The organism is Pantoea sp. BJ2 (assembly GCF_040255075.1).
Taxonomy (GTDB): Bacteria; Pseudomonadota; Gammaproteobacteria; order Enterobacterales; family Enterobacteriaceae; genus Pantoea; species Pantoea leporis.
This window is the reverse complement of sequence record NZ_CP158292.1, coordinates 1899615-1955891: the sequence shown is the minus strand read 5'-3', so window position 1 is coordinate 1955891 and position 56277 is coordinate 1899615. Positions and strand designations below refer to the sequence as shown.

Sequence of the window (56277 nt, the reverse complement as noted above, 5' to 3'; positions counted from 1 at the left end):
CGATCTCTTCGGCGCGCTGTGGATTGTTAACCAGCTCGCCCATGATTCGGATGCTTTGCTCAGCATGTTCCATCGGCTTCTCGCGGAAGTCGATAAACACCACCGGCACGCCCACCGCTTGTAACTTCTCGATCAGCTTGCCTTCGTCGGTCGCGGCTTTGGATTCGAGGTTCATCAGCACCAAATCGGGCTTCAGCGTCAGCGCCTGTTCGACGTTAAAGGTGCCATCTTTCGCGCCACCAAAGGTCGGCAGCTTTTTGATCTGCGGATATTTCTTTTCATACGCCATATAGCCGTCGTAGTCGGCTTTATGGAAATCGTCACGCCAGCCCACCACGCGCTGGAACGGCGCAGCGGTGTCAAACGCCGCCAGCAAATACATCTGACGCCCTTCGCCGAGAATGATGCGTTTAGACTCCTCCTTGACCTCGACCTGTCGTCCAGCCACATCGGTAATGGTTTTCGCCGCAGCGTGCCCCGCCACCGCCAGTAATCCCAGTGCTATCAGCCATGATTTCATTTAATACACCTAGAATGATAATGATTATTATTTAAATTTCGCGGCGTCACTATTACCTGGCAGACAGGAAATGAAAAGCCCTGGATACACATTTTTTTACATTCCCTGCGCTTTTTCCCGCTGTGCATTCGCTCACAAAACGCCCGTCATTCGTGAAAAACCTCACAGCGCACCGGGCAAATGCCCAATTAATCGCCACGCTATCCCGCGCTTTGGCTAATGCGTAAACAAAATGTGAACGCTAAATTACAAAATGAAACGATGTTTTATTTTTTATGTTAATGCCTGGTTTGGGCAAGCCACTGAGTTGAAGGAGGAGTTACCGTGAAGATCAGTGCCATTGATGTCACCCTGTTTAGCTACCCCACGCGACGCGTCTCTGACAGCGCCGGACATTCGCATCCCGGCGCAGAGACCGATGCGCAAATGGCGCTGCTAACCATCGCCAGCGAAGATGGCGATTGCGGCTACGCGTTTGCCCCCGCCGAAGTGATTCGTCCGCACGTGGTTAATGCCTTCTTCCGCAAAGTGCTGATTGGGCAAAATGCCTTTGATCGCGAGCGTCTGTGGCAGGATCTGGTGCACTGGCAGCGCGGTAGCGCCCATCAGCTCACCGAACGCGCGTTATCGGCAGTGGAACAGGCGCTGTGGGATTTGATTGGTCGCAAGCTCAAACAACCGGTCCACAAACTGCTTGGCGGTTATCGCGAGAAAATTCCTGCTTACGGCAGCACCATGTGCGGCGATGAGCTGGAAGGCGGTTTATCCACGCCCGATGAATACGCGCAGTTTGCCGAAAAACTTGTCGCGCGCGGTTATCAGGCCATCAAACTGCACACCTGGATGCCGCCGGTGTCGTTCGCGCCCAGCACCCAAATGGACATCAAAGCCTGCGCCGCGGTGCGCGAAGCGGTCGGCCCGGACATCGCCCTGATGCTCGACGGCTATCACTGGTACAGCCGCAGCGAGGCGCTCACCATCGGCAAAGCGCTGGAAAAACTCGATTTCGCCTGGTTCGAAGAGCCGATGGAAGAGGAAAGCATGGCGTCGTACGCGTGGCTGGCGGAAAACCTCAGCATTGACGTGCTCGGCCCGGAAAGTCTCGGCGGCAAACACCACAGCCGCGCCGATTGGGTGCGCGCCGGTGCCTGCGACATTCTACGCGCTGGCGCTAACGGCGTCGGCGGCATCTCCGCCACCATGAAGGTCGCCAGCCTGGCCGAAGCCTTTGGTATGGATTGCGAAGTACACGGCAACGGTGCCGCCAGCATCGCGGTGGTCGGCGCTATCCGCAACTGCCGCTGGTACGAACGCGGTCTGCTGCATCCGTTCCTCGATTACGAACAGCCGCCGGCCTATCTCAACGCGCTGGTCGATCCCATGGACGCAGAGGGTTTTGTCCATCTGCCAACGCGTCCCGGACTTGGGGAGGACATCAATTTCGTGTGGATTGAGACACACACGCTAAATCGCTGGTAAGCGCCCAACACAAGCAGTACGGCATAAAAACGATAAACCTCTGACCTGCTGGACTTTGCTTATGAACCTGATGAACCCCTGCAGAGCGTGGTGCGCCGCGCTGCTGCTGCTCACCTGTAGCCCATCGTTGCTGGCGGCCACGCCAGACGACCAGCTGATTGTGGGCATGAACATGAATAACCTGCTCACGCTCGATCCCGCCGCCATGACCGGCAACGAAGTGGTCGGCATTGTCGTCAATCTCTATGACGGTTTAGTCGAGTTAGATCCGCAACAGCTCACCAACGTGCGCCCGGCGCTGGCGGAGCGCTGGGAGATCAGCCCCGACAATCGTCAACTCACCTTTCATCTGCGTGACAATGTCACCTTCCACTCCGGCAATCCGTTGAGCAGCGCCGATGTAATCTGGTCGATGCGTCGCGTGCTGCACCTGAATCTGGCACAGGCCTCGGTATGGAAATCTTACGGCTTCAGCAAAGAGAACGTGGATCAGATGATCAGCGCGCCGGATGCGCACACGGTAGTGATTCGCCTGCCCAAGCCTAACGATCCCAAGCTGGTGCTCTATTCGCTGGCGGCGCTCGGCAGCATGGTGGTACTCGACAGCAAAACCGTGCAGGCGCAGGCGGTGAATAACGACTGGGGCAATCGCTGGCTCACCACCCACGAAGCGGGTTCCGGACCGTTCCGCCTGGATGTGTGGCAGGCCAAAGATGTGCTGCGCATCAGCCGCGATGCCCACTACTGGCGCGGTGCGCCGAAGCTGACGCGTGTGGTGTTCCGTCATCTGCAGGAGTCGCAAACCTTGCGTCTGATGATGGAGAAAGGCGATCTCGATATTGCCAGCAACATGGCGATCCCCGATGTAAAAGCGCTGCGCCACGATCCCGATCTCACCATCGACGCGGTACAAAAAGGCACGATTTATTACCTGGCGATGAGCATGAAGGACGATCACTTCGCCCATCCGCAGGTACGCGAAGCGCTGCGTTATCTGGTGGATTATCAGGGGATTAACAAAACGCTGATGGCCGGTTACGGCACGCTGCATCAGCGGCCAATTCAAGCCGGCATGCCGGCAACGCTGCCCGATCCTGGCTACAAGCTGGATGTGCCGCGCGCCAAAGCCTTGCTGGCCGCCGCCGGTTATCCCAACGGGTTTGATACCACGCTGCGCGTGCTGGCCGATCAGCCGTTCCTCAATGTCGCCATCGCGATTCAGTCCACGCTGATGCAGGGCGGCATTCGCGCCAAAATCATTACCGGCACCGGCAACCAGATTTACGGAGCGATGCGCGATCGCCAGTTCAATTTGCTGGTCGGGCGCGGCGGCAGCGGCGTGGAGCCGCATCCGCACTCCAGCCTGCGCGCGCTGGTGTACAACCCCAACAACGCCGACAGCGCGCGTCTCACCAACTTTCAGGGCTGGCGTACCGGTTTTTATGACGCGCAGCTAAACAGCATGATCGATAAAGCGCTATTGGAGCGCGATGTGAAACAGCAGCAGCAGGATTACTTTGCTATCCAGCAGCGCTATGACCAGCTGATCCCAGCGCTGATGCCGATCTCGCAAATGACCGATTCGGTGGTGGTGAATAATCGGGTGCAGGATTATGTGCCGCATCCGTCGGCCACCACTTTCCTGCGTGACGTATGGAAAACGCCAGATAGCCTGGCGGGAGGTGCGCAATGAAACTGACAAAAAGCCACTGGCGACGCCTGCGTAGCCGCACCGTTCAGGTGGCGATCACGCTGTTTGGTCTGCTGCTGCTGACCTTCTTTATTGGTCGCGTGATGCCGCTCGATCCGGTGCTGGCGATTGTCGGGCCGGATGCCGATCACAATACTTATCAGCAGGTTTATCACCAGCTCGGCTTCGATAAACCGCTGTGGGTGCAGTTTGGCATCTATCTGCAAGGCCTGCTGCACGGCAACCTTGGGTTGGCGCTGCTTACTGGACAACCGGTGATCAACGATATCCTGCGCGTCTTCCCGGCCACGGTGGAACTGGCGACGCTGGCGATTGTGATTGGTACCGGCCTCGGCGTCCCGCTGGGCGTGTGGGCCGCCGCGCGCCGCAACAGCGTGATTGACTATCTGGTGCGCATCATCAGCCTGGCGGGTTACTCCACGCCGATCTTCTGGGTGGGCATGGTTGGCCTGCTGCTGTTTTATGCCCATCTCGGCTGGGTTGGCGGCGCGGGTCGTGTGGATTTCAGTCTCGATGGCATTGTGCCGCGTCGCACCGGTTTTCTGCTGATCGACGCCTTGCTGGTGGGCAACTTCACGGTCTTCAGCAATGCGCTCAATCACCTGATTCTACCCGCCTCCCTGCTCGGCTTTCACTCGCTGGCTTACATCAGCCGCATGACGCGCAGCTTTATGCTGGCGCAGCTGTCGCAGGAGTTCATTTTGACGGCGCGGGTGAAAGGACTCAGCGAATGGCAGGTGATTTGGCAGCACGCGTTCCGCAATATTCTGGTGCAGCTGCTGACGGTGGTGGCGCTGGCGTACGGCTCGCTGCTGGAAGGCGCGGTGCTGATTGAAACCGTGTTCTCATGGCCCGGTTTTGGGTCCTATCTCACCGGCAGTTTGATGCTCGGCGATATGAATGCGGTGATGGGCTGCGTGCTGGTGGTCGGCCTGATATTCGTGCTGCTCAATCTTCTCTCTGACCTGCTCTATCAGGTGTTCGATCCGAGGACCAAAGTATGACGATTTCTCTCGATACGCCGTTAGCCAGCCAGACGCGCGAACGGCTGGCGCGCTGTCGCCGCACCGGCGCGCGCATCGGCCATTTTCTCGGGCAAATGGCGCGCAACCCGCTAACCGCGATTGGCGGCGGCATCATTTTGCTGCTGCTGGTGGTGGCGCTGTTCGCACCCTGGATCGCGCCCTACCATCCGCTGATTCAGGATCTCAACAACGCGCTGACGCCGCCCAACGCGCAGCACTGGTTTGGCACCGATGAATTTGGCCGCGACATTTTCAGCCGTCTGGTGTGGGGCGCGCGCATCACGCTGTATATCGTGCTGCTGGTGTCGATCACCGTGGGTCCGCTGGGCTTGCTGCTCGGCGTCACCGCCGGTTACTTCGGCGGCAAAGTGGATAGCGTGTTGATGCGCGTCACCGACATCTTCATCTCCTTCCCTAGCCTGGTGCTGGCGCTGGCGTTTGTCGCCGCGCTCGGTCCGGGGCTGGAGCATGTGGTGATCGCCATTACGCTCACCGCCTGGCCGCCGATTGCCCGCCTGGCGCGCGCTGAAGCACTGTCGCTGCGTCAGGCCGACTTTGTCTCCGCGGTGCGCTTACAGGGCGCCTCGTCACTGCGCATTTTGTGGAAACACATTGTGCCGCTGTGCCTGCCTTCGGTGATTATCCGCATCACCATGAATATGGCGGGCATCATTCTCACCGCTGCCGGACTCGGTTTTCTCGGTTTGGGCGCGCAGCCGCCGGATCCGGAATGGGGCGCGATGATCGCCAGCGGCCGCACATACATGCTGGAGTGTTGGTGGGTGGTGACGGTGCCAGGTCTGGCGATTCTGATCAACAGCTTAGCGTTCAACTTCTTAGGAGATGGCTTACGTGACATCCTCGATCCCCGCAGCGAATAGCGCTGCACCGTTGCTCGACGTGCAGGATTTACAGGTCAATTTCGTCAATGGCCGGCTGGTGACGCCCGCCGTGCGCGGCATCTCCTTCCAGTTGGGCAAGGAGAAACTGGCGATTGTGGGTGAATCCGGTTCCGGCAAATCCACCGTTGGCCGCGCGCTGTTACAACTGCATCCGCGCAGCGCGCAGGTCACGGCGCAGCGCATGCAGTTTGGTGACGTGGACCTGCTGTGTGCCACGCCGGCGCAGATGCGCGCCATTCGCGGCAAGCGCATCTCCATGATTATGCAGGATCCGAAATATTCACTGAATCCGGTGGTACGCGTGGGTGAGCAGATTGCTGAAGCCTGGCGCAGTCATCATCCCGGCCAGCGCGAGGTTGCGCGGCAGCGGGCGATGGAGATGCTCGACGTGGTGCAGGTGCGCGATCCGGGCCGCATCTATCAATGTTATCCGCACGAAATTTCCGGTGGTCAGGGCCAGCGCGTGATGATCGCCATGATGCTGATTACCGAGCCTGAGCTGCTGATTGCCGATGAACCCACTTCGGCGCTGGATGTTTCGGTGCGTTTGCAGGTGCTGGCGCTGCTGGATGATTTAGTGAAACAGCGCGGTCTGGGGCTGATTTTTATCAGTCACGACATCAATCTGGTGCGGCGTTTCTGTGACCGCGTGCTGGTGATGTATGCCGGGCGCGTGGTGGAGTCGCTGGCGGCCAGCGAACTCGCTCAGGCGCAGCATCCCTATACGCAGGGCCTACTCGCCGCGCTGCCCGATATGGACCAGCGTCGCGCCCGTCTGCCGGTGCTGCAACGTCAGGCCAGCTGGCTGCAACCCTAAGGAGCAATGATGAACGAGATGATCCGCGTAAGTAATCTCAACCTCAGTTTTGGTGAGGAGGAGCGACGTAATCAGGTGCTGTTCGACGTCAATTTGTCGCTTCGCCAAGGTGAAATCTTTGGCCTGGTTGGCGAATCCGGATCGGGCAAAACAACGGTGCTGAAGTGCCTCGCCGGGCTGTTCACCCACTGGCACGGCGAGCTGGCGATTGATGGCGTGCCGCTGGCGCATCGCATCGCGCGCGAGCGCTGCCGCAGCGTGCAGATGGTGTTTCAGGATCCGTACGGATCGCTGCATCCACGCCATACCATCGGCGATATTCTCGAGGAGCCGCTGCAGATTCACGGCATCGGCCAGCGTCAGCAGCGCGTTATCGCCATGCTGGAGAAAGTTGGCCTCAATCGCGCGTGGCAAACCCGCTATCCGCACCAACTTTCTGGCGGTCAGCGCCAGCGCGTTGCCATCGCCCGCGCGCTGATTCTCGAACCGCGCGTATTGCTACTGGATGAACCGACCTCGGCACTGGATGTCTCGGTGCAAGCGGAGATCCTCAATCTGCTTAGTGATCTGCAGCAGCAGGAGAAGCTGACCTACTTGATAGTGACGCACGATCTCGGCGTGGTGGCGCATCTGTGCCATCGCGTGGCGGTGATGCAACACGGCAAAGTGCTGGAGACGCTGGATGTCGATGCGCTGGTGCACAATCGCGCGCAGGTGGCGTATACGCAGATGCTGGTGGATGCGAGCCGGCAGGATAAAGGGATTTTAGCGTAGGGTCGCCATTCATGGTGACCACTTTACCAGGTGCGCATAAATGCGCACCCTACGAACATCATGGGGGAATTACTGCGTCAGTTCACGCACAAAACCCACGATCTCCTGATTCTGCCCATGTTCAAACAGGCAATGCTGCAGGCGCGGGCCGCTCACTGCGGTTTTCACCAGCTCAGGATCGATGGCGCGCAGTGAATCAAGGTAATTCTCTTTCAGCAGCGCCGCTTTCACTTCGTTCAGAATGCCGGCATTACGCACCTGCGGCTCTTTGCGCTCTGGCGGATAGCCGTGCCCTTTTTCACCGGTAAAGGCTTTTTCGAAAATAAAGCGCAGGTTTAGTTCCGCGCCCCAGCCGAAGCCTTTGGCGAACGGCAGCGACAGCGCATTGCCGTTGTTGATTTGCGCAAAAAGGTAAGCATCCGCCGGATCGATGCAGTAGCCGCACACCACGCCGGGATGCAGGTTCAGCGACATCAACGCGCCTTGGCCGGTACCGCAACCGGCCACCACGAAGTCCACCGCTTTGCTGTTAAGCAGTACGTTGGCCATGATGCCGAGGTGAATATAGGTAAGATGGTGATCCTGTTCGTCGCTCATACCGACGTTAAACACCTGATGCCCGAGCGGTTGCGCCACAGACTGAAGCTCTTTCAACACCGTTGCGTTCTTCGCAGCCTGGCTGTTTTCCATCATCAAAGCGATTTTCATGATCCATCCTCAGATTAAATTGAAACACCGTTTCATTCTAATCAAAGAACGTTAAAATGCAGCCTTTAAATGCCTTTTTGACTGTGAGTTAAGTCACATATTGACGATGCAACCTGCAAGGAGAAATCATGTTTATCTTTAAAAGCGCAACCCGACTGGACGATTTAGGCAACGGCGTAACGCGCCGAATACTGGCGCACGGCGGCACCCTGATGGCGGTGGAAGTCACCTTTAAGCAGGGTGCTGTCGGTCCGCTGCATCACCATCCGCATGAGCAGCTCACCTACGTGCTGTCCGGACGTTTTGCCTTCACCATTGATGGCGTTACCAAAGAAGTGAGCGCCGGCGATACGCTGTATAAAGCGCCGAACATTGTGCACGGTTGTGTGTGTCTGGAAGCGGGCGTATTGCTGGATACCTTTACGCCGCAACGCGAGGATTTTCTGGCGGCACCGTAACGTGCCGCCAGAACGATTAGCGGGAAGCCCACCAAAGTCGCAGTTTCAGCCCCCAACCGCTGGTCCAGCCGCTGCTGGTGCTGATGACTTTGCCCTGATGCAGCACGATAAAGGTCGGCGTGGCGTTGATATCCCAGCGCTGGCCGATCGCCCCGCTCTCATCATTGATCGCCACGCCTTGCAGCCCTTTCTTCTCCAGCCAGGTTGCCACGCGCGCGTCACTGCCGGAACGCAGCGCCACGCTCACCACCTTGTCACCTTCCTGACTCATCGCCGCCACGGTTGGCGTGGTGAGTTTGCACACGCCACACCAGGTTGCCCAGACGTACACCAGCACTGGCCGATGCTGGCTGAGTTCCGCCAGATTCACCTCGCCTTGCAGCGAGGTCAGGGGTTGTTGCGCCAGGTCGGCAGGCAGCTGCGGTGCCCGCAGCCAATCCATGCCCCACAGCGCAGCCGCGACAATCAGCACCAGTAGCAGCGCCTCACGCAGCCAGCGCTTTAATCGACTCATTGCTTCGCCTGCAGCGCGCCTTTCACTGCCGCTTCCAGCTGCTCATACGGCACCGCGCCGCTGATCATCTGGTCGCCCACCAGCGTGGCTGGCGTGCCCTGAACGCCGAGCTGCTGCGCCAGCGTCAGGTTGCTGTTGATGGTATCGAGGCTCACTTTGCTTGGCTCTTTCAGCTTGATGCCGGTTTTCTCCAGCGCCGCGTCGATGCTGGCGTTATCGTGATTGCCCTTTTTCGCCATCAAACGCTCATGCAGCTTTAGGAAGTTTTTCGGCTGTTGCTCCCACACGGTGAGCGCCAGACGCGCCGAGGTGAGAGAGGTTTCAGCACGGTACGGCAGCGGTTTGATCACCACCGCTACCTGCGGATAAGCCTTAATCAGTTTTTCGATATCGGCTTCAAACTTCTTGCAGAACACGCAGTTGTAATCGGTGAAATAGACCAGCGTCAGCGCCGGTTTTTCAGCGCCAATGCGCGGTGAACCGGCGTCGTTGAACAGCGCATCGTGGTTTTTCTTCACCATCTGCGCCACTACGTTTTGCTGCTGTTGCGCTGCTTCTTTATCAAAGGCATCAGCGGCTTCCGCCAGAATCGACGGATTCTGCACCAGGGTTTCACGGATCAATTCTTTGATGCGCGCCTCCTGCTCAGGCGTAAAAGGCGCGGCCGCCAGTGCAGGCATGGCAAGGAACATCAGTGGCAGTAACAGGGATTTCTTCATTATTTTTTCGCCTCAGAGAGAGTGGAGATCACCGCTTCACGACTCAGCAGCGGTGACAAAATCTGGCCTTGCGGCAGTGCCGGGCCATAAATTTGGTTAAAAGGGATCGCCACGCGGTCGCGGCGGCGCAGGAATTCACCAATGGCCGGATCGGGCTGCGTCCAGTCGCCGCGTAGCAGCACCACGTCATCGGCTTTGAGCGCAGCACGCACATCGGGCTGATTTAACACACGGGATTTATTCACTTTACAGGTGATGCACCAGTCGGCGGTGACATCGACAAACACCCGTTTATCCTGCTCAAGTGCCTGATGGATCGCCGCTTCGGTCAATGGCTGCCAGTGCAGCGTCTCCTCTTCCGGCGAGATACGCGTCATCAGGAACAGCGCTCCGGCCAGCGTCAGGGTGATAAACACCACGCCCGCCTGCTGCAGCGCGCGACGTTTCACCAGCCAGCCACACAACACCACGAGTAACACGCCCGCCAGCACCAGCGCGAAGGTGCTGCCCCAATGCGGCACCAGCAACGTCACCAGCCAGAAGGTGGCGAGCAGCATCAACAGGCCGAGCACGCTGCGCAGATGCAGCATCCAGCGCCCCGGACGCGGCAGGCAGCGCGCCATGCCCGGTAACGCCGCCACCAGCAGCCACGGCAAACTCATGCCGACGCCGAGCGCGACAAACAGCAGCCACAGCTGCGGCAGCGGTGCCGTCAGCGCATAAGCCACCGCCGTACCGAGAAACGGCGCGCTGCACGGCGTGGCCAGCAAGGTGGCAAACGCGCCCTGGCCGAAGTGGCCGAGCAAGCCGTCGCCGCCCTGCGTCGCCAGTTTGGTATTCAAACCCGACGGCAAGCGGAAATGCAGCAGATCAAACAGGCTGGCGCTAAACAGGAACATCACCAGCACCATCACCAGCAGGAAGCCGCTGCTCTGGAACTGAATGCCCCAGCCCAGCGCCTGGCCGCTGAGTCGCAGTCCCGTCATCAGCAGCGCCAATAGCAGGAAGGAGAAAATGATCCCGGCGCTGGAGGCGAGAAACTGCTGGCGCGTCTGACGCTGCGTTTGCCCTTGCTGTTGCACCAGGCTGCTGAGCTTGATCGCCAGCACCGGCAACACACACGGCATCAGGTTGAGGATCAAGCCGCCGAGCAGCGCCAGCAGCAATACCGACCATAAGGTTTGCGCCGCATCGCTGGACACCAGCGTTTCCGCGCCGATATTTATCGTGCTTTGCTGCGCAATGCCAGCATCCGCAACCACCAGCGACAGCGTTTTGCCGCGCAGATCCGGTGCCGCTTCGCCCCATTCATCGGTGACCGCTACGCGCGCGCTGAGCGTGTCGCCATTCACATGGATCGTCGGTGCCGCCAGCATGCTGCCCGGCGGATAATCGAAGAACAGTTCAGGTTGTTGCCAGCCGCCCTGACGCTGTGCGCGGATCTGCAATTCGCCATTGACAAAGCTGGCGTCGAGTTGATCGGTTAAGCCGCCGGCCGCCGGGATGCGCCCCATCGCCTCGGCGAAATCGCGGGCAAAATCGGCGTCTGCGGGCTGGGTCAGATCGAGACTGAACGGGAAGTCGGTGAGGATGCAAACGTCGCTACAGGTTGAGAGCGTCAGCGTTCCCGCAAGTTGCTGGCTCGACAGTTTCGCCAGCGCGATCGGCAGCGTGATATCGCCTTTATAGCCTTGCGTGGTCAAGCCGCTGACGTCAAAACGCTCGGGCGCGGGCCAGAACCATTGCGCCTTGACCGCCGGGGTTTGCCAGCGGATTTCCGGCGCAACGCCGCCTTCGCCAGGCGTGCGCCAGTAGGTTTTCCAGCCGGATTGCAGGCGAATATCCAGCAGCAGTTGCTGATTATCGTTGTGGCTGGCGCTGCGCAAGCGCACTTCGGCGTGGCTGTTTTGCGCATTGCGCAGCCAGCCGGTGTCTGCCGCCTGCGCAGTGATTGCGCAGCTCGCCAGCAGGAGCAGCAGGCTCCTGATCAATACAGTCATGTGAATTCTCCAGTGAATAACAGGGTTTACGCGATGTAACGCGCAGGTGTTATTCCCGGAAGACGCAAAAGGTCAGATGCCGCCGTCGCAGAGGCGGAAACAGCGGTGCGCGGCGATAGCCGACGCAAGTGGTAGTTTGTGTGAAAGTGGCGATCAGTGCCAGCAGCAACAGCAGGAAAGGCAATGCGGTATCAAGGATTGGCGCGGCGGCACTCAGCGATTTGGCGCTTAGCGCACAGGGTTTTTCGCTGCCGCTGGCATCATCACTGCTGTTGGTGTGCGCGGACGCGCTGACCTGCGCTAAAGGTGCGGAAGGCAAATTGAAGCTGCGCTGGACGAGACAAAACGCCAGCACCAGACAAACCAGTGCCAGAATCCATTTTGCGCGTGATAGCGATATCGTCATGCCGCAGCCTCAGAGAAAAGTGCGGACATTTTAAGCATCTGCAGCAGAAACACCAAGCTTTGCTGTGTAAACTTTTGTCTTTGTGGTGCTCAACCCAGATCCAGCATCGTAGCGGCGCGATTTATCGCGCATCTCAACGAAGGCATATTACCCACCTAAACACGACGCAATAAATGGCGCCGCTACGATGATTGCGGCCATCAATATTTTATCGTTACACGGCGTTAAACAATATCATCCACCACGCCACCATCGACGCGCAGCGCGGCACCGGACGTCGCCGACGCCTGTTTCGAGCAAACATACACCACCATATTCGCCACCTCTTCCACCGTGGCGGCGCGCTGGATCACCGAACTTGGCCGCTGCACCATCACAAACTCTTTCGCCAGCTCTTCCAGCGGCTTACCGGTGCGCTTCACCTCATCTTCCATCATCGCGGCAAAGCCATTAGAGAGCGTTGGGCCGGGCAACACGCTGTTTACCGTCACGCCGCTGCCCGCCACCACTTTCGCCAGACCGCGCGCCAGCGACAGCTGCGCCGTTTTGCTCACGCCGTAATGCAGCATATCGGCGGGAATGTTCAAGGCTGATTCAGAGGAGATAAACACCACGCGGCCCCAACCACGCTTCACCATCTCCGGCAATAAAGCCCGCGACAGGCGCACGCCGGACATCACGTTGGTTTGCCAATAGGCGTCCCAGGTGTCGTCATCCACTTCATAAAAATCCTGCGGACCGTAAATCCCGGCGTTATTCACCAGAATATCGATTGGCGGCAAGCCGTTAAGCAGTTGCTTAACGCCCTGGGCACTGCCAAGATCGGCGATAAAGGTGTGAATTTTGGCGCCCGCCACTAATCCGTTGAGCTTCTCGCGCGCACGACTCACCGAGGCTTCACTGCGCCCGTTCAGCACCACTTCCGCCCCGCTGGCTGCCAGACCTTGTGCAATGGCAAAACCGATACCGCCAGTTGATGCGGTAACTAAGGCTGTTTTTCCGTGTAAATCGATATTCATCATGCTTTCCTCTGTGAGCGTAATCACAAAGCCTGGTTCAGGCAGGAGAAGATGCATTGACGAATCATGCGATGGCGCTGTCGGCTGCAGGGCTAATGTACGTTCAGCCTGCTGCCGACATTATTTAGCCCGAGGCCGATAAAGCCGGTTGAGCGCTGATCGGCAGCCGCAGTTGACGCTGCAACCAGGCGCAGGCTGCCGCCTGATCCGGATTGCGTGCGTTAAGCTGCAACACCGGACCCAGCGCCATCGGTTGGGCGGTTTCTGCTAACTTGCGCAGTTCTGGCAGATACTCCGCGCCCGGATGTCCCGGCATGCGATCGGTTAAACGAGCCTGATAACGTGTCACCGCCTCATCCGGCGTGATCGCCAGCCACAGCTCCAGCACCCGCGTCACGCCCGCCTGCTGCAATCCCTGCTGCAGCACCTCTTTCGGCTGGAAGCCAAACCAGGCATCAATGACATAGATACAACGCGTCGGCGCTTGCGCCACCACTTGCCAGATCGCCTGATACGCCGCACAACCTAACTGGCGATTGCGCAGGCGATCCACCGGCGCAAAGCTGGCCATAAACGGCTCTTTCAGGCTATCCAGCGTCAGCACCGGAAAGCCGAAATGCTCGGCCAGCGCGCGCGTTAGCGTGCTTTTGCCGGAAGCCGGAATGCCATTCACCAGCACGACAATTTTCTCTTCTGTGTCGGTTGTCATAGGATTTCTATCACCTCCGCGGCACTGCTGGCGTTGCGCAAGCGCACCAGCGTCTCCTCATCCTCCAGCAGCGTAACAATCGCGCGGATGCCCTCTTCAATGTGGGCGTTGCTGTCACGTGCACCGAACATAATCACGATATCGGCTTTGTCACTGCCGTCGAATGAGATCGGCTCATCCAGCACAATCATGCTGAAACAATCTTTCAGCACGCCGGCCTCCGGCCGCGCATGGGGAATGGCGATGCCCTCCTCAAACACGTAATAGGCGCCATGCTCCAGCGTGTTAGCGATCACCGCTTCCGGGTAACTGGCTTTGATGTAACCGCCGTTCACCAGCGGCAGCGCCGCCAGCGCGATCACTTCGCGCCAATCCCTGGCGCTGATCCCCACCTGAATCGCACTTGCCTCCTGCAGCAGCTGTTTAATACTCATACTGCCTCCTTAAAACGATTTGCGAATGGTGTTACGCAGTTCATCAATTTTGACAAACAACGGATCAATTTCCTGACGATAGTGTCGACTTTTGGCAAAGATATTTAATGCACGATTATATTCCAGCATTAATTGTTTTTGCGTGTCTGTCGCCTGCGGATTATTGGCCAACTGTTGTTCCAGTTCGCTTATTTTCCCGCTGATGGTTTCAGCCTGAAGATCTATTTCCTGTGAATCCTGGCTCTTATTATCAGAGCCCTTTTTCAAGAATCCAAACATAGCATCTCCTGCCCCGAATGGCGCCGGGCACCTCAGGTTATTACGTCATGAGTAAGTCGGAATTAGCGGAACAGTTGAATCTTTTCTACCAGCACATTGGTGACGGCATCGTTGGCCGGCACAAGGAAATTACGCACGCTGTCGTTGACCTTGCCCTTTTCAAACGTCTGCTTGCAGTTCGCAACCCACTGCACATTCATCTCGGTGCCAACGTTGACTTTCTCAATCCCGCTGCGCACCGCAAGACGCATATCTTCATCGCTGACGCCGGTACCACCGTGCAGCACCAGCGGCGTTTTCGTGGCATCGGTAATTTCCGCCAGGCGCTGATGTTGAATATGGGCTTTACCGGTGTACAAGCCGTGCACCGTGCCGATGGAGATCGCCAGCATATCGACGCCGGTTTCATCGACAAAGCGTTTGGCTTCATCGACGGTGGTAAACGCCGCATCGTTCATTTCGACCTCTTTGCCATCTTCCGAACCGCCAATCGCGCCCAATTCCGCCTCAACCGAAACCGCCAGCGGGCGCGCCATATCAATAACACGGCGCGTATTGGCGATGTTCTCTTCAATCGGTAAATGTGAACCGTCATACATAATTGAACTGAAGCCCGCATCCAGCGCGGTTTGGATAGCGTCCAAATCCGAACAGTGATCGAGGTGCAAACAGGTCGGCACGTTACGGCTTTCCGACAATGAGCGAATCGCATCTACCAATAATTTATGTCCGAGATATTTGGCGGTTCCGGTTGAGATCTGAATCATTAATGGGCTATTCGTTTTCTCCGCTGCTTTAAAAAAGGCGGGCAACATTTCCAGGCAGTGCAAATTAAAGGAACCGAGCGCTTTAAATTCACGTTCTTTAGCCACCTGTAACAGATCGGTAAAGTTATAAAGTTTCATGGAGCTTTTCCTCATGGGATTTAGACTTGGTGGATTTTCCGTTAACAAACCAGGCGATGAGAGTAATAAAGGCGATAAACAGCGCGACGAACAGCCAGTTATTCTGGAATGCATGGCCGAGCACCAGGCCGGTACTGATGACATCCGAATCACTGAAGGTAACGCCGGTAAAACCGTAGCTTTCCAGCATCGGCACCAGAATCGCCGGCAGGAAGGTAATGAACAGACCGTGCACGAAACCGCCGATCATTGCGCCGCGACGCCCACCGAGCGCATTACCGAACACGCCAGCAGTGCCACCGGCAAAGAAGTTAGTCAGCAATCCTGGCAGAATCATCGCCAGACCAAACATCGGGAACACCAGCATGCCCACCACCGAACCCAGCGTGGTGGCGAGGAAGCCGACGATCACCGCGTTCGGGGCGTACGGGAACATCACCGGGCAGTCGAGCGCCGGTTTTGCATCCGGCACCAGACGCATGGCGATACCACGGAAAGCCGGCACCAGTTCGTTCAGCAACAGACGCACGCCGCTATACAGCACGAACACACCGCACACGAACTGAATCGACTGCATAAAGGCGTACATCAGGTAGTTCATGCCGTTGCTGTACTGGCCGATAAATTCCGGACCGGCGGCGACAGCAGGGATCAGGTACATCGGCACCATCACCACCGCCATCGACAGATAGGTGTCCTGCAGGAATTTAAAGTTATCGGGCAGTTTGAGATCTTCGGTGGAGCGCGACCCTTTGCCCACCACCTTTGCCACCGCCGCCGTCAGCAGATAGCCAATGGTGCAGAAGTGCCCGAGCGCCACGTCGTCAGAATCGGTGATGCGGCGCACCACCGGTTGGGCCAGTGCAGGCATCACCACCGCCATAATGCCGCCAAAAATGCCGCCGGTAAGGATCAGAGGTAAACCTGTCAGCCCCGCTTTATAGCCAATCACCGCACCGATGGTCGCCATCCACAGCAGTGCCTGTCCGGTAAGGAAGATGTATTTGAAAGGTGTCAGACGCGCAATGATGATGTTGACGATAAAGATCACCAACAGCGTCAGCGCCACTTCTGAACCCAGCTCGCGGTTTGCTAACCCGGCAATGGCGGCAACGTCGGTGATATAACCCTGCATGCCAAAGCCGTGGGTGAAAATGGTGTTCAGGAAGGTCAGCGTACCGACAATAATGTTAATACCGGCCATCATAATTAAGAAACCGAGCAGGGTTTTAAAGGTGCCTTCCACCACCTTGCCCGCCGATTTTTTTTGCAGTAGCAGACCAATCAGGGCAATAAAGGCGATCAGTATCGATGCCTGCCCCAATAAGTCTTTTACCAGGAAGTCGATGACACTATTCATGATTAGCAACCTTTAAGTTACGTTCTTTCATAAACGCCACGATTTTCTCTTCAATTTCTGCTTTGTCGGTCAGCTTATTGAGAATAATCACCCGCTTGATCTGTTCCGGGCTGGCATCGGCATTTAACACATCAGCAAAGGCTTTCTGAGTTAAAATCATGTCGGATTTAAAGGCGTTGGCTTCAGAAATGGTGGTGTGATCAATATCAGCATCAATTTCGAGTTTCTTTAATACTGACTTGGCGCTCATTTCAATCGCAAAGCTTGAACCCAAACCACATCCACAGACACATAATATTTTCAGCATGGCTATTTCCTCACAGAATTTGCAGTTGTTTAGCGAGTTTATAATGATGCCCTTCCGTATCGACCAGACGTTTTTTCATGCTTATTAAATCAATCGGAATCGGTCGATTACTGCCATTAATAATCACCGCTTTATTGCGCATTCCCGACTGAATACAACGCGCGACTTCACTGGCCATAATGGTGCCCTGATAAATCTCTTCACAGGTAGGATCGCCATTACGCAGGCCATAACCGATAATCGTTTTACGAATACGCACACCAATTAACGGTTCAATTTGTTTAATTAAGGTATCGATAGCGCCCTGAAAGCCCGGCGAATATTCACGGGTATAGCCTTCCGAGCACAAAATTATTACGCTGTTCTGCGCCGCCAGCCGCTGAGTGATGCGCTCCGCCAGCTCCTGCGGTGCAATCTGGCATTCCGGGATCAGCGCGAAATCGGCATTGGATTTAATCGCTGACTGCAAGGTTAATTCACCGCAATAACCGCCCAGCAGCTCCACCATAAATACACGACCGGTTAAGGCGCGGCCGGTATTACGTAACTTCGCCACCTCTTTTAACACCTGCTCACAGGCGGTGGAGAAACCGATGCTGTAATCACTGCCAAAGACATCGTTATCGATGGTCATGCCGACGCCAAAACAGTTGACACCAAATTCGCTCAGCGTATGCAGGAATTGTAATGAACCATCTCCGCCCGCCATAATTAATACATCGATGCGCAGCGATTTAAGATGTTTGGCGATCATCTCATATTCCGGGCGAATTAATTTCCTGCTGGTTCGTCCCGATTGCATCACCGGAATAGCGGCGATGGCGTAATCCACTAAATCACGTTGGGAAATTTCCTGATGATTGTTTTCCAGCAAGCCTGGAATACCACCATTAAATAACACCATTTCCGCTTGAGTTAAGCGCGATATTTGATACACAAAGTTATTAATCCCGGTGACATCGCCACCGCTGATCACCATGCCAATTCTCATTGTCATCATCCTTTATGCTGTACGTCTGGAATTCATTCTTCCGATTAACCGCATTGTTATTTGCAACGAATGTCACACTTTTGCGATGAATTTCCCGAGTGAGATAATTGACAGCATCCAACAAAGGCTTATTTTTGTGATATAAATCACATGGCATTTTTCACCTTAAAACCTTAATAACAAATAAAATCATAGGCTTATATTTATTTTGCGCAGTAAAATCAGCAAGCCAAATAAACGCACCCTTGGCGATTTTTATTTCGATCTATTTTGTGATTTCCCGCGCATTTTTATCGATTCCTGCCGATTATTCCGTAAAGTAAAAAGGGATAATGATTCCGTGCGTTATTTACGCGTCAGGGCCAGTGAATGATTGACTCAGTGCAGCTGCGCTTGTCCAATACCGTGGCAGATAAAGAATAAAGAAGAGAAAAATGAGCATGCAGAAGGATATGTTGCGGAAGTTGGCCGCGGTGGTGGGTGACAAACAGTTATTAACCCATGCGGATGATAAAGCCTGGTACATAAAGGGGTTCCGTGTCGGACGCGGTGACGCGCTGGCGGTGGCGTTACCGCAAACCTTGTTGCAGCTGTGGCAAACACTGCAGGTGTGCGTGGCGCACGATGTGATTGTGTTGATGCAGGCGTCAAATACCGGCGTCACCGGCGGCTCAACGCCTGACGGCAATGATTACGACCGCGATATCGTGATCATCAGCACCCGCCAGCTCAAAGGCGTGCAGGTGATCGATCAGGCGCGCCAGGTGATCGCCTTCCCCGGCACCACCTTGACTGAATTGGAACACACCTTACAGCCGCTCGGTCGAGAGCCGCACTCGGTGATTGGATCATCCTGCATCGGCGCGTCGGTGGTCGGCGGGATCTGTAATAATTCCGGTGGCTCGCTGATTCGGCGCGGCCCCGCGTTTACCGAAAAATCCTTGTTCGCCCGTATTCATAAGGATGGTCGCTTAGAGATGGTTAATCACCTCGGCATCGAGTTGGGCGACACGCCAGAAGTGATGCTGGCAAATCTCACGCAGCAGCAGTATCAAACCGGCGAGCAAGCCGATTGGCAGGGTAAAATCTGGGCCGATGACTACGCCGACCGCTTACGAGATGTGACCGCGGATTCCCCAGCACGCTTCAATGGCGATCTGCGCTACCTGCACGACAGCTCGGGCAGCGCCGGTAAAGTGGTGGTGTTCGCTGTACGCTTGCCCACCTTCGAAGCCAGCGCCGGCAGCGACACCTTCTACATCGGCACTAACGATGAGAACGTGCTGGTGGCGCTGCGCCGTTTCCTGCTAACCGAAATGAGCGAACTGCCGCTGCAGGCGGAATATATCCATCGCAATGCCTTCGATTTAACCGTGCGCTACGCCAAGCATATGTATCTGGCGATTCGCAAACTGGGCCCGCAGGCCATTCCGCAGATGATGGCCAATAAAGCCAAATGGGATGTGCGCGTCAGCCACCTGAAATTCCTGCCGCGCAATTTTGTTGATCGGGTGCTGCAATTCTTCAACCAGCTGACGCCGAGCTTTATCGCGCCGCGCATCATGGATTACCGCAGCGAGTATCAACATCATCTGATGATCAAAGTGGAGTCGCCGCAAACCGCCGAGTTGCAGAGTTTACTGCAGCAATTCTTTGCTGAGCAGCACGGCGGCTTTTTCCGCTGCAATACGCGTGAAGCGGCGGATGCGTTTTTGGTGCGTTTCGGCGTGGGCGGCTGCACCATTTCCTACTGCGACGCGCTGGGTTACAACCCCAACGAGCGGCTGGTAGCCTTCGACGTGGCGCTGCGCCGTAATGACGATGCATGGCGTTTGACGCTGCCCGATCATCTGGCGGCGCAGGTACAGGTTGATTCGTGTTGCGGGCACTTCTTCTGCTTCGTCAATCATCAGGATTACGTGCTGAAACCCGGCTACGACGTGAAAGTGTTTAAGGAAGAGGTGAAACGGTATCTGGAACAGCGCGGCGCGAAATATCCCGCCGAGCACAATGTCGGGCACCTTTATCAGGCGTCGTGTGAGCATGTCGCGCATTGGAAACAGCTTGATCCCACCAACAGCTGTAATCCAGGGATTGGTAAAACCAGTAAGAAGAAGTTTTGGCGGGAGATGTAGCAGCGGCAACCAAGTCGCCCTAAATGGCGCCCCTAGGAGATTTATGGGGAATTAATTCGCGTACGCTTCGGTTGAAATCGTATTTGTGAGCGAAAGTGACTTCACATAATCAATATCCGGATTGATTTCATAGCCCAAAAGCTATAACCTATCCCATAGCAAATAAGCTATGGGATGGCATTATGTGGGAAATATTAACAACGGATGTTTTTGATCAGTGGTTTATGGCACAAAGTGAAGCACTACGTGAAGACGTGTTAGCGGCGATGACGATTTTAGGAGAGATGGGACCACAACTTGGCCGCCCCTATGTCGATACATTAAAGGGTGGCGAATTCCCTAATCTGAAAGAGTTGCGCGTTCAGCACGCCGGTAAGCCCATCAGAGCCTTTTTCGCTTTTGATCCGGTGCGACGCGCTATCGTGTTATGCGCTGGAAATAAGACCGGTTTTAACCAAAAACAATTTTACCGAACGATGATTCGCCTCGCTGAAGTGGAATACTGCAAGCATTTGGCGCGGATGGAGGGATAAGATGGCTACTCTAAAAGAATTAATGCAAAAACAATCACCTGAAAGCCAGCAGCGCATCGCTGTGAAAGTCGAAATATTGCGCCAGGAGATTGCTTTAAGCCAGTTACGCGAAGAGCTCAACCTTTCGCAAACCGAACTGGCACGCACTATCGGCGTCTCGCAGCCCACGCTGGCAAAGATGGAAAATCCAGGCAACGATCCGCGCCTGTCCACATTGAAACGTTACGTCGCGGCATTGGGTGGCGAACTTCGTATCGACGTGACACTGCCCAACGGCAAAACCATCGCCTTTCAGCTTTGATTAACCAAAATCAACCAGCGATGCCGTTCGCGCAGCAGACGCTGATGCAGTTGCTGGAGCTGCTGCAGCGTCAGTGCCTGAATAGCCGCGCGATTGAGAGTGGCCAGGCCGTGCTGCTGGCGCAGGGTTTCGAGTGCGGCCTCGCCATTATCTTTGCTTGCGCATTGCGTCATTAAGCTTGCCTGCCATGCCGCCAGCTTTTGCGGCGAGATTGCCGCGATCTCGGCTACCATCTCACGCATAAAGCGTTTGCAGTGACCCAGCAGCGCACGCCAGGAGATATCCGGTGATTGCAGCGCCAGCATCAAGCCATCCACATCCGCCACCCGCTGATAGCGCGCCGACACCACATAGCCAATTTGCTGATCCACGCGCAACCGCTGGAAGAAGCGCGTTTCCAGCATTAGCGCCAGCACGCGTAAAGCGGCCAGGCTGGCATCATCGGCCTGCGGTAACGGCATAAACAGCAGCAGCGCCTGATCGCGCCCGTCGCAGGCGATGGGCACGATGCCGTGTTGCAGTCGTGCCGGCGGCGTGTCGCGCGCCAGATCCGGCGTAAAATCGCTGAGCAGATGCGCCACGCGCTGGCTTAATGCGGTATTGGTGCCGCACCATGCCGCCAGCCATTGCGGCGCGGGTAATGGCTTGATCAAGCGAGTGGGCAATGCGGCGAGCAATTGACGAATCACAATCGAAGGGGTATTCGCTGCGGGTTGCGCCAGCACCGGCGTGTTCAGCGCCTGTAATGCCTGATGCACGCTAAACAACGCACGCTCGGCGGATGCAGGCAGATTGAGCAGCAGCTGCCAGCTGGCATGCGTCTGTTGCCAGCTGCCGTTGCCACCCGCGTGGCGTAATTCCGCCAGCAACGGGCGTAACTGGCGCTGCCGCGCCTGAGCGTCTTCGTCACTCAAGGTCTGATAAAACGCCGGACGCAGCAGCAGCGTTTCAACCTCTTTTACCGGTGCAATCAGCGGCAACGGCTGCGCCACGGGCGGGAGACGAGGGAGCGGAACAGCGGCTGAAGCAGGATAGAAGTGAAACGCTGCGGGTTTGGTCGCAGCCAACGACGGCGGCAGCCACTCGGCCAGTTGCAAGGTAAAGCCCTGCGTGTGATGCGGTGCGCCGTCAATCTGTTGCTGCGTGAGCAGACGCGTGCGCGGACAATCTGGCAACGCTGCGGCAAAATCCGTGAAGTTGTCTGGCAGCGCGCAACCCGGCGCGAAGCCCAACGCCCGGCCGCGCAACTGTTCCAGCGGCGACAAGGTCGCGAAATCTTCCTGCGCGAGCTGTGCGTAGTGCTGCAGCTGAAGCGCCGTACATTCAGCTAACGCAGCCAGATGCTGCCAAACGCGTTGCTCAATCTGTTGCGCCTGCGCCGGGGAAATGCGCCTGGCGCTAAAGCGCAGCGCCAGTAACGCTTGTTGCTCATCTTGCCATAACCAATGCGCGTCAAAGGTTTCGCATAACGCCTCAGCGCGCAACTGCGCCAGCAAGCTGCCGGGCGCTTCGTCCTGCCAGAATGCTTTTAATAATGTGACATTGTCACGCACGGTCTGCTCATCGCCCGCCACCAACATCGTCAGCCAGAAATTTTCTTCACCGCCTGATAGCAGTAAACGATCGTCTTGCAACAGCGTAGCTTTAACAGCCGCAGCGCGTTCTCCACCTGCCAGCAAACTGCCGCCGAAGCGTGCCGCCAGCTGTTCGAGCTCATCCAGTGATTGCGGGCCTTGCAGCCAAAGTTCCATGTTTTCAGCGCAATACAGGCGGCTATGAAAGTCGCGTAATGCGGACTGCAACTCCGTGACATTGTCACTAAAAGCCTGCCGACTGCCGACTCGGAAGCGCTGGAAACGTCCCGGCAACTTATCCAGCACGGCAGCTTCACTCAGGGTGTCGGCATGGTTTTGCAGCAGTTGATACTCAGCCTCAATCACCGCCGTTTCCTGCTGAATGGCCTGCGCCGTCAGCAACGGTGACGCCAACATATCGCACAGCCGCGGCACGCCCGCTGACAACGCTGCGGCTGGGAGCTGAAAGAAATAGGCGCTGCGGCTCAACTGCGTGGTGGCGTTCACCTGGCCGCCCTGCTGCTGCAGCCAAGGCATCAGGCGATCGTCGCCGTGAAAAGCTTCGCTGCCGCAAAACAGCAGATGTTCCAGCAGATGTGCCAAACCCGGCCAGCGATCCGCTTCATCCAGACTGCCGGCCTGCACGCGCATCAGCGCCGCCGCCTCACGCGCGTCGGGCTGATGATAAAGATGGCAGCGCAGGCCGTTGGCGAGCGTGAGCTGGCGCGCGTGCATCAGGTGACGCGCTGCTTAAAGATCAGTTCGGAGTTGCTGCGATTGCGGAACTGCAGCTGCTGGATTTTGATGTCGCTGCAGTTGGCTTCACGTCGTGCTTCGAGGATCTTGCCGTGATGCGGCGATTTGCTGCACACCGGATCGGTGTTATCGGCATCGCCGGTCAGCATAAAGGCCTGACAGCGACAGCCGCCAAAGTCTTTCTCTTTTTCATCGCAGGAGCGACAGGGTTCCGGCATCCAGTCAAAGCCGCGATAGCGGTTAAAACCAAACGAGTTGTACCAGATATCGTCCAGCGTGCGCTCCAGCACCGACGGGAACGCAACCGGCAGCTGACGCGCGCTGTGGCACGGCAACGCGGTGCCGTCAGGCGTGACGCTGAGGAAGATCGATCCCCATCCGCCCATGCAGGGTTTCGGCCGCTCTTCGTAGTAATCCGGCGTCACGAACAGCAGATTGGTGAGATTGCCGCTGGCGCCCATGCGCTGACGATAATCGGCCACCACCGCTTCGGCGTTGGCGATCTGCTCGCGCGTCGGCAGCAATCCTTCACGATTGAGCTGCGCCCAGCCATAGAATTGGCAAGTCGCCAGCTCGACATCGTCGGCGTCCAGTTCGATACAGAGATCGATGATTTTGTCGATCTGGTCGATATTGTGGCGATGCAGCACGAAATTCAGCACCATCGGATAGCCGTGCGCTTTCACCGCTTTCGCCATCTCCAGCTTCTGCTGGAAGGCCTTTTTTGACCCGGCCAGCGCCGCGTTCAGCGTTTCATCGCTGGCCTGGAAGCTGATCTGGATATGATCGAGTCCGGCGTCGGCAAAGGCATCGAGTTTTTTCGCCGTCAGGCCGATGCCGGAGGTGATCAGGTTGGTGTAGAAACCGAGATCGCGCGCGGCGCGAATCAGCTCCGGCAGGTCCTTACGGGTTAGCGGTTCGCCGCCGGAAAAACCGAGCTGCACGCTGCCCATGGCGCGCGCCTGACGAAACACCTCAATCCACTGTTCGGTGGTCAGCTCTTTCTCCTGCTGGGAAAAATCCAGCGGATTGGAGCAATACGGACACTGCAGCGGGCAGCGATAGGTCAGTTCTGCCAGCAGCCACAGCGGTGGCGTCACGCTTTTACTCGGATTCACGACACTGTATCCATTTTTGTTCGATGGCGGATTGCAGGAACTCTTTGACGTCGTCGCCGACACCGCCCGCGTCCGGAAAACGCGCATCCAGCGTGGCAACGATCGCCGCCACATCCTGTTTGCCATCCACCAGTTCGAGGATCGCCACGGCGGTCTCGTTCAATTTGGCCATGCCTTCCGGATAGAGCACCACATGGCTATCCTGCGCCGCTTCCCACTGCATGCGGTAGCCGCGACGGAAAGCCGGAATCACATTATCTTTCATGTTGTTATACCAGTCTTGTGCTGTGCCAGGACACCTGATCGGTGACCGTATGATAAGGCGGACGTTGCAGCGCATACGCCATGGTCATGGCATCGAGCATGGTCCAGAGAATATCGAGTTTAAACTGCAGGATCTCCAGCATGCGGTTCTGCTGTTCGGCGCGGGTAAACACCTCAAGCGCCAGCGCCAGCCCATGCTCCACATCGCGGTTCGCCTGGCTCAAACGGCTGCGGAAGTAGAAATAGCCTTCCTCTTTGATCCACGGATAGTGCTGCGGCCAGCTGTCGAGACGCGACTGATGAATCTGCGGCGCAAACAGCTCGGTGAGCGAGCTACAGGCCGCTTCCTGCCAGTTAGCACGGCGCGCGAAGTTCACGTAGGCGTCCACCGCAAAACGCACGCCCGGCAGCACCAGCTTCTCTGACAGCAACACGTCACGTTCCAGCCCCACCGCCTCACCCAACTGCAGCCAGGCTTCAATCCCGCCTTCGTGACCGTTGCTGCCGTCGTGATCGAGAATGCGCTGTACCCATTTACGCCGCGTCGCCGCGTCCGGGCAATTCGCCATGATCGCCGCATCTTTCAGCGGAATATTGGTTTGATAGTAGAAGCGGTTCGCCACCCAACCCTGAATCTGCTCGCGCGTCGCCTCGCCATTGTGCATGGCAATGTGATACGGGTGATGTATGTGGTAGAACGCGCCTTTATCGCGCAGCGCCTGCTCAAACGCGGCGGGCGATAATGCTTCAGTGATGATCACGATGCAAACTCCTGCAGATGGATCGCCATGCCATCCCAACTCACTTCAATGCCCTGCTGCGTCAAATAGGCGCGCTGCGGCGATTGCTCATTAAGGATCGGATTGGTGTTGTTAATGTGAATCAAAATCTTGCGTTTGGCCGGCAGCGCAGCCAGCAACGCCATTAAACCTTGTTCTTCGGCCAACGCTAAGTGGCCCATCGCTTTGCCGGTATTTTTGCCAACGCCGGTGGCGAGCAGCTCGTCGTCCTGCCACACCGTGCCATCAATCAACAGGCAATCGGCTTTTTGCAGCCACGGCATGATCACCGCATCCGGCTCGCCGAGTCCCGGCGCGTAGAGCAGCGTTTGGCCGTTGGCGGTGTTTTCAATGAACAGCGCCACGTTGTGGCCCGGCAGCGGGCGATCGCGATACGGCGAATACGGCGGCGCGTTGCTGAGAATCGGAATCGCGGTGAACTGCAAACTGTGGCAGACATCGACGCGGAACGGCTCCAGCGGCGTTAATGCATGATGCTGCAAGCCGCCATTCCAGTGCTGCAACATGGTGAAAATCGGGAAGCCGCTGGTGAGATCGCCATGCACTTCCGGCGTGCACCACACCTGATGCGGACAGCCTTCGCGCAGGCTCAACAAGCCAGTGGTGTGATCGATTTGGCTGTCGGTGAGAATGATGCTGCCAATCGCCGTGCCGCGCAGCACACCCTTTTTGATCAGTTCTGGCGTGTGGGCAATTTGCTGGCTGATGTCCGGCGAGGCGTTGCACAGCACCCAATCTTCACCGTTGTCGCTGACAATGATTGAAGATTGGGTGCGCGCCTGCGCCTGAATGCTGCCGTTACGCAGGCCGCTGCAATTGGCGCAGTTACAGTTCCACTGCGGGAAGCCGCCGCCCGCCGCTGAACCGAGGACTTTAATAAACATGAACGTTGACCAAAGAGAGAAAACAAAATGCCCGCACGAACGGCGGGCAGAAGTCTTAGCGGTTGGAGATGTACAGAGTCACTTCCAGGCCCAGACGCAGGTCAATAAACGCAGGTTTTTTCCACATAATGGTCTTCCTCATAAAACAAAAACGCAGAGAGATCTCTGCTGAAGAGGATTGCGGCTGTGACTTAGATCACATCGCAATCCGTACGCGCGCAGATGTTGCGCCAATGTAGCGAGCAGATCAACCCTGATTCGGTAAGGGAATGGTGCTAATCCTGCCAAATTTGTTGCAACACGCGCTGCCAGTTGCCCCATGCGAGCTGCTCAAGAGCTGTTTGATCGTAGTCGAACGAACGCAACAACGCATAAAGATGCGGTAATCCGCTCACGTCTTTCAGCGCCTCAGGCACGCTGATGCCATCAAAATCGGAGCCCAGCGCCACATGATCGCGGCCCATTATCGCGATCAGGTGCTCAACATGTTTAACAATTTCGATCAATGCGGTATCGCTGTCGCGTTTTCCGTCGCTGCGCAGAAAAGCGTTGCCAAAATTCACGCCCACCACGCCGCCGCTGTCGCGGATGGCGCGCAGCTGATCGTCGGTCAGATTGCGCGGCTGCGCGCAGAGCGCGTGCGCATTGGAGTGCGTCGCCACCAGCGGCGCGGTTGACAGGCGCGCGGTGTCCCAAAAGGCTTTCTCGTTCATGTGCGACATATCGATCAGCATGCGATGGCGATTGGCAGCGGCGATCAGCTGCTCACCTTGTTCGGTCAAACCTGGCCCGCTGTCCGGTGAGTTGGGGAATGATCCGCTGACGCCTGCGCCAAAGCGATTGGGCAGATTCCAGAACGGCCCGATGCTGCGCACGCCCGCCTGGTAAAACGCATCAAGCGCTTCACCCTCGCCATCAAACCCGTCTGCGCCCTCAATATGCGCCACCAGCGCCAGCACGCCGTCAGCGCGACAGGCGGCAATGTCAGCGGTGTTAAGGCATAACCGCGCCCGCCCTTCAGATTGCGCCGCCAGCGTTTTCAGGATGTCGAGCTGCTGCCAGAGAATCGTCAGCGGATCGAGATTTTCCTCAGCTCGCTGCGGCGCGACCTCTTTGACATAGCGCGCTGGCGGGACGAACATCGCGAACAGCCCACCGGCAAAACCGCCCTGCTGCATGCGCGGAAAATCGAGGTGGCCCTTTTCGATGCCGTGAAAAAAGGCCTGCGCCGGATCATCGCGATGATGCAGCCACAGATTGAGAAGCAGGTCGTTATGACCGTCGAAGGTTTTTAGCAACATGAGGGGTTCTTTGACGAAACAACATGGCGCCATGCTACGCGCGCGCTGCTGTTTCGCCAAATGCGGGCGCACAAAGGGTTAGTTCTGCGCAACCTTTAAGCCGTGATAAAAAGTCGGTTTCACATCAAGATGCTGCTGGATCAAACCGTATTTCTGGTAGAAATCGGCGGTCTCCTGCTGCTGGCCGATGGTAGCATCATCAATGCTCTGCCAGTGCGATTTGCGACGTGAGAAGGATTTCGCCGCCGCCTCTTTCGGGAAACCGATGATTTTTGCCAGTGTGGTCGAGTACTCATCGACATGGCTGTTGGCCCAGCGATCGGCGACGGCTAAGCGATTGACGTAATCCTGCAGCGCCGCGCGTTTGGCTCCATCGTTTAGCGCGGCGTCGGTGGCGGCGAGGAAGCTGTTGCCACTGGACAGGCCAACGCCGTTCACCAGCACGCGTCCGGTGTGGGTCACTTCCGCCAGCGCGGTATAAGGATCCCACGTTGACCAGGCATCCACCGAACCGTTTGCCAGCGCGATGCGCGCATCCGCCGGCGTTAAGAAGCGCCAGTTAACCTCTTTATCGCTGACGCCCGCTTGCTCCAGCGCTTTGAGCGCCTCATAGTGACCAATCGATCCGCGTCCGGTAGCGATGCTTTTGCCCTTTAGCTCCGCAACGGTTTTGATGGGCGAATCCGGGCTGACCAGCACCGCCAATCCTTCGGGTACCGATTTGCTCACCGCCACCGCTTTCACCTGCGAACCGGCCGCCAGCGAGAACAGCAGCGGCGCATCGCCGATAATACCGGCATCCACCGCACCGGCATTTAGCGCTTCCGCCAGCGGTGCCGCCGCCGGGAACTCGGCCCATTCGATTTTATAATTGAGGTTGTTCAACTGCTGCGCCGCTTCCATTTCGGCGTGCATATTTCCCTTTTGATCGGCAATGCGCAGCGTCACGGTTTCTGCCGTCGCCGCGCCGCTGGCTGTCACGATTAATAGTGCCAAAGCTGCTCTTTTCATTGTGTTTTATCCCATCGCGCAAAACCCCAGCCTAACCCGCACGCGCCAAATGACCGATGCCGATTTCGCATGAGATATGCCGCGTGGCGCATAAAGACTGTGCATGCAATCACCGCAATTATCGTAGCGGCGCAATTTATTGCGCAATGACGGGAGGAGCGCGGTGTCGCCTGAAAAATGCGCGATTAATCGCGCCGCTACAGAGTGTGCGCGCAAGAGTCTGAACCCGGTTGTCACTTTTGCGCGAGTGGTTGTCAGCAATGCGCGAGCCGCGCCGCGCGATGCTGGGCGAGACTGAACGCCACATTACAAGGAGATCGTTATGCTCACGCAACCCGCTGCAAAATACCGCCCGTTTCCGGTCATCGACTTACCCGATCGTCAGTGGCCCTCGCGCCAGCTGACGCAGGCACCGCGCTGGCTCTCTACCGACTTACGCGACGGCAATCAGGCGCTGGCGACACCAATGGACAGCGCGCGCAAGCTGGAGTTCTGGCAACTGCTGCTGCGCTGTGGCTTTAAGGAGATTGAGGTGGCCTTTCCGGCGGCATCGCAGACCGATTTTGATTTTGTCCGTTTGCTGATTGAGCAGAAGCACATTCCAGACGATGTGGCGATTCAGGTGTTGACCCAGGCGCGCAGCGATCTGATTGATCGCACCTTCGACGCGCTGCGTGGCGCGCCGAACGCCATTATTCATCTCTACAACGCCACCGCGCCGCTGTTCCGCGAGCGCGTGTTCCGCCAGAGCAAAGCCGAGATTATCGAACTGGCCTGCACCGGTGCGCGTCAAATTCGTGCCCGTTGCGAAGCGCAAAAGGATACCGCGTGGACCTTCGAGTATTCGCCAGAAACCTTCTGCTTTACCGAACCGGAGTTTGCGCTGGAGATTTGCGAAGCGGTGGCGGCGATTTGGCAACCGGGCCCGGCGCGTCCAATGATCATCAACCTGCCCGCGACCGTCGAAGTGAACACGCCGAACGTCTATGCCGATCAGATTGAGGTTTTCTGTCGCCACTTCAGCCAGCGATCGCAGGTCGCGATCAGCGTGCATCCGCATAACGATCGCGGTACCGGCATCGCCTGCGCCGAGCTGGCGCTGCTGGCGGGGGCCGATCGCGTGGAAGGCTGTTTGTTTGGTAACGGCGAGCGCACCGGCAATGTCGATATCGTCACGCTGGCGCTCAATCTCTACACTCAGGGCATCGCGCCGCAGCTCGATTTCAGCGATATCCAGCAGGTGCTGGAAGTGGTGACGCGCTGCAACCAGCTGCCAGTGCATCCGCGTCATCCGTATGCCGGTGAACTGGTGTTTACCGCCTTCTCCGGTTCGCATCAGGATGCGATACGCAAAGGCTTTGCCGCCCGTGCTGAGCGTGAAGAAGCAATCTGGCAGATGCCGTATCTGCCGCTCGATCCGCTGGATATCGGCTGCAGCTACGAAGCGGTGATCCGCGTTAACAGTCAATCGGGTAAAGGCGGCGCCGCCTGGCTGCTGGAGCAGAATCACGGTCTGCAACTGCCGCGCGGCTTGCAGCAGGATTTCAGCCGTCTGGTGCAACAACAAACCGACCAGCACGGTCAGGAGATGACCCATCACGCGCTGTGGCAGCTGTTTTGTCAGCATTACGGCTTAACGCAGCCCGTGCGTTGTTTGCTGGAAGCGGAAAGTCACAGCGACGATAAAGGCGAAACGCGCCTCAAGGCGCGGCTGCAACAGGGCGCGAAGCAGTTGATGCTGGAAGGTAAAGGCAACGGCTTGCTCTCAGCCGCCGTTGCCGCGCTGCGTCAGCGCTATGACGTAATCATCACCATTGAGGATTATCACGAACACTCGCTGGGCAAACGCAGCGACAGTCGTTCGGTGACCTACATCAGCTGCATTAATGCACGCGGTGAACGCGCGTGGGGCGTGGGCATTGATAATGATGTGGCGCGCGCTTCACTGCAGGCGCTGCTCAACGCAGCGCACGCTTTTCTGCCGCAGGAAAGTAGTTCGCTGGCGTGACGCCGAGCACGCGGCGAAACATCGCGCTGAAGGCGCTCGGGCTGTCATAACCGAGATCGAGCGCCACCGTCAGCACGCTATCGCCCTGCGCTAAGCGGGTTAACGCCACGTTCAGTCGCGCGCGGCGCACCCAGTCGCTGAATTGCAAACCGGTTTCGCGACTGAAATGGCGCGCCAGCGTGCGTTCGGCCACGCAGAGTTGCGTGGCGGCGCGGGCCAGCGTCCAGTTTTCCCCGGGCGCTTGCTGGATCTGCTGGCACAAACTCAGCAGCCGCTCGCTTTCCGGCAGCGGCAGACCAAACGGCAGCACGTCCATCACGCGGATCTCATCGAGGATCAGCTCGTAAATCCGCTCGGCGCGGCTGCCGGGAACGTACTGCTCCGGCAGCGCCAGCGCGCTGACAATCAACTCACGCAGCAGCGGCGAAATCTGCACCACCTGACAACTGGCGGGCAGATCGGCGCGCGCCAGCGGATCCACAAACAGCGTGCGCGCGGCCACCGCGCCAACAATGTGCAGCGCGTGACGCGTCCCCGCCGGCAGCCAGACGCCGCGACTCGGCGGCACAATCCAGCTGCCGTGCTGCGTTTCCACTTTCACCACGCCGCTCAGCGTGTGGATCAACTGGGCGCAAGCGTGGTGATGCCACGGCTCCGCGTCGCCATGCGCATAATCGTGCGCATAGGGCACCAGCGGACGATAGGCGAAGTCGAAGTTGAGCCGCGCACTCATGTTAGCGTTTCAGATATTGATAAACCGCCGCCAGATCCTGCTCGCCGTAACCGGCATCTACCGCTTGCTGCCAGACATCCACAATGTTTTCCAGCGCCGGCAATTTGCTATCGCCCGCCGCATCCAGCGCCAGTTTGGCGTCTTTCAGCGCCCACACCAGATGCATCTGCGGCGTGAAATCACCGCTGGCAATCATGCCAAGTTTCATTTTGGCGTACGGTGCCGCCAGCGGACCGCCATCCAGCACTTTCCACAGATCGTCGGTGCTGAAACCAAACTCTTCCGCCAGACGCGTACTTTCCGCCAGGCTCTGCATCAGACCAATCAGCCAGCTATTCACCACCAGCTTCATGCGCGAACTGGCGCCCGCCTCGCCCAGCCATTGCGTGCCTTTACCGATCGCGGCGAACACCTGCTCGGCGGCCTGCGCGTTGCTCTGATCGCCGCTGGCCATCACCAGGATTTGCGCATTCTCTGCTGGCGCTTTGGTGCCAGAAACCGGTGCATCGATAAACACCACGTCCGAACGCGTGCTTTTGAATTCCGCAATCAGTTGATCGGTGGCGGCCACGCCGATGGTGCCCATCTGGCAAATTGTCGCGCCCTGCTTGAGCGCGGTGCTGGCGTCGTTCAGTGCCTGACGCGTGGTATCGCCGTCGGCCAGCATGGCGATCACCACATCCGCGTCTTCAACCGCTTGCGCGGCGCTGTCGGCCAGCGTGATGCCTGCATCCAGCAGATCTTCGCCTTTGGCACGCGTGCGGTTCCAGCCGCGCACCGTGAAGCCTTTTTTCAACAGGTTAGCGGCAAACGCATGCCCCATCGCGCCCAATCCCAATACCGCGACCACAGGTTGTTGACTCATCATTCCCTCTCTTTTGTGCCTTAAGACAAAACCGCCAGACTGACAGAATTTCCCTGACGCAGCCAGGCCAGAGATGCGATGAAAAAACATTTTCAACGCCGCAATGATGAATAATCCGTCATACTATTTACGCTTTTCAAACAAATGATAAAACGATTAACATACGCGCCATTAATGTTCCATTCGGTACATTCCACGCCCTTTTTACGGTCTTTCATAATGAAAATAGCTTTACTGCGACAGGCTTCTCTGCTGATGCTGCCTGCGATGTTACCGGTCTCGGCGCTGGCGGCAAACGCGGCCAGCAACACCATGGTGGTGAGCGCGGCGCCGTCCGCATCTGGACTGTCTGAACTGGATACGCCAGCGGCAGTTAGTGTGGTGTCCGGCGACGATATGCGCCACGCGGCACCGCGCGTCAATTTGTCAGAAAACCTCAGCAGCGTGCCCGGTTTGCAAATTCAAAACCGCCAGAACTATGCGCAGGACCTGCAGATTTCGGTGCGCGGTTTTGGTTCGCGTTCCACCTTTGGCCTGCGCGGCATTCGTATGTACGTCGACGGGATCCCCGCCACCATGCCCGATGGCCAGGGACAAACTTCCAACATCGATATCGGCTCCATCGATCACATCGACGTGCTGCGCGGCCCCTTCTCGGCGCTGTACGGCAACTCGTCGGGCGGCGTGATTAACGTTGAAACCGAAACCGGACAGCAACCCACCACGCTGGAAGCCAGCAGCTGGTACGGCAGTTACGGCAGCTGGCGCAACAGCGTTAAAGCCAGCGGTGCAACCGGCGACGGTACGCAAGCCGGCGACGTCAACTACACGGTTTCCGCCTCGCGTTTTACCACGCACGGCTTCCGCGATCACAGCTCGGCGCAGAAAAACCTCGGCAACGCCAAACTCGGCGTGCGCATCGACGATGTCAGCACCCTGACGCTGCTGTTCAACAGCGTGCACGTTGAAGCGCAGGACCCGGGAGGTTTGACCGCTGAGCAGTGGAAAAATAATCCACGCCAGGTCGCCAGCAACGTGAGCTTGTACGACGCGCGTAAAACCGTCGATCAGACGCAAGCGGGCCTGCACTATCAGCGCCAGATGAGTGAAAACGACGACCTGAGCGTGATGATGTACGCGGGTGAACGTGAAACCACGCAGTATCAATCCATTCCTAAAGCCACCCAGCTGCGCGCAGGTTATCCCGGCGGCGTGATCGCTTTGTCGCGTCATTATCAGGGCATTGATACCCGCTGGACGCACCGCGACGCGCTGTTCACCATTCCGGTAACCTTCACTGGCGGGCTCGACTATGAAACCATGACTGAGAAGCGTAAAGGTTATCAAAACTTTAACGGCGACGAGTTGGGCGTACAGGGCGAGATGCGTCGTAATGAACGCAACCTGATGTGGAACCTCGATCCCTATCTGCAAACCGCGTGGCAGCTAACCGATAAACTGTCACTGGATGCTGGCGTGCGTTTCAGCACGGTGAGTTTCGACTCCAATGACTATTACGTCACCGACAGCGATCCCGATGACAGCGGCAATCGTCGCTATCACCGCTGGTTGCCTGCCGCTGCGCTGAATTACGCCATTGATAACAGCTGGAACGCCTACGTTTCTGCTGGTCGCGGCTTCGAAACGCCGACGCTGAATGAGTTGTCCTATCGCGCCGCCGATCAGGCCGGGCTGAATCTCAACCTGCAACCTGCCACCAGCGAAACGGTCGAACTGGGCAGTAAAAAACGCATCGGCAACGGACTGTTAACGGCGGCGATTTTCCAGACTGACACCAAAAACGAGATCGTTTCTGACAGCAGCTTTGAAGGCCGCACCAGCTACAAAAACGCCGGTGAAACCCGCCGTCGTGGATTGGAGCTGGGCCTCGACCAGCAATTCGGCGAGAGCTGGCGCTTCAAAGCCGCATGGACCTTGCTGGATGCCCGCTACCGCTCTAACGCCTGCGGCACCGAAAGCTGCGACGGCAACCGCATTCCCGGCATTGCCCGTAACATGGCTTACGCCGGACTGGCTTACGCGCCCGATCAAGGCTGGTATGCCGGAACCGATGTGCGCTACCTGAGCGATATCGCGGCGGATGATGAGAATGACGTAAAAGCGCCGTCTTATACCGTGGTCGGCGTGAACAGCGGTTATAAGTGGCTGGTGCAGAACTGGACGCTGGATCTGTTTGGCCGCGTCGATAACCTGTTTGACCGCAACTACATCGGTTCAGTTATCGTGAATGAAAGCAACGGTCGCTATTACGAACCGGCGCCGGGTCGCAATTACAGCGTGGGCCTGACGGTGAGTTATGCGTTTCAGTAAATAAACGCGTTGGATAGATGATATCTAAGCTCTGCAAGCCGCTTGCGGGGCTTTTTATTGGTTGAATATTGTCCAGCACGGCATATTGCTTTATAGTTATGTAGCAACATCTCTACATATCATGGAGGTCGTGATGACAGTGACGAGAATCAGCAGTCGAGCTTTTAATCAGGAGGTATCCCGGGCCAAGAAAGCCGCCGAGGAAGGCCCGGTTTATATTACTGACCGTGGCAATCCTGCACATGTTTTACTGACATTTGAAGCGTATAAAAAACTCACGGGTTCAAACCGAAGCATCGTAGATTCACTCGCCATGCCGGACGGCGTAGATATCGATTTTGAGCCAGAACGTGCGACCATAATCAACAGGGATGTGGAGTTCTAATGCGCTATTTGCTGGATACCAATGTTATTTCAGAATTACGTAAGGCAGGGACGCCTAAAGCCAATCCTCAGGTGATTGCCTGGGCTAAAAGCATTGATGCTGAAGAGATGTTTATTTCAGCATTGACGCTGATGGAAATTGAAAAAGGTATCCTTAAGTTCGCCCGTAAAGACCCTCAGCAAGCCCATCATTTACAGCGCTGGTATCAAGAGCAGGTTCTGACAGAATTTGCCTGGCGCACACTTTCAATTGATAGCAGCGCGGCCCGTCTTTGCGCTCAGCTGCATATTCCTGATGAACGCCCACATACAGACGCGCTGATCGCGGCGACAGCGATTCATCACGAGCTGATTCTGGTCACGCGTAACGTACGGGATTTTGATACCACTGGCGTGATGTTGCTGAATCCATGGCAGGAACGGTAGGCTCGCCATTCATGGCGTCCTGCAAGCCAGGTGCGCATGAATGCGCACCCTACGATGATCCTTACTTCAACAACGCCAGCACATCATCGGTGGTGCCGGTTTCGCCCAGCCGCGGGAAGATACGCTCGACGCTGTTTTTATGCGTTTCGGCATTCAGGCAAGTCATGGCGTCGGTTGCCAACGTGACGTTGTAACCCAGCTCATAGGCCTGACGCGCCGTGGATTCCACGCCGATGCTGGTGGCGATGCCGCAAATCACCACTTGTGTGATGCCACGCTGCTGCAGCTGCTCGTGCAGATCCGTGTTATGGAAAGCGCCCCAGGTTTTTTTGGTAACGATGATGTCGCCGCGCTGCTGCGCCAGGTCCGGCACCAACGTCGCCCAATCGGCGGGCAAATCGCCAGCGTGTTTCGGCTGCTCATTACGGCCAGGCGCGCCGCCCGCAACGTTGACCAGCACCACCGGGCGCTTTTTCCCACGGAATGCATCGGCCAGACGCGCTGAGCGCTCAATCACTTCATGCGCCTCTAACGGTGCGACCGGCAGCGCAACAATGCCGTTTTGCAGGTCAATCACAATCAGCGCGGTGTTGTCGTCAAGGGTAGTTAAAGCCATGTTGAGTCCTCTCTGGATTATTGGTCGGCAAGTCGTTGCAGTAAGGGAAGCGCGGCCAGCAGCGTGTGCTGTTCCTGCGGGTTCAGTTGCGTTGCGATGCTGTTGAGCAGCCAGTCATCGCGTTGTGCGCGGTTGGCAGCAATCAGTTTCAGGCAGGCATCGGTGGGTTGATAGCGGGTTTTGCGGCCATCCAGCGGATCGGCTGCACCCTGCACCATACCCAGCGTCTGCAGGCTCGCCACGGTGGCACCCATCGACTGCGTGCGCACCCCTTCCAGCGTAGCCAATTCTGTTACCGTCATCGCGCCATCGCGCACCAGATAGCCAAGTACCGACACCTGCGGCCAGGTGAGATCGCCCGGCGGCGCCGATTCACGCAGGCGACGCGCCAGTTTGCCATTGATGCTGCGCAGTAACGCCGCCGCGCTGATGAGGTCGCTCATGGCACCTTCTCCTTACTGATGAGCCGCGAGTATATAAATACGAAGGCAAACTGTGTAGTTTACCTTCGTATCAATTTGTAATTGTGCCAAATTGTTAGGTGGCCGCCATGCATGGCGATCCTAGGCGCGCTGCAGATAATGAATCAAACTGTGGAAACGCAGCGGCGTGCTGAGGGGATTGCGGTAGCTGTGCGGCGTATCGGCGGCGAACTGGCTGGCTTCGCCCGAAAGCAAGCGGCGCCATGTGCCTTCCACGCCCAGCAACAATTCGCCTTCCAGCACCACAACCTGCTCAATCACCCCGTTTTCATGCGCCGATGAATCGCTCTGCGCACCACCCGCCAGTGTCACTTCCAGCAGATCAAAATGCAGTCTGGCATCGTACGGCAACAGCGGCTTGACCTGCATCTGCGCGTTGGGCTGGCTGAAGGTCGCCACGCTGCCCGGCGGTTGATCGCTGCCCTGCACAAAGAAGGAAAACGGCACGTTAAAGCCGGTGGCAATTTTCCACAGCGTCGCCACCGTGGGGCTCGATTCGCCGCGCTCGATCTGGCCGAGCATCGCTTTGCTCACGCCGGTGCGATCCGCTGCCAGCGTCAGGCTCCAGCCGTTGGCCTGACGCAGCTGTTTCAGCGCCAGACTCAAATGTTGATGCAAATTTTCCATGTGTTCTCCCGAAAAGCTCGCGCGCAGTGTAGCACTTGTGCGCTATAACGCTCCATGCCACAATGTGCGTTATAACGCACAATCGGATGTGACCTGATGACCACCGCCACCACACGCAGTGCCTTCTCTTTTCCGATGCTGATTTCGGGTTTAATCGCCGTGCTGGTGGGCTACAGCAGCACGGCAGCGCTGATCTTCCAGGCGGCGCAGGCGGCGGGCGCTTCGCCGGCGCAGATTGGCGGCTGGCTGTCGATGCTCGGCGTAGGTATGGGGTTGGCCTCGCTCGGCTTATCGCTATGGACACGCATGCCGATCCTCGCGGCCTGGTCGACGCCTGGCGCGGCGCTGCTCGCCACCAGCGTGCAGGGTTTGATGCTGAATGAAGTTGTGGGCGTGTTTGTCGCCACCAACCTGTTAATTGTGTTATGCGGCGTCACCGGTCTGTTCGCCCGCCTGATGAATCACATTCCGCAATCGCTGGCGGCCGCGATGTTGGCCGGGATTCTGCTGAAATTTGGCATCGGCACCTTTAGCGGTTTGCAGAGCAATTTCGCGCTGTGCGGCAGCATGTGTCTGGTGTGGTTGTTGAGCCGCCGCTGGCTGCCGCGCTACGCCATCATTCTGGCGTTGCTCGCGGGCGTGCTGGTGGCGCTCGGCCAGCAATCGATCCACTTTCCGCCGCATGCGCTGGCGATCAGTCGGCCGGAATTCATCATGCCGCAGTTTAATCTGACGGCGCTGATTGGCGTGGGTTTGCCCTATTTTCTCGTCACCATGGCGTCGCAAAATGCGCCCGGCATCGCCACCTTGCAGGCGCACGGCTATCAGCCGCCGGTATCTGCGCTCACCGGCTGGACCGGCTTTATCGCTTTAGTGCTGTCGCCATTTGGCGGGTTTTCGGTGTGTATCGCTGCGATTACCGCTGCTATCTGTATGGGCGACGATGTCGATCCGAATCCGGCGCGCCGCTGGATGGCATCGGCATTGGCGGGCGTGTTCTATCTGCTGACCGGATTTACCGGCGGATTGATCGCCATCATGCTGAGCGCCTTGCCGCCGGTGTTGATTGCCACGCTGGCGGGTCTCGCGCTGCTGGCTACGCTGTCCGGCAGTTTGCAGCGCGCCTTAGCCGAACCGGATCAGCGCGACAGCGCCATCGTGGCGTTTCTGATCACCGCCAGCGGTGTTTCGCTGCTCGGCATCGGCTCCGCCTTTTGGGGTTTGCTCGGCGGCATGCTGACCTATGTGATCCTTTCCCCGCGCAGCCGCGCTTAAAATTTCAGCAATCTTCTCCGCACGCGGGAAAAACGCCCTGTTTTTCCCCCTTTATCAGCCGTTTGATTTCGCTGCATTTGGCTTAAGATCACTATCATCGCCAAAAACACACACTGTTCTGCCTCAGACAACCATCGATAAGGGCCCAACGAGTGGCAAAAACTTTTCTGCGCAGCGGCAATCTGGACACGGTACTGGCACTGGGTGAAAACGGCCAGCCGGTCTGGACGTCCGCGCTGCAAATCCGTGAAACCCTGCGCCTGCGCCGCCAAACCACGCTGGCCAATTGCCTCGCGATCCCGCAGGTCAACGAGCGCGGTGACCGCCTCGATTGGTACGCCCCGTTTACTGGCAAAGTAAAATCCTGGCTGGGTGCCAGCGATCACGAGCGCCGTCAGGCGCTGGAACTGCTGACGCTAAACCAGCAGGATCTGCAGGCGCTGAGCCTGCGCGCGCGCGACGCGGAGAATCCGGCGATGCGCTTGTTTGGTGCGTTGCTGAGCAAAACGTTGCAGTTCCCGGATCAGCAGTACGTTTATCTGGTGGATGGCAAACCGGTGATCACCTTCTGGGGCTTTGTTGATCCGCAGGCGCGTTCGCGTGATGACGCGCTGGCCTGCCTGCGCGATTCGCTGGAAGATGCGCTGCCGCCGCTGCTGCCTGAACTGCCAGCACCTGCTCCGCTGGTGGTTGCGCCGGTAATTGCGCCGCTGATCGAGGTGCCGCCTGCTGCTGCTCAACCGGTGATTGAGCCGGAACCTGAAGCCGAAGAACCGGCGGTTGAAGTCATTGCTGAGGCCGCGCCTGAACCGCTCCCCGAACCTGTCGCGCCGCCACGTCGCGCCTTTGCCGTGCGTCCGCTGATGCTGCTGTTGCCGGTTGCGGCGCTGGTGGCTGCAGGCGTCGCCTACTGGCTGCACAGCGCGCCGCAACCGGCTGCGATTAGCGTTGCGGATGTGCCGGTGCCGGTGAGTAAGCCGCCTGCCGTGATGGTTAAAGCGGAAAAACTCGCCGCCACGCTGCCACAAACCGCCGCCACCGTCGTTGCCGCCGCGCCGGTTGCCACATCTGTCGCGCCGCCTGAGGTGGTCGCTGAACACACCGAACCGGCCAAAGTCGATGATTTGGTGATGACCACCGAAGATGCGCGCGTTGGATCGGTGAAATTTATTAACGGCACCTGGCGCGTTACGTTGCGTCAAACCAATCTGCCGACCGGCAAACCGCCAAGCCTGCGCTATCAAATCCGCAACGGCAAAGGCACCGCCACCATTACCCAGGGCGACAACATCCGTTGTAAAGCCGATGTCACCGCCGCGATGACCAGTGCCGGCAGCATGGAAGTGCGCAGCCGCTATACTGCGACCTGCAGCGATAAATCGCGTTACCGCATGCCGGAACTGGTGTGTAAAGCCGGTGATGGCATCGCTAGCTGTACTGCGCAATACGGTGCAGATCAGGTCTTCCCGTTGACGATTAAGCGTGAGAGTAAGTAAACATGTTGGCTCCCCTCATCGATGACAAACAGAAAATCACGCTGATTGAAGATAGCGGTGTGCAGTTTCTTGATTTTGGTTTGCGTTTACCTGCGTTGCAGGCTCGCCGCCAGTTCGTGCGGCAAACCGCCAACGGCCCGCTGCTGCGTCTCAACGTCGACGGTAACAGCGGCAAGTTCCTGCTCTATCCGGAAGATGGCGGCGCGGCGGAAGTGGTGCGTCCGGAAACGGATATCGCGTTAGCCGATTCTCTGAAGCTGCTGGCCCATCAATGGCTGCCGCTGCCGGTGCTGCGCTGCAGCAGCGGACGTCGTTTTATCGGCGGCCCGGACAACTGGGCACGTCTGCATCTGGCGCCGCTGGCGCAACCCGACGCGGCAGGCAACACCCATCGCATCACCCTCGCCTTTGATACGCGCATTGTGTCTGAGCAGGATGGCGGCGAGCAGCACGGTTTAAGCAAAGCCGATGCGCAGAACGGCGTCAGTTTCGCCCTCGCCTGGCACAACTACGAGCTGGGTGAATTCCTCGACCATACATGGGTTGATGGCTGGCTGCGTGAAACCTTTAGCCAGCAGGTGCATGCGCTGGAATCACGTCGCGAGCAGGAGCTGAACCAGGCGCTGCGTGAATTCGAATATCAGGCGCACTATCTTAACTTGCTGGAACTGCTGGGCGAGCAGCTCGATCTGGCGGAAATCTATATTCAGGCAACTTCGCTGCAAACCCCGGCGGTCAACGTCGATATCATTCTCGACGTCGGCAACTCGCATACCTGCGGCATTCTGGTGGAAGATCACGCCGAAGAGAGCAGCGGCCTGCGTCAAACCTACGAGCTGCAGCTGCGCGATCTCTCCGAGCCGCATCAGGTTTACAACGAGCTGTTCGACAGCCGTCTGGAGTTTGCTGAAACCCGTTTCGGCAAGGCCAACTTCTCGCTGGAGAGCGGCCGGGAAAACGCTTTTATGTGGCCGTCGCTGACGCGCGTAGGCCGGGAAGCCAGCCGTCTGGCGTTGCTGCGTGCCGGCACCGAAGGCAGCACCGGTTTGTCCAGTCCGCGCCGCTATTTATGGGATGAAGCGCGCTATCAGCCAGGCTGGCGCTTCAACGCCAACGGCAGCAGCGATGAGCCGCAAGCCACCGCGCTGCCGTTCACCTTACTGATTAACGACGAAGGCCAGCCGCTGCACGCACTGGCGGAAGACGACCGTCTGCCGGTGTTCTCCGCCAGCTACAGCCGCAGTTCGCTGATGACCTTTATGCTGTGCGAACTGCTGGCGCAGGCGATGATGCAGATGAACAGCGTGGCGCAGCGCCAGCGCATGCCGCAAAGCCAGGCGCCGCGCCAGCTGCGTCATGTGATCCTGACGCTACCGTCAGCGATGCCGAAGCCGGAGCGTGAGATTTTCCGTCGCCGCATGCAGGAAGCCATCGCGCTGGTATGGAAAGCCGAGGGCTGGCATCCGGCCGAAGAGGAATTTACCGCCGCCAGCCAGGCAAACAGTCTGCGTCCGGTACCGGATGTGCAGATGGAGTGGGACGAAGCCACCTGTGGTCAAATGGTGTGGCTATTCAACGAAACCCAGGTCAACTTTGCCGGCCGCGCAGAAGATTTCTTCAGCAGCATGGCGCGCCCGGATCGTCCGCGTGAAGTTGACGAGCTGCCGGGTAAAAGCCTGCGCATCGCCTCGATTGATATCGGCGGCGGCACCACCGATTTAGCCATTACCCAATATCGTCTTGATGACGGCCAGGGCAACAACGTCAAAATCACCCCGCGCTTGCTGTTCCGCGAAGGCTTCAAAGTCGCCGGTGACGATATTCTGCTGGACGTGATTCAGCTGTGGATTCTGCCAGCGTTGCAGCAGAGCTTGCAGAAAGCCGGTTTGCAGTTGGCCGAACCGCTGATGAACAAGCTGTTTGGTCACGACAGCCGCATGGACGGACAAGCCACGCTGCGTCAGCAAGTGACGTTGCAGCTGTTTATTCCGCTGGCGCAGGCGGTGCTGGAGCAGTATGAAAATTGGGATCCGCTCGACAGCCATAGCGAGATCAACGCGCTGTTCGGCGAGCTGGTGCCGCAAAAACCGGCCAGCAGCGTGCTGGCGTTTGTGAACGGCGAAATTCAGCGCACGCTCGGCGGCGACAGCCGATTCGATCTGCTCGAAGTGCCGCTGGTGGTCAGCATGGCGCAGTTGCACGGCGAGTTCCTGCAACACCGTATGGCGATAATTCCGGCGCTGCGCGCGATGTGTGAAGTGGTGTCACTGTATCAGTGCGATGTGCTGCTGCTCACCGGTCGTCCGTCACGCTTTCCTGGCATTCAGGCGCTGGTGCGCCACCTGCAACCGCTGCCGGGCAGCCGTATTTTGTCGCTGGAAGGCTATCACACCAGCGACTGGTATCCGTTCAACAAGCAAGGCCGCATTGATAACCCGAAATCCACCGCCGCAGTCGGCGCGATGCTGTGCCTGCTGGCGCTCGATCTGCGCCTCAGCAGCTTCTGGTTCCGTGCCGGTGATTTCGAACCTTACTCCACCATTCGCTATCTCGGCGTGCTGGATGAGACCTCGGCGCTGAGCGACGATAATCTGTGCTATAGCGAGATCGATCTCGACAGCAACAGTTTCGCGCTGGATCGCAAAAGCAGCTTCCGCATTCGCGGCAACGTTTGCCTCGGCTTCCGCCAGCTGGAGAACGATCGCTGGCCGGCCTCGCCGCTGTATAGCCTGAGCATTGTTGACCCGACGCTGGCGCGTCAGGTTGCCGGCGAAAGCGTACTGCGCATTAAGCTGGCGGTGCAGCCCGGCCCGGATAATCTCGGCCCGGAGCGTTTGGTGCTGAGCGATGCGCGCATGGATGACGGCACGCGTGTGCCGCTGGAGCAACTGAGTCTGAAACTGAACACGCTTTCTGCCACCGGCAACGCGAATGCGCAATATTGGATCGACAGCGGGAGCGTCTGCAAACGATGAGAACTGCCAAAAAAGCCTCGCCGGTTACGCCCGCGAAACGTCTTAGCCTGATGCAGGAAACGCTGGATGGCGCGCTGAACTGGGTGGAAACCCATCAGGCGCACGCGCCGCGTCTGGCGATGGAAGCTGAAACGCTGACGCTGCAGCTGCGCCGTGCGCGCGTGGAGAGCCATGCATTGGCGCGCCAGCTGGCGCGTCCGGTGACGCTGGCGCTGTTTGGCCAGTCGCAGGCGGGCAAAGCCTGGCTGCTGAGTGAGATGGTCGGCGATGCGCAAGGCCAGTTGATCGCGCGTCTTGGCGATAAAACCCTGAATTATTTTCAGAACATCAATCCCGGCAATCTCGATTTCGCCATCGCCACCCGCTTCAGCCACCAGCGTGAAACGCAATCCAACGCCTGGCCGCTGGAGATGACGCTGCTGAGCGAAGTGGAACTGATTCGTTTAATGCTGGCCTGTGCCAACACCGAGCTTCAGCCGGACACGGCGCAGATCGATGCCGCATTGCAGCGTTTGCAGCGCCACCGTCAGGATGAAGCGCAGCCTGGCCTCGACAGCGATGCGCTGATCACGCTATGGGCGTGGAGCCGTCGTCACCATCGTCATGCCGAGATTCTCGATCGTCACTTCTGGCCGCAGGCGGTAGTGCTGGCGCCGTGGCTCAACGTGGACGACCGCGTGCAGCTGTTTGCCCTGCTGTGGCCGGGACAGAACGCCCTGAACGAAAGCCTGCGCAGCCTGATGCATTTGCGCCACCAGCTGCGCCATGCGCCGCGCGTGTTAGCGCCGCTCAGCGTGCTGGTGGACGATGCCGCGCTGCCAGCAGAAAAACTGATTGGCAATGATGCCGACTGGCAGGAGATGATCGAAGTGTGTCCGATCGTCGCCAATCGCGTGGGGAAAGCGCAGCATGTACCGCTTGGATTGCTGTCGCTGCTGACGCTGGAGATCACCTTGCCGCTCAGCTCCACGCCGCGTCAGGCGCTGTACGATGATGCAGATATGCTGGAGCTACCTGCACCGGGCACGCCAGCCGATCGCGCGCAACAGGATGAACTGGCCCAGCTGCGCAAACGCGATCCGCTGCGCGCCACGCTGCTGGAACAGAAACGCGCACTGCTGCCGGGCCTGTACGCCGCGCGTCAGGGCATTGATCTGATGCTGATCTGTACCGCTGCCAGCCAGCGTCACGACACCGATGTCGCCGCCAGCGCGCTGCGCGAGTGGCACATACACCAAACCATCGCCGCCAGCGGTGAGAAGCCGCGTCTGATTTGGGCGATCACGCCACATGATGCGCGCTATCAGCAGCAGCAGATTAACGTTGATGAAGCGGTGCAACGCCAGATTGGTCAGCCGGGACAGAGTTGGGGGTCGATGCTGGCGCTGGATCGCGCGGGCGTCGATCGCATGGGCAGCTGGTTGCAGGATGAGATGCAGCCGGAAGCGCGCCGTGAGCGTTTAGCGTTGCAGCTCAGCGCGCTACAGCACAAGCTGGTGGAACGTTTGCAGCCGTGGACCGAATCCAGCGCCACGCCAGAACAGGCAGCTCGCAAGCAGGCGATTTCCGATACGCTGCTGAAATGCTTGCAACATCGCACCGGTTTGCACGGCGAACTATTGGAGCGTTTGCAGCCGTCGCGTGAAGCGGTGCGTCAGCTGTGGCTGAGCCAGAGCAGCAGCCATCACATTCAACACAGCGCCAAAACGGCGGCCGCTGAGCAGAGCTATTTCGGCATCGGCTTCGAGTTCGATCTGTTTAAAGATGAGCCGGTAGCTGCCGCTGAGCCGCGCAGTTCGGGCGGGCAACGCGATCAGCAGTTCCCGCAGCAGGTGTTTGCGCTGTGGCTGGAGCACTTGCGTCAGTTGCCGGAGAGCCGCAGCCTGCTGGCGCTGCTCAACGTCGATAAGCCGACGCTGGAGATGCTGGTGGAAGAGTTAATAACCGCTAGCTTCCGTCTCAAGGTGCTGAGCAAACTGCAAAGCGCGCTTAACGAGCCGGATGCGCAGGCCAGCGCCCATGAAGCGCGTACCGATCGTCAGGTTTCACGCGCCATGACGGTGCTGGGGGATTTTGTGGCGTGGCTGGGCTTTTTACAGCGCCCGGAGAGCGAGCGCCCTGAAAGCCGCGTCAATCGCGGTCAGACCATTTTCGCCCGTCCGCCTGCACCGAGCGTCAGCTTCTCGCCGGGACAGCGTTTGACGCGCTTGTCTGCCGCTCCCGCCAATCATACCGCTTACTACATTTATGACTGGCTGGTGGGGTTAAATTCGGTGATCGTTGAGAACAATGGCTACACCGGCGGCGGCGATTTGCCCGCGAATGCCCGCCAGATGCTGGCGATTTTGCTGTTACCGCTGCACGTGTAGTTTATTCCCCACGCACCAGGCGCAGCTCGCCTTCTAACTGCTGCTGCGCCTCTTCCAGTAACGCCAGCACCGGCGCGAATTCTGCACTCACGCTGGCGTCATCGGCATGCGCTAAATAGAAGGTGGCCGGCAGCGCCATGCCGCCGGTCAGCCAATCCCATAGCGCATCAAGATTGTTACCGAAATCCACTGGGCAGGCACTCTGCTGCACCAGCGCGCGGTAAAACGCCTGGCGATCTGACAAGTTTTCAAAGTCAAAATGGAGCGTCAACATGGTTAAGGCACCTGTTTGAAGCTGCGATAGTGATCGGTGGTGAGGAAAATCAGCCCATCATTTGAGTAAAGTAGACGATCGGCGTCGCGGTGACCGCAATCGTAATTCACGTCAGCTTCATACCATTGCCTGCCCGCCTGCATCGGCAGCCTTCTTTCGCGGTTGCTAAAGCGATCGCCACCAATCGCGCGGCCCGGCAACACTTCACACAAGTTGCCCTTGCTGGGATTCCAGCCCTGACGACGCGCTTCATTTTTGGTGAGATAGAGATCGGGTAATGTGTGATGCTGCTGCACCCAACGCGCCACGGTGTTGGCATCGGTGAGCTGCGAAATATCGGGGTGGCTGGTGGCCCATTTATCGGACAAACGCGGTTTTAGCCCGAGCCACAACGCGGCCAGGATCAGAATTAAGGCAATCCAGAGTTTTTTTGACATGGTGGCATCCTGAAAAACAGGACGACGATAATAACAGATTTAGGGCAGGGAAAAACGCGGGCCAGCAGAGCTGGCCCTGGCGGGGTTTACTGCATCGCGCTGGCGGATGGCGCGGCGTGACGACGCCATGCTCCCGGCGCTACGCCATACTGGCGTTTAAAGCTGCGGTTAAACGACTGCTGCGAGTCGAAACCGAGTGAAATCGCCACGTTAAGAATCGGTTCATTGCTGGTGGTCAAGCGATCCGCTGACTTCTTCAGCTTCTTCTCACGGATGTATTCGCCCAGAGGCAAACCCGTGTGCTCTTTGAACATACGCTGCAGGTGCCATTTCGAATAACCGGCGCGCCCCGCTACGGTATCCAGATCCAGACGCGTTTCAATATTGTTGTCAATCCAGTCAATCAAATCGTGAATAAATGCGGTGGTCATCATCTCGTTTTCTCCGGTCGCCGTTGCGAACAGTATCAGTATCAGTTGCAATTACACTTTAAGGTTGAACGACTATGCCAGTTAATGCAAGTTTTATTATTGCATTAAATGCCGCACTGCGCGTAGGGGCTTTGATCCTTCTGCAACGTAATGATCAAAACCGCACATAAAGTGTATCAGATATTCTTGCAGATGCAGTTTGAGCAAGCCTACACTCGTGGCGTTTTAATGCAATCATAAAAGTTGCAGATTTTTCGTACGTCTCCTTTCATTTTCACCAAAGCGGAATAACAACAATGCATCTGCAAACGTACAGGGTTCAATGGGCGGTAAGCCTGTCAGGAGTGATGTTGCTGGGAAGCCTGCTGGCCGGTTGCGATCGCGGTGTGGCGCAAAACGCCCCGCCGCCACCGCCCGAAGTAAGTGTCGCGCAGGTGGTAGAGCAGAAAGTCAGCCAATGGGATAGCTTTAACGGCCGTTTCGAAGCGGTGCAGAGCGTGCAGCTGCGGCCGCGCGTTTCGGGCTATATCGATCAGGTTAATTATCGCGAAGGCGATGAGGTGAAAAAAGGACAGGTGCTGTTCACCATCGACGATCGCACCTACCGCGCCACGCTCGAGCAGGCGCAGGCCGAACTCGCCAACGCGCGCAGCCAGGCTACGCTGGCCCGCAGTGAATCGGCGCGTACCGATAAACTGATCGGCACCAATGTCGTGTCACGCGAAGAGTGGGAACAGCGTCGCTCGGCGGCTAATCAGGCGCAGGCCAGCGTGCTGTCAGCACAGGCGGCGGTGGATATGGCGCAGCTGAATCTTGATTTCACCCGCGTTACCGCGCCGATTGAAGGTCGCGCCAGCCGCGCGATGATCACCACCGGCAACTTAGTGACCGCCGGTGACAGCGCCAGCGTGCTGACCACGTTGGTATCGCAGGATCGTATGTACGTCTACTTCGACGTCGATGAAGCCACCTATCTGCATTATCAGGCGATGGCGCGTAAAGGCGAAAATCGCGGGTCGCTGCCGGTAGAAGTAGCGCTGACCGGCGAAGAGGGTTTTCCGCATCGCGGCACCGTGGATTTCCTCGATAACCAGCTGACCGCCAGCACCGGCACCATCCGCATGCGCGCCTCGCTGGATAATCAGCAGCGTCAGTTCACACCGGGCCTGTTTGCGCGCGTGCGCTTGCCGGGCCGCGCCGACTTCACCGCCCTGTTGATTGATGATAAAGCCGTGCTCACCGATCAGGATCGTAAGTACGTTTACGTGGTCGATGCGCAAGGTAAAGCCCAGCGCCGCGATATTCAGGCCGGCGAGTTAGCCGATGGTCTGCGTATTGTGCAGCAAGGCCTGAAGCCCGGCGACAAGGTGATCGTTAACGGCTTGCAGAAAGTCTTTATGCCTGGCATGCCGGTGAACGCCCAACCGGTGGCGATGCGCTCCGCTCAATAACCTTCGAGACTGCCTTTTATGGATTTCTCCCGCTTTTTTATCGACCGACCGATTTTCGCCGCGGTGCTGTCGATTTTGATCTTTACCACCGGACTGATCGCCATTCCGCTGCTGCCGATCAGTGAATATCCCAACGTGGTGCCGCCGAGCGTGCAGGTGCGCGCGGAATATCCCGGTGCCAACCCCAAAGTGATTGCAGATTCTGTGGCGACGCCGCTGGAAGAAGCCATCAACGGGGTAGAAAACATGATGTACATGAAATCCGTGGCGGGTTCCGATGGCGTGCTGGTCACCACCGTGACCTTCCGTCCGGGCACCGATCCGGATCAGGCGCAGGTTCAGGTGCAGAACCGCGTGGCGCAGGCTGAAGCGCGTCTGCCGGAAGAGGTGCGCCAACTCGGTCTCACCACGCAGAAGATGTCGCCGACGCTGACGCTGGTGGTGCACATGTTCTCGCCGCACGGCAAGTACGATTCCCTCTATCTGCGTAACTACGCCACCCTGAAGGTGAAGGATGAACTGGCGCGCCTGCCAGGCGTCGGTCAAATTCAGATCTTCGGTGCCGGTGAATACGCGATGCGCGTCTGGCTCGATCCCAATAAGGTGGCGGCACGTGGCTTGACCGCCTCCGATGTGGTCAGCGCGATGCAGGAGCAGAACGTGCAGGTGTCTGCCGGCCAGCTTGGCGCGGAGCCGCTGAAGAAACAGAGCGATTTTCTGCTGTCGATCAACACCCAGGGTCGTCTTGAGAGCGAAGAGCAGTTCGGCAATATCATCCTGAAAACCGCCGACGACGGCACGCTGGTGCGACTGCGTGACGTGGCGCGCATCGAGATGGGTTCTGGCAGCTACGCGCTGCGTTCGCAGCTCAACAACAAAGATGCGGTCGGCATCGGTATCTTCCAGGCGCCGGGCGCCAACGCCATCGATCTGTCAAATGCGGTGCGCGACAAGATGGCTGAACTGGCCACCCGTTTCCCGGACGATGTGCAGTGGGCCGCGCCGTACGACCCAACGGTATTCGTGCGTGACTCGATCCGTGCCGTGGTGCAAACGCTGTTCGAAGCGATTGTGCTGGTGGTGCTGGTGGTGATTCTGTTCCTGCAAACCTGGCGCGCCTCGATTATCCCGCTGCTGGCGGTGCCGGTTTCGGTGGTCGGTACCTTCAGCATCCTTTATCTGCTCGGCTTCTCGCTCAATACCTTAAGTTTGTTTGGGCTGGTGTTGGCAATCGGTATCGTGGTGGATGACGCCATTGTCGTGGTGGAAAACGTCGAACGTAATATCGAGCAAGGCTTGTCGCCGACGGCGGCTGCGCATCAGGCGATGCGGGAAGTGTCCGGGCCGATTATCGCCATCGCGCTGGTGCTGTGTGCGGTGTTCGTGCCGATGGCGTTCCTGTCCGGCGTGACCGGTCAATTCTATAAGCAGTTTGCGGTGACGATTGCCATTTCAACGGTGATCTCCGCCATCAACTCGCTGACACTGTCACCGGCGCTGGCGGCGCTGCTGCTGAAGCCACATGATGCCGCAAAGGATATGCCGACGCGCATTATCGATCGCCTGCTCGGCTGGCTGTTCCGTCCGTTCAACCGCTTCTTCCAGCGCAGTTCGGATGGCTATGAATCGCTGGTGGGTAAAACCTTGCGTCGTCGTGGCGCGGTGTTCGGCGTCTACGTGCTGCTGCTGGCCGGTGCCGGCTTTATGTTCCATACCGTGCCGGGCGGCTTTATTCCGACGCAGGACAAGCTCTACCTGATTGGCGGCGTGAAGATGCCGGAAGGTTCGTCGCTGGCGCGTACCGATGAAGTGATTCGCAAGATGAGCGAGATCGGCATGAACACTGAAGGCGTGGCTTATTCGGTCGCCTTCCCCGGTTTGAACGCGTTGCAGTTCACCAACACGCCGAATACCGGCACGGTGTTCTTCGGTTTGAAGCCGTTCAGTGAACGTACGCGCACCGCCGCGGAAATTAATGCTGAGATCAACGCTAAGATCTCGAAAATCCAGCAAGGTTTTGGCTTCTCGATTATGCCACCGCCGATTTTAGGTCTGGGACAAGGTTCGGGTTATTCGCTGTATGTGCAGGATCGCGCGGGGCTCGGTTACGGTGCGCTGCAAACCGCCATCAACACCATGACCGGTGCGGTGTTGCAGACGCCGGGCATGATGTTCCCGATTTCATCCTACCAGGCCAACGTGCCGCAGCTGGATGTGCAGGTGGATCGGGATAAAGCCAAAGCGCAAGGCGTGTCGCTGACCGAACTGTTCAGCACGCTGCAAACCTATCTCGGATCGTCGTACGTCAACGATTTCAATAAGTTTGGTCGCACCTGGCGCGTGATGGCGCAGGCGGATGGCGATTTCCGCGATAGCGTGCAGGATATCGGTAACCTGCGTACCCGCAACGATCGCGGCGAAATGGTGCCGATTGGCAGCATGGTGAATATCACCACTACATACGGCCCGGATCCGGTGATTCGCTATAACGGCTATCCGGCGGCGGACCTGATTGGTGATGCCGATCCGCGCGTGCTCTCTTCGGCGCAGGCGATGCAGAAGCTGGAGGATATGTCGACGCAGGTGCTGCCGAACGGCATGAACATTGAATGGACCGACCTAAGCTATCAGCAATCAACGCAGGGCAATACCGCGCTGATCGTCTTCCCGGTCGCGGTCCTACTCGCATTCCTGGTGCTGGCGGCGCTGTATGAAAGCTGGACGCTACCGCTAGCGGTGATCCTGATTGTGCCGGTAACCATGCTCTCGGCGCTGGTCGGTGTGTGGCTGACCGGTGGCGATAACAACGTGTTTGTGCAGGTTGGGCTGGTAGTGCTGATGGGACTGGCGTGTAAGAACGCGATTCTTATCGTCGAGTTTGCGCGCGAGCTGGAGATGCAAGGCAAGAGCATTGTCGATGCAGCGCTGGAAGCCTGTCGTCTGCGTCTGCGTCCGATCGTTATGACCTCGATTGCCTTTATCGCCGGTACCATCCCGCTGATTCTTGGCGAAGGTGCGGGCGCAGAAGTGCGCGGCGTAACCGGGATTACCGTGTTCTCCGGCATGTTGGGCGTGACGCTGTTTGGGCTGTTCCTGACGCCGGTGTTCTATGTGACGCTGCGTAAGCTGGTGACGCGCAAGCAACCACAGGCGGAAGTGCAAACTGTGTAAGGGTTTTAGGTGAAATGAACAATCCGGGCCAAGTGCCCGGATTTTTTTGCGTGCAGATTGAGGCAATAAAAAAGGGCGTCATGAATGACGCCCTTACGGATGAGAGTGGTTTTAGCGGCCTTTTTTACACAGGTCGGCGAGTTCGAGATCGGGCAACTCTTCGCAGTTGCTGGTGTCGTTATGCTTCAGTTCGGCCAGCGCGTCCGCTACGGTGCGGGTTTCCAGCACTTTCAGCGACGCTTCTTCAGCCTCTTCAGCAATCGATTTGAAATACCAACACAGGTTGGCACTGACCAGACAACGCGGTGCCACGTCGGGACGTGACGCCCAGAGTTTTTTATCTTCAATCACAGAAGTATAAATGTCGCGCAGTGTGATTTCGGCGGCCGGGCGACCCAGATGAATGGAACCGGTGCGGCCAAGCGTTGAGACGATAATGCCGTCACGCGTGAGCGGAACCATAAGTTTCCGAATGAAACTGGGGTTCGCTTCAAGACCATACGCCAGTATGGCACTGGTCGAGCGTTTGCCCAGTTGCTCCGCCATCGCTACGCTCAAAACCATCTGCAAAGCTGTCGGGAAGCGGTAATCAAGCATTTCAATATCCTGAGTTGCGGTTATCTTGTTGTTTTTATGCCGCGACAGTGAGTAATCAATGAGCAATAAATATAACAAACACTGTTGCTTTTTAGAAGTCAACGCCCGTGATCCAGGCACGTATTCCCCATTTAATCGGGCAGAAGCGCACAGGCTGCTTAGTTTATCACTCCCCTTTCCGACTGTGGGCTGGCCTGCGGCAATTTCTGCTGCAAAAGCGCGACCAACAGCACGTTAATCAACGCCAGAACGCATAACAACCACAGCGTGGCGCTGGCACCGAGGTGCTGAAACACATAGCCACCAACCAGCGGCGTCAAGGCCTGACCAATTAAGGCGGGACGCGCCATGCGCCCTACCACAATCGCGTAGGCCTCTGGTTTGACCATCACCAGCGGTAAAGTTCCCCGCACAATGGCACGCAAACCATTTCCGGCACCGTACAGCACCATGCTGAGCACCGCAAACTGCGGATAACACGCCAGCAGCAACAAGCCGAGCGCCACCAATCCCACCGAGAAAAAGGTGGTCCAGATCGGGTGACCGCGCTTAAAGGCGATGTCTACGATGCGCGATGCCACCTGACACGGACCGAGAATCGCACTGATGGCCAGCGCCGACGCCAGCGTGTGACCGCTGGCCTGCAGCAAGGTGATCAGCTGCACCGAAATCGCCGTCATGATCACCGATGCGAGCGTGAAAATGCTGCACAGCAGCCAAAACAGTGTCGGTGCCAGTTCGTTGCCTTGCGCGGTCGGTTTTGCTTTGGCGGCGGCGATTTTCGCTTCTGGCGCGGGTAGCGCGTAGAGATAGGCGGGCAACACTGAAACACATAACAATCCGGCGATGGCAAAACAGGCGTTACGCCAATCCAGCCAGTGAATCAGCAGCGCGGTGCCCGGCCACACGATAGTGGTACAGAAGCCAGAAATCAGCGTAATACCGGTTATCGCGCCGCGTGCCTGGCCGCCATAGAGCGTGCCGAGCGTGGCAAACAGCGCATCGTACAGGCCCATCGCCATACCTACGCCGATAATCAGCCAGGCAAACAGAAACAGCGGCAGATTGTGGCTCAATCCCATGATCACCAGACCGATTGCCATCACCGCCCCGCTCGCCGCCAGCAATGCGCGGCCATAGGAGCGGGAAATCAGTCGCCCACTCAGCGGCGCCAGCAAACCGGAAATCAGCATGCCGAGCGATAGCGCGCCATACACCCATTGCTGCGACCAGCCGGTTTCCGCCACGATCGGATTGGCCATCACCGCCATCAAATAGAAGGATCCGCCCCACGACAGGATTTGTACTACGCCAAGCGTAACTATGGCGGCGGCAGGTGGCTTTGGCTGAGGCTTCACAACATTATTCCGTTAGCAGGCAAAGCATTGTTATAACACGTTCATCCAGCTTGAAAAATCCCACGTTTCCCTGCTTAACAAAATCCCTGCGCAATGCTGGCAGACCGGCACCCAAGCCAGTACACTGAAAGCATGTTGTAACTATGGAGGCGTTTTATGGCTCGTTATGATTTGGTTGCCGATCTGCACGAATGCGTTAACGCGCTGGAAGCGGGATTGGGCGCGTTACGTCAACACATTGAGCAGCAACCGCTGTTGATTGCGCGCGTGTTTAGTCTGCCGGAAATCGAGAAAGGCCGCGAACATGATGAAATTGAACGCATCGCGGTGACGCAGCATCTTGGTAAAACGGCACGCGACATGGCGCTAATGCATTACTGCCGCCTGTTTATGCAGCATCAATCGGAAAAGCTCAGCACCAAAGCCGCCGTGCGCTTGCCGGGCGCGATTTGCATTGAAGCCGACGGCGATGTGCATGCGCATATTACGCAGCAGGTTGCCGAGATTAATACTTTGAAGCAGCGGCTGGAACAGCTGATCACCGTGGAGTCGGGCTTGCCGAGCGAGGCGCGCTTTGAGTTCGTCCACCAGCATCTGCGCGGGTTAATTACGCTTAACGCCTACCGCAGCGTAACGCTGCTCAACGCGCCGGACAGTTTGCGCTTTGGCTGGGCGAATAAAAACATCATCAAAAACGTCACGCGTGATGCGGTGGTAGAACAGCTGGAACGCAGCCTGAAAGCCAATCGCGCGCAGGCACCGTGGACGCGGGAACAGTGGGCGGAGAAAGTGCAGCAAGAGCTGGAAGCAATCCTCGCGTTGCCAGCCGGTGCGAAGCTAAAAATCAAGCGCCCGGTGAAGGTGCAGCCGATTGCCCGCGTATGGCGCGCCAGCGAGAAGAAACAGGTGCAGCTTGCCTGCCCTTCTCCGCTGCTGGTGCTGTGCCGCGATCGCACGCAGGTGCCGATTCTGGGAGAACTGCTGAACTACGATGCCGATAACGTTGCCTGGCGTCATAAACCGCTGGCCGAGCCGCTGCATCTGATCATTCCGCGCCTGCATTTGTGGTGCGATCGGCTGGCGTAAAATTTATTTTTAAATCGCTGCATCCAATTCGCAGGCTGCCCTCGTATATCAGAGTGTGAGCAACTTCTTCGCTCCCTACTACGAGGATTTATGATGAAAAAGCTAATGAGCATTGCAGTCGTATCCAGCACTTTACTGTTAACCGCAGGTGCATTTGCCGCCATGAATGATGACTCCGTGATGGTCGGCGGCGCAGCGATGTATCCGCAAAAGAACATCGTTGAAAACGCGCTGAACTCCAAAGATCACACCACGCTGGTTGCTGCTGTTAAAGCGGCGGGTTTGGTTGAAACCCTCGAAGGTAAAGGTCCGTTTACTGTCTTCGCGCCAACCAATGCGGCCTTCGCCAAGTTGCCTGCGGGCACCGTTGATAGCCTGGTCAAACCGGAGAACAAAGCGAAGTTGACCAGCATCCTGACTTATCATGTGGTGGCCGGTAAATACGACATGAAAGCGCTGGAGAAAAAAATTAAGCAAGGTGGCGGACATGCCGAGCTGAAAACCGTCAACGGCCAACCGTTGTGGATTATGAATAATGGCCCGCACAATATTCAGCTGAAAGATGGTCAAGGCAATGTGGCGAATATCAGCACTTATGACGTCAATCAGAAAAATGGTGTGATTGATGTGATTGATACCGTCTTGATGCCTAAGTAATTGCCTATACTCGGATTGGGCATTTTAGCCAACCGGGAAGATGATGGATAACAGGCTTGCAGAACGGTTAGATAACTTATTGCCGGCGATCGCGAAAGGCGATCGCCGCGCGTTTGAGCAACTGTATCGACTTACGTCGCCGCATCTTTTCGCCCTTGCCCTGCGCATGCTGCGTCAGCAAGGTTGGGCGGAAGAGGTGCTGCACGATTGCTACCTCACCATCTGGAACCGCGCCGCTTCATACGATGCCGCCCTGAGCGCGCCGATGACGTGGATGACGCACATTGTGCGCAATCGCTGCATTGACGGGTTACGCAGCGGACAGGCGCGCCTGACGCTGGAGGCAGAAGAGTTTAGCGACCTGCTACCAATCACCAGCGAAGACGAACAGAATAACTGGCACGATCCGGCACAAGCCGATCGCCTGCGACACTGCATTGGCCATCTGAGCAGCGAACAGCAGCAAAGCATCACGCTCGCCTATTATCAGGGGATGTCCCACAGTGATATTGCCGCCTGGCTGCAACAGCCGGTTGGCTCGGTAAAAAGCTGGATTCGCCGCGCGCTGGAGCATCTGCGGGAGTGTGTGGGCCTATGAACGATAAACTACAACGCGATGATGCCTTATCAGCCGAGTATGCGCTGGGCACCTTGAGTGGGCTGGCGCGTTTGCGCTTTGCACGCAGGTTGCGTAACGAGCCTGCCCTTGCGGCCAACGTTGCGCGCTGGCAAGCCCTGCTGGCGGGCCTGGATAATCAGCTTGCACCCGTCACGCCACCGGAAAAGGTGTGGAAGAAGATTACATTGAGTTTGCCCGAGCAACGCGTCATTCAACCCAAACGCCATTATGCGGGCTGGCTGGCGGCTGCCAGTGTCGCGGCGTTCGCCCTGCTCGCCTCACTGTTCCTGCAGCAGCCGACGTTGACGCCGTTGACGGTACTGAACGACGCCCAGCATCAACAGCAATGGGTGGTCAGCGCGGACAGCAAACTGGCACAGCTGAGCCTGACGCCGTTACATCCTGTGACCATCGCCGATAACAACAGTTTGCAGCTGTGGCTGATTCCGCCAGGCAAAGCGCCGATTTCATTGGGTTTGTTGGATAACCAGAAGGCAACGGATGTGGCGTTGAATAGCACAATTTCCCGCTCAGGCATCATTGCCATCAGCCTTGAACCGCGCGGCGGCTCGCCAACCGGGCAGCCAACCGGTCCGGTGTTGTATAGCGGGCAGCTATAAATCACCGCACAATCCGTAGCGGCGCGATTTATCGCGCAATCAATTGCGCCGCTACGAGGGTGCTACGTCTGCCAGTTTTTAACAGCGGTTTACTGCTTCATGCTGCCCACCATCTCCTCCGGACGCACCCACTCATCGAACTGCTCTTCGGTCAGATAGCCCAGCTTCAGCGCCGAGCCTTTCAGCGTCAGGCCTTCTTTATGGGCTTTCTTGGCGATTTCCGCCGCTTTGTCGTAGCCGATATGGGTATTCAGCGCCGTCACCAGCATCAGCGA

The 56277-nt window shown here is 57.7% G+C and carries 57 protein-coding genes (2 of these 57 running past the window's edge); 24 read left to right on the top strand and 33 right to left on the bottom strand.

Translation table 11 applies throughout. From position 1 onward, the window contains the following. Positions 1-520, bottom strand: partial view of an ABC transporter substrate-binding protein gene (locus AAF463_RS09060; protein WP_192233767.1) — the beginning only. It extends 596 nt beyond the left edge of the window; only the first 520 of its 1116 coding nucleotides appear in the window; it begins with the start codon at positions 518-520; its stop codon lies beyond the left edge, outside the window. Positions 521-844: 324 nt separating this feature from the next. Here AAF463_RS09060 and AAF463_RS09055 point away from each other — a divergent pair, with 324 nt between their 5' ends. The 6 genes from AAF463_RS09055 to AAF463_RS09030 all read left to right on the top strand — a co-directional run bounded on the left by AAF463_RS09055 (position 845) and on the right by AAF463_RS09030 (position 7228). After that, complete coding sequence (locus tag AAF463_RS09055; RefSeq protein WP_350261901.1) at positions 845-1999, top strand: mandelate racemase family protein; 1155 nt, start codon at positions 845-847, stop codon at positions 1997-1999. A gap of 61 nt (positions 2000-2060) precedes the next feature. After that, positions 2061-3692 carry an ABC transporter substrate-binding protein gene (locus tag AAF463_RS09050; RefSeq protein WP_350261899.1) on the top strand — a complete coding sequence of 544 codons (1632 nt, stop codon included), beginning with the start codon at positions 2061-2063 and terminating at the stop codon, positions 3690-3692. Further along, a complete protein-coding gene (locus AAF463_RS09045) occupies positions 3689-4714 on the top strand; it encodes an ABC transporter permease (RefSeq protein WP_064741146.1) in 1026 nt (341 codons plus the stop codon). The genes AAF463_RS09050 and AAF463_RS09045 overlap by 4 nt, the downstream gene beginning before the upstream one ends. Then, complete coding sequence (locus tag AAF463_RS09040; RefSeq protein ID WP_101764467.1) at positions 4711-5616, top strand: ABC transporter permease; 906 nt, start codon at positions 4711-4713, stop codon at positions 5614-5616. The genes AAF463_RS09045 and AAF463_RS09040 overlap by 4 nt, the downstream gene beginning before the upstream one ends. Then, positions 5588-6454, top strand: a complete 867-nt coding sequence (locus tag AAF463_RS09035; protein ID WP_101764468.1) for an ABC transporter ATP-binding protein — start codon at positions 5588-5590, stop codon at positions 6452-6454. The genes AAF463_RS09040 and AAF463_RS09035 overlap by 29 nt, the downstream gene beginning before the upstream one ends. Positions 6455-6472: 18 nt before the next feature. After that, positions 6473-7228 carry an ABC transporter ATP-binding protein gene (locus AAF463_RS09030; protein WP_350261984.1) on the top strand — a complete coding sequence of 252 codons (756 nt, stop codon included), beginning with the start codon at positions 6473-6475 and terminating at the stop codon, positions 7226-7228. Positions 7229-7297: 69 nt separating this feature from the next. Here AAF463_RS09030 and AAF463_RS09025 read toward each other — a convergent pair whose 3' ends face one another. Further along, positions 7298-7936 carry an RpiB/LacA/LacB family sugar-phosphate isomerase gene (locus AAF463_RS09025; RefSeq protein WP_008110061.1) on the bottom strand — a complete coding sequence of 213 codons (639 nt, stop codon included), beginning with the start codon at positions 7934-7936 and terminating at the stop codon, positions 7298-7300. A gap of 128 nt (positions 7937-8064) precedes the next feature. Between AAF463_RS09025 and AAF463_RS09020 the strand changes: the two genes are divergently transcribed. Beyond that, positions 8065-8394 (top strand): cupin domain-containing protein, encoded by a 330-nt coding sequence (locus AAF463_RS09020; protein ID WP_101764470.1) that lies wholly within the window; start codon positions 8065-8067, stop codon positions 8392-8394. Positions 8395-8410: 16 nt separating this feature from the next. Here the strand turns inward: AAF463_RS09020 and AAF463_RS09015 are convergent, their stop codons facing one another. From AAF463_RS09015 to AAF463_RS08960, 12 genes are all read right to left on the bottom strand, one after another. Continuing rightward, positions 8411-8908: a protein disulfide oxidoreductase gene (locus AAF463_RS09015; protein WP_350261898.1), complete on the bottom strand. Its 498-nt coding sequence runs from the start codon at positions 8906-8908 to the stop codon at positions 8411-8413. Further along, on the bottom strand, positions 8905-9627 hold the full coding sequence (locus AAF463_RS09010; RefSeq protein ID WP_110866094.1) for a DsbA family protein: 723 nt from the start codon (positions 9625-9627) through the stop codon (positions 8905-8907). The genes AAF463_RS09015 and AAF463_RS09010 overlap by 4 nt, the downstream gene beginning before the upstream one ends. Continuing rightward, positions 9627-11627: a protein-disulfide reductase DsbD domain-containing protein gene (locus AAF463_RS09005; protein ID WP_350261897.1), complete on the bottom strand. Its 2001-nt coding sequence runs from the start codon at positions 11625-11627 to the stop codon at positions 9627-9629. The genes AAF463_RS09010 and AAF463_RS09005 overlap by 1 nt, the downstream gene beginning before the upstream one ends. A 49-nt stretch (positions 11628-11676) precedes the next feature. Further along, positions 11677-12033 carry a hypothetical protein gene (locus AAF463_RS09000; RefSeq protein ID WP_101764474.1) on the bottom strand — a complete coding sequence of 119 codons (357 nt, stop codon included), beginning with the start codon at positions 12031-12033 and terminating at the stop codon, positions 11677-11679. Between the two features lie 224 nt (positions 12034-12257). Continuing rightward, positions 12258-13052 (bottom strand): SDR family oxidoreductase, encoded by a 795-nt coding sequence (locus tag AAF463_RS08995; protein ID WP_101764621.1) that lies wholly within the window; start codon positions 13050-13052, stop codon positions 12258-12260. A gap of 124 nt (positions 13053-13176) precedes the next feature. Next, positions 13177-13761 (bottom strand): glucokinase, encoded by a 585-nt coding sequence (locus tag AAF463_RS08990; RefSeq protein WP_350261896.1) that lies wholly within the window; start codon positions 13759-13761, stop codon positions 13177-13179. Continuing rightward, complete coding sequence (locus AAF463_RS08985; RefSeq protein WP_350261895.1) at positions 13758-14195, bottom strand: PTS sugar transporter subunit IIA; 438 nt, start codon at positions 14193-14195, stop codon at positions 13758-13760. Before AAF463_RS08985 ends, AAF463_RS08990 begins: the two co-directional genes overlap by 4 nt. A gap of 9 nt (positions 14196-14204) precedes the next feature. Next, positions 14205-14474 carry a hypothetical protein gene (locus AAF463_RS08980; protein ID WP_137385731.1) on the bottom strand — a complete coding sequence of 90 codons (270 nt, stop codon included), beginning with the start codon at positions 14472-14474 and terminating at the stop codon, positions 14205-14207. Positions 14475-14536: 62 nt separating this feature from the next. Then, positions 14537-15379: a class II fructose-bisphosphate aldolase gene (locus AAF463_RS08975; protein WP_101764478.1), complete on the bottom strand. Its 843-nt coding sequence runs from the start codon at positions 15377-15379 to the stop codon at positions 14537-14539. Next, positions 15366-16739: a PTS sugar transporter subunit IIC gene (locus AAF463_RS08970; protein WP_008110085.1), complete on the bottom strand. Its 1374-nt coding sequence runs from the start codon at positions 16737-16739 to the stop codon at positions 15366-15368. The genes AAF463_RS08975 and AAF463_RS08970 overlap by 14 nt, the downstream gene beginning before the upstream one ends. Then, positions 16732-17046, bottom strand: coding sequence for a PTS sugar transporter subunit IIB (locus AAF463_RS08965; RefSeq protein WP_008110086.1), 315 nt, complete (start codon positions 17044-17046; stop codon positions 16732-16734). The genes AAF463_RS08970 and AAF463_RS08965 overlap by 8 nt, the downstream gene beginning before the upstream one ends. 10 nt (positions 17047-17056) lie before the next feature. Continuing rightward, positions 17057-18037: a 6-phosphofructokinase gene (locus AAF463_RS08960; RefSeq protein WP_101764479.1), complete on the bottom strand. Its 981-nt coding sequence runs from the start codon at positions 18035-18037 to the stop codon at positions 17057-17059. Between the two features lie 434 nt (positions 18038-18471). Between AAF463_RS08960 and dld the strand changes: the two genes are divergently transcribed. The 3 genes from dld to AAF463_RS08945 all read left to right on the top strand — a co-directional run bounded on the left by dld (position 18472) and on the right by AAF463_RS08945 (position 21006). Then, positions 18472-20172, top strand: coding sequence for a D-lactate dehydrogenase (gene dld / locus AAF463_RS08955; protein WP_350261894.1), 1701 nt, complete (start codon positions 18472-18474; stop codon positions 20170-20172). Between the two features lie 182 nt (positions 20173-20354). Next, positions 20355-20705 carry a type II toxin-antitoxin system RelE/ParE family toxin gene (locus tag AAF463_RS08950; RefSeq protein ID WP_350261893.1) on the top strand — a complete coding sequence of 117 codons (351 nt, stop codon included), beginning with the start codon at positions 20355-20357 and terminating at the stop codon, positions 20703-20705. A 1-nt stretch (position 20706) separates the two neighbouring features. Continuing rightward, positions 20707-21006, top strand: a complete 300-nt coding sequence (locus tag AAF463_RS08945; protein ID WP_137385728.1) for a helix-turn-helix transcriptional regulator — start codon at positions 20707-20709, stop codon at positions 21004-21006. Here the strand turns inward: AAF463_RS08945 and pqqF are convergent. The 8 genes from pqqF to AAF463_RS08905 all read right to left on the bottom strand — a co-directional run bounded on the left by pqqF (position 20997) and on the right by AAF463_RS08905 (position 28714). Next, positions 20997-23315, bottom strand: a complete 2319-nt coding sequence (gene pqqF, locus AAF463_RS08940; RefSeq protein WP_350261892.1) for a pyrroloquinoline quinone biosynthesis protein PqqF — start codon at positions 23313-23315, stop codon at positions 20997-20999. The genes AAF463_RS08945 and pqqF overlap by 10 nt on opposite strands. Further along, positions 23315-24454: a pyrroloquinoline quinone biosynthesis protein PqqE gene (pqqE, locus tag AAF463_RS08935; RefSeq protein WP_350261891.1), complete on the bottom strand. Its 1140-nt coding sequence runs from the start codon at positions 24452-24454 to the stop codon at positions 23315-23317. The genes pqqF and pqqE overlap by 1 nt, the downstream gene beginning before the upstream one ends. Next, on the bottom strand, positions 24441-24719 hold the full coding sequence (gene pqqD, locus AAF463_RS08930; protein ID WP_350261890.1) for a pyrroloquinoline quinone biosynthesis peptide chaperone PqqD: 279 nt from the start codon (positions 24717-24719) through the stop codon (positions 24441-24443). Before pqqD ends, pqqE begins: the two co-directional genes overlap by 14 nt. Before the next feature lie 4 nt (positions 24720-24723). Next, positions 24724-25479, bottom strand: a complete 756-nt coding sequence (pqqC, locus tag AAF463_RS08925; RefSeq protein ID WP_101764483.1) for a pyrroloquinoline-quinone synthase PqqC — start codon at positions 25477-25479, stop codon at positions 24724-24726. Further along, positions 25476-26402, bottom strand: coding sequence for a pyrroloquinoline quinone biosynthesis protein PqqB (gene pqqB / locus AAF463_RS08920; RefSeq protein ID WP_061720123.1), 927 nt, complete (start codon positions 26400-26402; stop codon positions 25476-25478). Before pqqB ends, pqqC begins: the two co-directional genes overlap by 4 nt. 55 nt (positions 26403-26457) lie before the next feature. Further along, a complete protein-coding gene (gene pqqA / locus AAF463_RS08915) occupies positions 26458-26529 on the bottom strand; it encodes a pyrroloquinoline quinone precursor peptide PqqA (RefSeq protein ID WP_002905689.1) in 72 nt (23 codons plus the stop codon). A gap of 148 nt (positions 26530-26677) precedes the next feature. Next, positions 26678-27703 carry a dipeptidase gene (locus tag AAF463_RS08910; RefSeq protein ID WP_350261889.1) on the bottom strand — a complete coding sequence of 342 codons (1026 nt, stop codon included), beginning with the start codon at positions 27701-27703 and terminating at the stop codon, positions 26678-26680. A gap of 78 nt (positions 27704-27781) precedes the next feature. After that, complete coding sequence (locus AAF463_RS08905; RefSeq protein ID WP_350261888.1) at positions 27782-28714, bottom strand: ABC transporter substrate-binding protein; 933 nt, start codon at positions 28712-28714, stop codon at positions 27782-27784. 322 nt (positions 28715-29036) lie between these two features. On the opposite strand from AAF463_RS08905, the gene leuA reads away from it, so the two are divergent. Beyond that, positions 29037-30722, top strand: a complete 1686-nt coding sequence (gene leuA, locus AAF463_RS08900) for a 2-isopropylmalate synthase (protein ID WP_350261887.1) — start codon at positions 29037-29039, stop codon at positions 30720-30722. On the opposite strand, the gene AAF463_RS08895 is transcribed toward leuA, so the two are convergent. Together AAF463_RS08895 and AAF463_RS08890 are read right to left on the bottom strand one after the other, a co-directional pair. After that, positions 30673-31455 carry a helix-turn-helix transcriptional regulator gene (locus AAF463_RS08895; protein WP_350261886.1) on the bottom strand — a complete coding sequence of 261 codons (783 nt, stop codon included), beginning with the start codon at positions 31453-31455 and terminating at the stop codon, positions 30673-30675. The genes leuA and AAF463_RS08895 overlap by 50 nt on opposite strands. Before the next feature lies 1 nt (position 31456). Next, entirely contained in the window at positions 31457-32323 is an 867-nt protein-coding gene (locus tag AAF463_RS08890; protein WP_350261885.1) for an NAD(P)-dependent oxidoreductase, read from the bottom strand. A gap of 216 nt (positions 32324-32539) precedes the next feature. Between AAF463_RS08890 and pqqU the strand changes: the two genes are divergently transcribed. The 3 genes from pqqU to AAF463_RS08875 all read left to right on the top strand — a co-directional run bounded on the left by pqqU (position 32540) and on the right by AAF463_RS08875 (position 35461). Further along, a complete protein-coding gene (gene pqqU, locus AAF463_RS08885) occupies positions 32540-34651 on the top strand; it encodes a TonB-dependent receptor PqqU (RefSeq protein ID WP_350261884.1) in 2112 nt (703 codons plus the stop codon). 133 nt (positions 34652-34784) lie between these two features. Next, positions 34785-35036, top strand: coding sequence for a type II toxin-antitoxin system prevent-host-death family antitoxin (locus AAF463_RS08880; protein ID WP_101764487.1), 252 nt, complete (start codon positions 34785-34787; stop codon positions 35034-35036). Then, on the top strand, positions 35036-35461 hold the full coding sequence (locus AAF463_RS08875) for a type II toxin-antitoxin system VapC family toxin (protein WP_350261883.1): 426 nt from the start codon (positions 35036-35038) through the stop codon (positions 35459-35461). The genes AAF463_RS08880 and AAF463_RS08875 overlap by 1 nt, the downstream gene beginning before the upstream one ends. Positions 35462-35522: 61 nt before the next feature. On the opposite strand, the gene AAF463_RS08870 is transcribed toward AAF463_RS08875, so the two are convergent. The 3 genes from AAF463_RS08870 to AAF463_RS08860 all read right to left on the bottom strand — a co-directional run bounded on the left by AAF463_RS08870 (position 35523) and on the right by AAF463_RS08860 (position 37186). After that, a complete protein-coding gene (locus AAF463_RS08870; RefSeq protein WP_350261882.1) occupies positions 35523-36077 on the bottom strand; it encodes an isochorismatase family protein in 555 nt (184 codons plus the stop codon). 17 nt (positions 36078-36094) lie between these two features. Further along, positions 36095-36520 carry a MarR family transcriptional regulator gene (locus tag AAF463_RS08865; protein ID WP_350261881.1) on the bottom strand — a complete coding sequence of 142 codons (426 nt, stop codon included), beginning with the start codon at positions 36518-36520 and terminating at the stop codon, positions 36095-36097. Between the two features lie 120 nt (positions 36521-36640). Further along, positions 36641-37186 (bottom strand): helix-turn-helix domain-containing protein, encoded by a 546-nt coding sequence (locus AAF463_RS08860; RefSeq protein ID WP_350261880.1) that lies wholly within the window; start codon positions 37184-37186, stop codon positions 36641-36643. A 96-nt stretch (positions 37187-37282) separates the two neighbouring features. Here AAF463_RS08860 and AAF463_RS08855 point away from each other — a divergent pair, with 96 nt between their 5' ends. The 4 genes from AAF463_RS08855 to AAF463_RS08840 all read left to right on the top strand — a co-directional run bounded on the left by AAF463_RS08855 (position 37283) and on the right by AAF463_RS08840 (position 45301). After that, entirely contained in the window at positions 37283-38461 is a 1179-nt protein-coding gene (locus AAF463_RS08855; RefSeq protein ID WP_350261879.1) for a benzoate/H(+) symporter BenE family transporter, read from the top strand. A 152-nt stretch (positions 38462-38613) separates the two neighbouring features. Next, complete coding sequence (locus tag AAF463_RS08850) at positions 38614-39957, top strand: SrfA family protein (protein ID WP_350261878.1); 1344 nt, start codon at positions 38614-38616, stop codon at positions 39955-39957. Between the two features lie 2 nt (positions 39958-39959). Continuing rightward, positions 39960-42932, top strand: a complete 2973-nt coding sequence (locus AAF463_RS08845) for a virulence factor SrfB (RefSeq protein ID WP_350261877.1) — start codon at positions 39960-39962, stop codon at positions 42930-42932. Next, positions 42929-45301 (top strand): virulence factor SrfC family protein, encoded by a 2373-nt coding sequence (locus tag AAF463_RS08840; RefSeq protein WP_350261876.1) that lies wholly within the window; start codon positions 42929-42931, stop codon positions 45299-45301. The genes AAF463_RS08845 and AAF463_RS08840 overlap by 4 nt, the downstream gene beginning before the upstream one ends. A 1-nt stretch (position 45302) precedes the next feature. Here AAF463_RS08840 and AAF463_RS08835 read toward each other — a convergent pair whose 3' ends face one another. The 3 genes from AAF463_RS08835 to AAF463_RS08825 form a co-directional block, all read right to left on the bottom strand. Continuing rightward, positions 45303-45575: a barstar family protein gene (locus AAF463_RS08835; RefSeq protein ID WP_137385714.1), complete on the bottom strand. Its 273-nt coding sequence runs from the start codon at positions 45573-45575 to the stop codon at positions 45303-45305. A gap of 2 nt (positions 45576-45577) precedes the next feature. Next, entirely contained in the window at positions 45578-46012 is a 435-nt protein-coding gene (locus AAF463_RS08830; RefSeq protein WP_350261875.1) for a ribonuclease domain-containing protein, read from the bottom strand. 86 nt (positions 46013-46098) lie between these two features. Then, entirely contained in the window at positions 46099-46446 is a 348-nt protein-coding gene (locus AAF463_RS08825) for a helix-turn-helix domain-containing protein (RefSeq protein ID WP_008110158.1), read from the bottom strand. A gap of 293 nt (positions 46447-46739) precedes the next feature. On the opposite strand from AAF463_RS08825, the gene AAF463_RS08820 reads away from it, so the two are divergent. After that, positions 46740-47894: an efflux RND transporter periplasmic adaptor subunit gene (locus AAF463_RS08820; RefSeq protein ID WP_101764498.1), complete on the top strand. Its 1155-nt coding sequence runs from the start codon at positions 46740-46742 to the stop codon at positions 47892-47894. 18 nt (positions 47895-47912) lie between these two features. Next, complete coding sequence (oqxB, locus tag AAF463_RS08815; protein WP_350261874.1) at positions 47913-51065, top strand: multidrug efflux RND transporter permease subunit OqxB; 3153 nt, start codon at positions 47913-47915, stop codon at positions 51063-51065. Between the two features lie 111 nt (positions 51066-51176). Here oqxB and AAF463_RS08810 read toward each other — a convergent pair whose 3' ends face one another. Together AAF463_RS08810 and AAF463_RS08805 are read right to left on the bottom strand one after the other, a co-directional pair. Further along, positions 51177-51662: an Rrf2 family transcriptional regulator gene (locus AAF463_RS08810; RefSeq protein WP_008110154.1), complete on the bottom strand. Its 486-nt coding sequence runs from the start codon at positions 51660-51662 to the stop codon at positions 51177-51179. A 158-nt stretch (positions 51663-51820) separates the two neighbouring features. Then, positions 51821-53020 carry an MFS transporter gene (locus AAF463_RS08805; protein ID WP_101764500.1) on the bottom strand — a complete coding sequence of 400 codons (1200 nt, stop codon included), beginning with the start codon at positions 53018-53020 and terminating at the stop codon, positions 51821-51823. Between the two features lie 156 nt (positions 53021-53176). Between AAF463_RS08805 and tus the strand changes: the two genes are divergently transcribed. From tus to AAF463_RS08785, 4 genes are all read left to right on the top strand, one after another. Further along, positions 53177-54106: a DNA replication terminus site-binding protein gene (gene tus, locus AAF463_RS08800; RefSeq protein WP_350261873.1), complete on the top strand. Its 930-nt coding sequence runs from the start codon at positions 53177-53179 to the stop codon at positions 54104-54106. A gap of 93 nt (positions 54107-54199) precedes the next feature. Continuing rightward, positions 54200-54763, top strand: coding sequence for a fasciclin domain-containing protein (locus tag AAF463_RS08795; protein WP_350261872.1), 564 nt, complete (start codon positions 54200-54202; stop codon positions 54761-54763). A 43-nt stretch (positions 54764-54806) separates the two neighbouring features. After that, complete coding sequence (locus tag AAF463_RS08790; RefSeq protein ID WP_110866066.1) at positions 54807-55361, top strand: sigma-70 family RNA polymerase sigma factor; 555 nt, start codon at positions 54807-54809, stop codon at positions 55359-55361. Further along, positions 55358-56002, top strand: a complete 645-nt coding sequence (locus AAF463_RS08785) for an anti-sigma factor (RefSeq protein ID WP_192411916.1) — start codon at positions 55358-55360, stop codon at positions 56000-56002. The genes AAF463_RS08790 and AAF463_RS08785 overlap by 4 nt, the downstream gene beginning before the upstream one ends. An 89-nt stretch (positions 56003-56091) precedes the next feature. Here AAF463_RS08785 and fumC read toward each other — a convergent pair whose 3' ends face one another. Further along, a protein-coding gene (gene fumC / locus AAF463_RS08780) for a class II fumarate hydratase (RefSeq protein WP_350261871.1) crosses the window boundary here: on the bottom strand, positions 56092-56277 show its end. It continues 1212 nt past the right edge of the window; only the last 186 of its 1398 coding nucleotides appear in the window; its start codon lies beyond the right edge, outside the window; the stop codon is at positions 56092-56094.

Excerpts from the sequence above, each read along its gene's own strand:
- AAF463_RS09050 (WP_350261899.1), top strand. The coding sequence starts at position 2,061 with ATGAACCTGATGAACCCCTGCAGAGCGTGGTGCGCCGCGCTGCTGCTG.
- AAF463_RS09045 (WP_064741146.1), top strand. The coding sequence starts at position 3,689 with ATGAAACTGACAAAAAGCCACTGGCGACGCCTGCGTAGCCGCACCGTT.
- AAF463_RS09040 (WP_101764467.1), top strand. The coding sequence starts at position 4,711 with ATGACGATTTCTCTCGATACGCCGTTAGCCAGCCAGACGCGCGAACGG.
- AAF463_RS09030 (WP_350261984.1), top strand. The coding sequence starts at position 6,473 with ATGATCCGCGTAAGTAATCTCAACCTCAGTTTTGGTGAGGAGGAGCGA.
- AAF463_RS09025 (WP_008110061.1), bottom strand. The coding sequence starts at position 7,936 with ATGAAAATCGCTTTGATGATGGAAAACAGCCAGGCTGCGAAGAACGCA.
- AAF463_RS09020 (WP_101764470.1), top strand. The coding sequence starts at position 8,065 with ATGTTTATCTTTAAAAGCGCAACCCGACTGGACGATTTAGGCAACGGC.
- AAF463_RS09015 (WP_350261898.1), bottom strand. The coding sequence starts at position 8,908 with ATGAGTCGATTAAAGCGCTGGCTGCGTGAGGCGCTGCTACTGGTGCTG.
- AAF463_RS09010 (WP_110866094.1), bottom strand. The coding sequence starts at position 9,627 with ATGAAGAAATCCCTGTTACTGCCACTGATGTTCCTTGCCATGCCTGCA.
- AAF463_RS09005 (WP_350261897.1), bottom strand. The coding sequence starts at position 11,627 with ATGACTGTATTGATCAGGAGCCTGCTGCTCCTGCTGGCGAGCTGCGCA.
- AAF463_RS09000 (WP_101764474.1), bottom strand. The coding sequence starts at position 12,033 with ATGACGATATCGCTATCACGCGCAAAATGGATTCTGGCACTGGTTTGT.
- AAF463_RS08995 (WP_101764621.1), bottom strand. The coding sequence starts at position 13,052 with ATGAATATCGATTTACACGGAAAAACAGCCTTAGTTACCGCATCAACT.
- AAF463_RS08990 (WP_350261896.1), bottom strand. The coding sequence starts at position 13,761 with ATGACAACCGACACAGAAGAGAAAATTGTCGTGCTGGTGAATGGCATT.
- AAF463_RS08985 (WP_350261895.1), bottom strand. The coding sequence starts at position 14,195 with ATGAGTATTAAACAGCTGCTGCAGGAGGCAAGTGCGATTCAGGTGGGG.
- AAF463_RS08980 (WP_137385731.1), bottom strand. The coding sequence starts at position 14,474 with ATGTTTGGATTCTTGAAAAAGGGCTCTGATAATAAGAGCCAGGATTCA.
- AAF463_RS08975 (WP_101764478.1), bottom strand. The coding sequence starts at position 15,379 with ATGAAACTTTATAACTTTACCGATCTGTTACAGGTGGCTAAAGAACGT.
- AAF463_RS08970 (WP_008110085.1), bottom strand. The coding sequence starts at position 16,739 with ATGAATAGTGTCATCGACTTCCTGGTAAAAGACTTATTGGGGCAGGCA.
- AAF463_RS08965 (WP_008110086.1), bottom strand. The coding sequence starts at position 17,046 with ATGCTGAAAATATTATGTGTCTGTGGATGTGGTTTGGGTTCAAGCTTT.
- AAF463_RS08960 (WP_101764479.1), bottom strand. The coding sequence starts at position 18,037 with ATGAGAATTGGCATGGTGATCAGCGGTGGCGATGTCACCGGGATTAAT.
- dld (WP_350261894.1), top strand. The coding sequence starts at position 18,472 with ATGAGCATGCAGAAGGATATGTTGCGGAAGTTGGCCGCGGTGGTGGGT.
- AAF463_RS08950 (WP_350261893.1), top strand. The coding sequence starts at position 20,355 with ATGTGGGAAATATTAACAACGGATGTTTTTGATCAGTGGTTTATGGCA.
- AAF463_RS08945 (WP_137385728.1), top strand. The coding sequence starts at position 20,707 with ATGGCTACTCTAAAAGAATTAATGCAAAAACAATCACCTGAAAGCCAG.
- pqqF (WP_350261892.1), bottom strand. The coding sequence starts at position 23,315 with ATGCACGCGCGCCAGCTCACGCTCGCCAACGGCCTGCGCTGCCATCTT.
- pqqD (WP_350261890.1), bottom strand. The coding sequence starts at position 24,719 with ATGAAAGATAATGTGATTCCGGCTTTCCGTCGCGGCTACCGCATGCAG.
- pqqB (WP_061720123.1), bottom strand. The coding sequence starts at position 26,402 with ATGTTTATTAAAGTCCTCGGTTCAGCGGCGGGCGGCGGCTTCCCGCAG.
- AAF463_RS08910 (WP_350261889.1), bottom strand. The coding sequence starts at position 27,703 with ATGTTGCTAAAAACCTTCGACGGTCATAACGACCTGCTTCTCAATCTG.
- AAF463_RS08905 (WP_350261888.1), bottom strand. The coding sequence starts at position 28,714 with ATGAAAAGAGCAGCTTTGGCACTATTAATCGTGACAGCCAGCGGCGCG.
- leuA (WP_350261887.1), top strand. The coding sequence starts at position 29,037 with ATGCTCACGCAACCCGCTGCAAAATACCGCCCGTTTCCGGTCATCGAC.
- AAF463_RS08895 (WP_350261886.1), bottom strand. The coding sequence starts at position 31,455 with ATGAGTGCGCGGCTCAACTTCGACTTCGCCTATCGTCCGCTGGTGCCC.
- AAF463_RS08890 (WP_350261885.1), bottom strand. The coding sequence starts at position 32,323 with ATGATGAGTCAACAACCTGTGGTCGCGGTATTGGGATTGGGCGCGATG.
- pqqU (WP_350261884.1), top strand. The coding sequence starts at position 32,540 with ATGAAAATAGCTTTACTGCGACAGGCTTCTCTGCTGATGCTGCCTGCG.
- AAF463_RS08880 (WP_101764487.1), top strand. The coding sequence starts at position 34,785 with ATGACAGTGACGAGAATCAGCAGTCGAGCTTTTAATCAGGAGGTATCC.
- AAF463_RS08875 (WP_350261883.1), top strand. The coding sequence starts at position 35,036 with ATGCGCTATTTGCTGGATACCAATGTTATTTCAGAATTACGTAAGGCA.
- AAF463_RS08870 (WP_350261882.1), bottom strand. The coding sequence starts at position 36,077 with ATGGCTTTAACTACCCTTGACGACAACACCGCGCTGATTGTGATTGAC.
- AAF463_RS08865 (WP_350261881.1), bottom strand. The coding sequence starts at position 36,520 with ATGAGCGACCTCATCAGCGCGGCGGCGTTACTGCGCAGCATCAATGGC.
- AAF463_RS08860 (WP_350261880.1), bottom strand. The coding sequence starts at position 37,186 with ATGGAAAATTTGCATCAACATTTGAGTCTGGCGCTGAAACAGCTGCGT.
- AAF463_RS08855 (WP_350261879.1), top strand. The coding sequence starts at position 37,283 with ATGACCACCGCCACCACACGCAGTGCCTTCTCTTTTCCGATGCTGATT.
- AAF463_RS08845 (WP_350261877.1), top strand. The coding sequence starts at position 39,960 with ATGTTGGCTCCCCTCATCGATGACAAACAGAAAATCACGCTGATTGAA.
- AAF463_RS08840 (WP_350261876.1), top strand. The coding sequence starts at position 42,929 with ATGAGAACTGCCAAAAAAGCCTCGCCGGTTACGCCCGCGAAACGTCTT.
- AAF463_RS08835 (WP_137385714.1), bottom strand. The coding sequence starts at position 45,575 with ATGTTGACGCTCCATTTTGACTTTGAAAACTTGTCAGATCGCCAGGCG.
- AAF463_RS08830 (WP_350261875.1), bottom strand. The coding sequence starts at position 46,012 with ATGTCAAAAAAACTCTGGATTGCCTTAATTCTGATCCTGGCCGCGTTG.
- AAF463_RS08825 (WP_008110158.1), bottom strand. The coding sequence starts at position 46,446 with ATGATGACCACCGCATTTATTCACGATTTGATTGACTGGATTGACAAC.
- AAF463_RS08820 (WP_101764498.1), top strand. The coding sequence starts at position 46,740 with ATGCATCTGCAAACGTACAGGGTTCAATGGGCGGTAAGCCTGTCAGGA.
- oqxB (WP_350261874.1), top strand. The coding sequence starts at position 47,913 with ATGGATTTCTCCCGCTTTTTTATCGACCGACCGATTTTCGCCGCGGTG.
- AAF463_RS08810 (WP_008110154.1), bottom strand. The coding sequence starts at position 51,662 with ATGCTTGATTACCGCTTCCCGACAGCTTTGCAGATGGTTTTGAGCGTA.
- tus (WP_350261873.1), top strand. The coding sequence starts at position 53,177 with ATGGCTCGTTATGATTTGGTTGCCGATCTGCACGAATGCGTTAACGCG.
- AAF463_RS08795 (WP_350261872.1), top strand. The coding sequence starts at position 54,200 with ATGAAAAAGCTAATGAGCATTGCAGTCGTATCCAGCACTTTACTGTTA.
- AAF463_RS08790 (WP_110866066.1), top strand. The coding sequence starts at position 54,807 with ATGGATAACAGGCTTGCAGAACGGTTAGATAACTTATTGCCGGCGATC.
- AAF463_RS08785 (WP_192411916.1), top strand. The coding sequence starts at position 55,358 with ATGAACGATAAACTACAACGCGATGATGCCTTATCAGCCGAGTATGCG.